At 69.0% G+C, this 51,807-nt stretch carries 64 protein-coding genes (1 of these 64 only partly in view); 43 read left to right on the forward strand and 21 right to left on the reverse strand.

Features of this window, described 5'->3' with window-relative positions:
- A protein-coding gene (locus A5757_RS13885; RefSeq protein ID WP_156618400.1) for a hypothetical protein crosses the window boundary here: on the reverse strand, window positions 1–203 show its beginning. The gene continues 232 nt to the left of window position 1, outside the view; 203 of the gene's 435 nt are visible here — the first part of the coding sequence; its start codon is at window positions 201–203; its stop codon lies beyond the left edge, outside the window.
- The gene (locus A5757_RS13890; protein WP_231983984.1) at window positions 194–718 is read right to left on the reverse strand and encodes an RNA polymerase sigma factor; all 525 of its coding nucleotides are present in this window, start codon (window positions 716–718) and stop codon (window positions 194–196) included. The genes A5757_RS13885 and A5757_RS13890 overlap by 10 nt, the downstream gene beginning before the upstream one ends.
- A gap of 152 nt (window positions 719–870) precedes the next feature.
- Here A5757_RS13890 and A5757_RS13895 point away from each other — a divergent pair, with 152 nt between their 5' ends.
- The 7 genes from A5757_RS13895 to A5757_RS13925 are packed head-to-tail and all read left to right on the forward strand — an operon-like array spanning window position 871 to window position 3,509.
- Window positions 871–1,356 carry an Asp23/Gls24 family envelope stress response protein gene (locus tag A5757_RS13895; RefSeq protein WP_066835193.1) on the forward strand — a complete coding sequence of 162 codons (486 nt, stop codon included), beginning with the start codon at window positions 871–873 and terminating at the stop codon, window positions 1,354–1,356.
- Complete coding sequence (locus A5757_RS13900) at window positions 1,356–1,640, forward strand: hypothetical protein (RefSeq protein WP_066835196.1); 285 nt, start codon at window positions 1,356–1,358, stop codon at window positions 1,638–1,640. The genes A5757_RS13895 and A5757_RS13900 overlap by 1 nt, the downstream gene beginning before the upstream one ends.
- On the forward strand, window positions 1,637–1,891 hold the full coding sequence (locus A5757_RS13905; RefSeq protein WP_066835073.1) for a hypothetical protein: 255 nt from the start codon (window positions 1,637–1,639) through the stop codon (window positions 1,889–1,891). Before A5757_RS13900 ends, A5757_RS13905 begins: the two co-directional genes overlap by 4 nt.
- On the forward strand, window positions 1,888–2,067 hold the full coding sequence (locus tag A5757_RS13910; RefSeq protein ID WP_066835075.1) for a hypothetical protein: 180 nt from the start codon (window positions 1,888–1,890) through the stop codon (window positions 2,065–2,067). The genes A5757_RS13905 and A5757_RS13910 overlap by 4 nt, the downstream gene beginning before the upstream one ends.
- A complete protein-coding gene (locus A5757_RS13915; RefSeq protein ID WP_066835077.1) occupies window positions 2,060–2,440 on the forward strand; it encodes an Asp23/Gls24 family envelope stress response protein in 381 nt (126 codons plus the stop codon). The genes A5757_RS13910 and A5757_RS13915 overlap by 8 nt, the downstream gene beginning before the upstream one ends.
- The gene (locus A5757_RS13920; RefSeq protein ID WP_066835079.1) at window positions 2,437–2,973 is read left to right on the forward strand and encodes a DUF6286 domain-containing protein; all 537 of its coding nucleotides are present in this window, start codon (window positions 2,437–2,439) and stop codon (window positions 2,971–2,973) included. The genes A5757_RS13915 and A5757_RS13920 overlap by 4 nt, the downstream gene beginning before the upstream one ends.
- The gene (locus tag A5757_RS13925; protein WP_066835081.1) at window positions 2,970–3,509 is read left to right on the forward strand and encodes a hypothetical protein; all 540 of its coding nucleotides are present in this window, start codon (window positions 2,970–2,972) and stop codon (window positions 3,507–3,509) included. The genes A5757_RS13920 and A5757_RS13925 overlap by 4 nt, the downstream gene beginning before the upstream one ends.
- 13 nt (window positions 3,510–3,522) lie before the next feature.
- Here the strand turns inward: A5757_RS13925 and upp are convergent, their stop codons facing one another.
- The 5 genes from upp to A5757_RS13950 form a co-directional block, all read right to left on the reverse strand.
- Window positions 3,523–4,176, reverse strand: a complete 654-nt coding sequence (gene upp, locus A5757_RS13930; protein WP_066835085.1) for a uracil phosphoribosyltransferase — start codon at window positions 4,174–4,176, stop codon at window positions 3,523–3,525.
- Window positions 4,177–4,194: 18 nt separating this feature from the next.
- Window positions 4,195–5,334 (reverse strand): URC4/urg3 family protein, encoded by a 1,140-nt coding sequence (locus A5757_RS13935; protein WP_066835087.1) that lies wholly within the window; start codon window positions 5,332–5,334, stop codon window positions 4,195–4,197.
- Window positions 5,331–6,566, reverse strand: a complete 1,236-nt coding sequence (locus tag A5757_RS13940; RefSeq protein WP_066835089.1) for a GTP cyclohydrolase II — start codon at window positions 6,564–6,566, stop codon at window positions 5,331–5,333. Before A5757_RS13940 ends, A5757_RS13935 begins: the two co-directional genes overlap by 4 nt.
- 62 nt (window positions 6,567–6,628) lie before the next feature.
- Window positions 6,629–7,753, reverse strand: a complete 1,125-nt coding sequence (locus tag A5757_RS13945; protein WP_066835198.1) for an acyl-CoA dehydrogenase family protein — start codon at window positions 7,751–7,753, stop codon at window positions 6,629–6,631.
- A gap of 25 nt (window positions 7,754–7,778) precedes the next feature.
- Window positions 7,779–8,978, reverse strand: a complete 1,200-nt coding sequence (locus A5757_RS13950) for an acyl-CoA dehydrogenase family protein (RefSeq protein ID WP_066835091.1) — start codon at window positions 8,976–8,978, stop codon at window positions 7,779–7,781.
- Between the two features lie 72 nt (window positions 8,979–9,050).
- Between A5757_RS13950 and A5757_RS13955 the strand changes: the two genes are divergently transcribed.
- Window positions 9,051–9,941 carry a DUF1295 domain-containing protein gene (locus A5757_RS13955; RefSeq protein ID WP_082929467.1) on the forward strand — a complete coding sequence of 297 codons (891 nt, stop codon included), beginning with the start codon at window positions 9,051–9,053 and terminating at the stop codon, window positions 9,939–9,941.
- A complete protein-coding gene (locus A5757_RS13960; protein ID WP_066835093.1) occupies window positions 9,938–11,071 on the forward strand; it encodes an FAD-dependent oxidoreductase in 1,134 nt (377 codons plus the stop codon). Before A5757_RS13955 ends, A5757_RS13960 begins: the two co-directional genes overlap by 4 nt.
- Here the strand turns inward: A5757_RS13960 and lipE are convergent.
- Window positions 11,046–12,287, reverse strand: a complete 1,242-nt coding sequence (lipE, locus tag A5757_RS13965; RefSeq protein ID WP_066835095.1) for a lipase LipE — start codon at window positions 12,285–12,287, stop codon at window positions 11,046–11,048. The two genes, A5757_RS13960 and lipE, sit on opposite strands and share 26 nt — an antisense overlap.
- Before the next feature lie 82 nt (window positions 12,288–12,369).
- Here lipE and A5757_RS13970 point away from each other — a divergent pair, with 82 nt between their 5' ends.
- Window positions 12,370–12,723: a VOC family protein gene (locus A5757_RS13970; RefSeq protein ID WP_066835097.1), complete on the forward strand. Its 354-nt coding sequence runs from the start codon at window positions 12,370–12,372 to the stop codon at window positions 12,721–12,723.
- Window positions 12,724–12,816: 93 nt separating this feature from the next.
- A complete protein-coding gene (locus A5757_RS13975) occupies window positions 12,817–14,157 on the forward strand; it encodes an APC family permease (RefSeq protein WP_066835202.1) in 1,341 nt (446 codons plus the stop codon).
- Between the two features lie 136 nt (window positions 14,158–14,293).
- Here A5757_RS13975 and A5757_RS13980 read toward each other — a convergent pair whose 3' ends face one another.
- A complete protein-coding gene (locus tag A5757_RS13980; protein ID WP_066835099.1) occupies window positions 14,294–15,256 on the reverse strand; it encodes a hypothetical protein in 963 nt (320 codons plus the stop codon).
- A gap of 411 nt (window positions 15,257–15,667) precedes the next feature.
- Here A5757_RS13980 and A5757_RS13985 point away from each other — a divergent pair, with 411 nt between their 5' ends.
- The 3 genes from A5757_RS13985 (at window position 15,668) to A5757_RS13995 (ending at window position 17,250) form a co-directional block, all read left to right on the forward strand.
- Complete coding sequence (locus tag A5757_RS13985) at window positions 15,668–16,066, forward strand: heme-binding protein (protein WP_066835203.1); 399 nt, start codon at window positions 15,668–15,670, stop codon at window positions 16,064–16,066.
- A 164-nt stretch (window positions 16,067–16,230) separates the two neighbouring features.
- Entirely contained in the window at window positions 16,231–16,497 is a 267-nt protein-coding gene (locus tag A5757_RS13990) for a hypothetical protein (RefSeq protein ID WP_066835101.1), read from the forward strand.
- Between the two features lie 21 nt (window positions 16,498–16,518).
- Window positions 16,519–17,250 (forward strand): ZIP family metal transporter, encoded by a 732-nt coding sequence (locus tag A5757_RS13995; RefSeq protein WP_066835103.1) that lies wholly within the window; start codon window positions 16,519–16,521, stop codon window positions 17,248–17,250.
- 10 nt (window positions 17,251–17,260) lie between these two features.
- On the opposite strand, the gene A5757_RS14000 is transcribed toward A5757_RS13995, so the two are convergent.
- A complete protein-coding gene (locus A5757_RS14000; protein WP_066835105.1) occupies window positions 17,261–17,746 on the reverse strand; it encodes a hypothetical protein in 486 nt (161 codons plus the stop codon).
- Between the two features lie 7 nt (window positions 17,747–17,753).
- Entirely contained in the window at window positions 17,754–18,107 is a 354-nt protein-coding gene (locus tag A5757_RS14005) for a DUF732 domain-containing protein (RefSeq protein ID WP_066835107.1), read from the reverse strand.
- Between the two features lie 335 nt (window positions 18,108–18,442).
- Here A5757_RS14005 and A5757_RS14010 point away from each other — a divergent pair, with 335 nt between their 5' ends.
- From A5757_RS14010 to A5757_RS14025, 4 genes are read left to right on the forward strand one after another with little or no spacing between them, the layout of a single operon-like run.
- A complete protein-coding gene (locus tag A5757_RS14010) occupies window positions 18,443–18,871 on the forward strand; it encodes an MmpS family transport accessory protein (RefSeq protein ID WP_066835109.1) in 429 nt (142 codons plus the stop codon).
- Entirely contained in the window at window positions 18,868–21,777 is a 2,910-nt protein-coding gene (locus A5757_RS14015; protein ID WP_066835111.1) for an RND family transporter, read from the forward strand. The genes A5757_RS14010 and A5757_RS14015 overlap by 4 nt, the downstream gene beginning before the upstream one ends.
- A gap of 29 nt (window positions 21,778–21,806) precedes the next feature.
- Window positions 21,807–22,643, forward strand: a complete 837-nt coding sequence (locus A5757_RS14020) for an SDR family NAD(P)-dependent oxidoreductase (RefSeq protein ID WP_066835113.1) — start codon at window positions 21,807–21,809, stop codon at window positions 22,641–22,643.
- Complete coding sequence (locus A5757_RS14025; RefSeq protein WP_066835115.1) at window positions 22,640–23,110, forward strand: SRPBCC family protein; 471 nt, start codon at window positions 22,640–22,642, stop codon at window positions 23,108–23,110. Before A5757_RS14020 ends, A5757_RS14025 begins: the two co-directional genes overlap by 4 nt.
- Here the strand turns inward: A5757_RS14025 and A5757_RS14030 are convergent.
- From A5757_RS14030 to A5757_RS14045, 4 genes are all read right to left on the reverse strand, one after another.
- Window positions 23,100–23,570: a DUF5078 domain-containing protein gene (locus A5757_RS14030; RefSeq protein WP_066835116.1), complete on the reverse strand. Its 471-nt coding sequence runs from the start codon at window positions 23,568–23,570 to the stop codon at window positions 23,100–23,102. The genes A5757_RS14025 and A5757_RS14030 overlap by 11 nt on opposite strands.
- A gap of 93 nt (window positions 23,571–23,663) precedes the next feature.
- On the reverse strand, window positions 23,664–23,936 hold the full coding sequence (locus A5757_RS14035) for a hypothetical protein (protein ID WP_066835118.1): 273 nt from the start codon (window positions 23,934–23,936) through the stop codon (window positions 23,664–23,666).
- Between the two features lie 50 nt (window positions 23,937–23,986).
- On the reverse strand, window positions 23,987–24,568 hold the full coding sequence (locus A5757_RS14040) for a TetR/AcrR family transcriptional regulator (protein ID WP_231983986.1): 582 nt from the start codon (window positions 24,566–24,568) through the stop codon (window positions 23,987–23,989).
- A gap of 206 nt (window positions 24,569–24,774) precedes the next feature.
- Window positions 24,775–25,494, reverse strand: a complete 720-nt coding sequence (locus A5757_RS14045) for a dienelactone hydrolase family protein (RefSeq protein ID WP_066835120.1) — start codon at window positions 25,492–25,494, stop codon at window positions 24,775–24,777.
- 116 nt (window positions 25,495–25,610) lie between these two features.
- Here A5757_RS14045 and A5757_RS14050 point away from each other — a divergent pair, with 116 nt between their 5' ends.
- From A5757_RS14050 to A5757_RS14095, 10 genes are all read left to right on the forward strand, one after another.
- Window positions 25,611–26,612, forward strand: a complete 1,002-nt coding sequence (locus A5757_RS14050) for a MoxR family ATPase (RefSeq protein ID WP_066835122.1) — start codon at window positions 25,611–25,613, stop codon at window positions 26,610–26,612.
- A gap of 4 nt (window positions 26,613–26,616) precedes the next feature.
- Window positions 26,617–27,489 carry a DUF58 domain-containing protein gene (locus A5757_RS14055; protein ID WP_066835124.1) on the forward strand — a complete coding sequence of 291 codons (873 nt, stop codon included), beginning with the start codon at window positions 26,617–26,619 and terminating at the stop codon, window positions 27,487–27,489.
- On the forward strand, window positions 27,479–27,952 hold the full coding sequence (locus A5757_RS14060; protein WP_066835126.1) for a hypothetical protein: 474 nt from the start codon (window positions 27,479–27,481) through the stop codon (window positions 27,950–27,952). Before A5757_RS14055 ends, A5757_RS14060 begins: the two co-directional genes overlap by 11 nt.
- Entirely contained in the window at window positions 27,943–28,929 is a 987-nt protein-coding gene (locus A5757_RS14065; RefSeq protein ID WP_066835128.1) for a hypothetical protein, read from the forward strand. The genes A5757_RS14060 and A5757_RS14065 overlap by 10 nt, the downstream gene beginning before the upstream one ends.
- Window positions 28,926–29,813, forward strand: coding sequence for a hypothetical protein (locus A5757_RS14070; RefSeq protein ID WP_066835130.1), 888 nt, complete (start codon window positions 28,926–28,928; stop codon window positions 29,811–29,813). The genes A5757_RS14065 and A5757_RS14070 overlap by 4 nt, the downstream gene beginning before the upstream one ends.
- Window positions 29,810–30,523, forward strand: a complete 714-nt coding sequence (locus A5757_RS14075; protein WP_082929468.1) for a hypothetical protein — start codon at window positions 29,810–29,812, stop codon at window positions 30,521–30,523. Before A5757_RS14070 ends, A5757_RS14075 begins: the two co-directional genes overlap by 4 nt.
- 38 nt (window positions 30,524–30,561) lie before the next feature.
- Entirely contained in the window at window positions 30,562–32,775 is a 2,214-nt protein-coding gene (locus tag A5757_RS14080) for an MMPL family transporter (RefSeq protein ID WP_066835132.1), read from the forward strand.
- Window positions 32,776–32,943: 168 nt separating this feature from the next.
- Window positions 32,944–33,291: an STAS domain-containing protein gene (locus A5757_RS14085; protein WP_066835134.1), complete on the forward strand. Its 348-nt coding sequence runs from the start codon at window positions 32,944–32,946 to the stop codon at window positions 33,289–33,291.
- 59 nt (window positions 33,292–33,350) lie between these two features.
- Window positions 33,351–33,791 (forward strand): ATP-binding protein, encoded by a 441-nt coding sequence (locus tag A5757_RS14090; protein ID WP_231983987.1) that lies wholly within the window; start codon window positions 33,351–33,353, stop codon window positions 33,789–33,791.
- Window positions 33,792–33,831: 40 nt separating this feature from the next.
- Window positions 33,832–34,209, forward strand: a complete 378-nt coding sequence (locus tag A5757_RS14095) for an STAS domain-containing protein (RefSeq protein ID WP_066835138.1) — start codon at window positions 33,832–33,834, stop codon at window positions 34,207–34,209.
- On the opposite strand, the gene A5757_RS14100 is transcribed toward A5757_RS14095, so the two are convergent.
- Entirely contained in the window at window positions 34,206–34,808 is a 603-nt protein-coding gene (locus A5757_RS14100; RefSeq protein ID WP_082929469.1) for a TetR/AcrR family transcriptional regulator, read from the reverse strand. The genes A5757_RS14095 and A5757_RS14100 overlap by 4 nt on opposite strands.
- Before the next feature lie 59 nt (window positions 34,809–34,867).
- On the opposite strand from A5757_RS14100, the gene A5757_RS14105 reads away from it, so the two are divergent.
- From A5757_RS14105 to A5757_RS14120, 4 genes are all read left to right on the forward strand, one after another.
- A complete protein-coding gene (locus A5757_RS14105) occupies window positions 34,868–35,716 on the forward strand; it encodes a mycofactocin-coupled SDR family oxidoreductase (RefSeq protein WP_066835140.1) in 849 nt (282 codons plus the stop codon).
- Window positions 35,713–36,918: a cytochrome P450 gene (locus A5757_RS14110; protein WP_066835142.1), complete on the forward strand. Its 1,206-nt coding sequence runs from the start codon at window positions 35,713–35,715 to the stop codon at window positions 36,916–36,918. Before A5757_RS14105 ends, A5757_RS14110 begins: the two co-directional genes overlap by 4 nt.
- 73 nt (window positions 36,919–36,991) lie before the next feature.
- Entirely contained in the window at window positions 36,992–37,405 is a 414-nt protein-coding gene (locus A5757_RS14115) for a VOC family protein (RefSeq protein ID WP_066835211.1), read from the forward strand.
- A 24-nt stretch (window positions 37,406–37,429) separates the two neighbouring features.
- Window positions 37,430–38,308, forward strand: coding sequence for a rhomboid family intramembrane serine protease (locus A5757_RS14120; protein WP_066835144.1), 879 nt, complete (start codon window positions 37,430–37,432; stop codon window positions 38,306–38,308).
- 4 nt (window positions 38,309–38,312) lie between these two features.
- Here the strand turns inward: A5757_RS14120 and A5757_RS14125 are convergent, their stop codons facing one another.
- From A5757_RS14125 to A5757_RS14135, 3 genes are all read right to left on the reverse strand, one after another.
- The gene (locus tag A5757_RS14125; protein WP_066835147.1) at window positions 38,313–39,269 is read right to left on the reverse strand and encodes a TIGR03557 family F420-dependent LLM class oxidoreductase; all 957 of its coding nucleotides are present in this window, start codon (window positions 39,267–39,269) and stop codon (window positions 38,313–38,315) included.
- A 28-nt stretch (window positions 39,270–39,297) separates the two neighbouring features.
- Window positions 39,298–39,564, reverse strand: a complete 267-nt coding sequence (locus tag A5757_RS14130; protein WP_066835149.1) for a hypothetical protein — start codon at window positions 39,562–39,564, stop codon at window positions 39,298–39,300.
- A 74-nt stretch (window positions 39,565–39,638) separates the two neighbouring features.
- Window positions 39,639–39,863 carry a hypothetical protein gene (locus tag A5757_RS14135; RefSeq protein ID WP_066835151.1) on the reverse strand — a complete coding sequence of 75 codons (225 nt, stop codon included), beginning with the start codon at window positions 39,861–39,863 and terminating at the stop codon, window positions 39,639–39,641.
- A 152-nt stretch (window positions 39,864–40,015) separates the two neighbouring features.
- On the opposite strand from A5757_RS14135, the gene A5757_RS14140 reads away from it, so the two are divergent.
- From A5757_RS14140 to A5757_RS14180, 9 genes are all read left to right on the forward strand, one after another.
- Window positions 40,016–40,888 (forward strand): oxygenase MpaB family protein, encoded by an 873-nt coding sequence (locus A5757_RS14140; protein WP_066835153.1) that lies wholly within the window; start codon window positions 40,016–40,018, stop codon window positions 40,886–40,888.
- A 13-nt stretch (window positions 40,889–40,901) separates the two neighbouring features.
- Window positions 40,902–41,150: a hypothetical protein gene (locus A5757_RS14145; RefSeq protein WP_066835154.1), complete on the forward strand. Its 249-nt coding sequence runs from the start codon at window positions 40,902–40,904 to the stop codon at window positions 41,148–41,150.
- Window positions 41,151–41,176: 26 nt separating this feature from the next.
- The gene (locus A5757_RS14150) at window positions 41,177–41,986 is read left to right on the forward strand and encodes a hypothetical protein (protein WP_066835156.1); all 810 of its coding nucleotides are present in this window, start codon (window positions 41,177–41,179) and stop codon (window positions 41,984–41,986) included.
- A 132-nt stretch (window positions 41,987–42,118) separates the two neighbouring features.
- The gene (locus A5757_RS14155) at window positions 42,119–44,461 is read left to right on the forward strand and encodes an MMPL family transporter (protein ID WP_066835158.1); all 2,343 of its coding nucleotides are present in this window, start codon (window positions 42,119–42,121) and stop codon (window positions 44,459–44,461) included.
- Window positions 44,458–45,159 carry a histidine phosphatase family protein gene (locus A5757_RS14160; protein ID WP_066835159.1) on the forward strand — a complete coding sequence of 234 codons (702 nt, stop codon included), beginning with the start codon at window positions 44,458–44,460 and terminating at the stop codon, window positions 45,157–45,159. The genes A5757_RS14155 and A5757_RS14160 overlap by 4 nt, the downstream gene beginning before the upstream one ends.
- Window positions 45,160–45,204: 45 nt before the next feature.
- Entirely contained in the window at window positions 45,205–45,474 is a 270-nt protein-coding gene (locus A5757_RS14165) for a hypothetical protein (protein ID WP_066835161.1), read from the forward strand.
- 68 nt (window positions 45,475–45,542) lie between these two features.
- On the forward strand, window positions 45,543–45,809 hold the full coding sequence (locus tag A5757_RS14170) for a helix-turn-helix transcriptional regulator (RefSeq protein WP_066835163.1): 267 nt from the start codon (window positions 45,543–45,545) through the stop codon (window positions 45,807–45,809).
- Between the two features lie 16 nt (window positions 45,810–45,825).
- Window positions 45,826–46,377, forward strand: a complete 552-nt coding sequence (locus A5757_RS14175) for a hypothetical protein (RefSeq protein WP_066835165.1) — start codon at window positions 45,826–45,828, stop codon at window positions 46,375–46,377.
- A 96-nt stretch (window positions 46,378–46,473) separates the two neighbouring features.
- Window positions 46,474–47,367, forward strand: coding sequence for a DMT family transporter (locus A5757_RS14180; RefSeq protein ID WP_066835167.1), 894 nt, complete (start codon window positions 46,474–46,476; stop codon window positions 47,365–47,367).
- A 47-nt stretch (window positions 47,368–47,414) separates the two neighbouring features.
- Here the strand turns inward: A5757_RS14180 and A5757_RS14185 are convergent, their stop codons facing one another.
- The gene (locus tag A5757_RS14185) at window positions 47,415–47,972 is read right to left on the reverse strand and encodes a TetR/AcrR family transcriptional regulator (protein WP_066835169.1); all 558 of its coding nucleotides are present in this window, start codon (window positions 47,970–47,972) and stop codon (window positions 47,415–47,417) included.
- 260 nt (window positions 47,973–48,232) lie between these two features.
- Between A5757_RS14185 and A5757_RS14190 the strand changes: the two genes are divergently transcribed.
- Together A5757_RS14190 and A5757_RS14195 are read left to right on the forward strand one after the other, a co-directional pair.
- A complete protein-coding gene (locus A5757_RS14190) occupies window positions 48,233–49,504 on the forward strand; it encodes a cytochrome P450 (protein WP_066835171.1) in 1,272 nt (423 codons plus the stop codon).
- A gap of 94 nt (window positions 49,505–49,598) precedes the next feature.
- Entirely contained in the window at window positions 49,599–51,236 is a 1,638-nt protein-coding gene (locus A5757_RS14195) for a dihydroxyacetone kinase family protein (RefSeq protein ID WP_066835173.1), read from the forward strand.
- Window positions 51,237–51,240: 4 nt separating this feature from the next.
- On the opposite strand, the gene A5757_RS14200 is transcribed toward A5757_RS14195, so the two are convergent.
- On the reverse strand, window positions 51,241–51,663 hold the full coding sequence (locus A5757_RS14200; RefSeq protein ID WP_066835175.1) for a TIGR03668 family PPOX class F420-dependent oxidoreductase: 423 nt from the start codon (window positions 51,661–51,663) through the stop codon (window positions 51,241–51,243).
- Between the last annotated feature and the right edge of the window lie 144 nt (window positions 51,664–51,807).

Below are 51,807 nucleotides of genomic sequence, written 5' to 3' on the forward strand. Positions count from 1 at the left end.
GAACGCACCACGAGGTCGCTGACGGCCAGCACACCGTCGGCGGGGCCGGGGCGCGGGTCGGCGACGGCGATCGGCCAACCGCCGCGCGGGGTGGCACGCACGGCGTCGATGACGCGGGCTTCGAGCGCGTCCCAGCCCGGCTCGGATGCGGTTCGCAGCACCCGCGCGGCCTGCGCCAGCATGTGTCGGTCACCTACTGCCATCGCACCAGCCTTCCCTGCAGGGTGGCGCGCGCACGGTGGTGATGGCCGCGGGCGCCGTCCGGGCTCAGATCCAGGATTGTGCCGATCTGGGGGAAGGTCAATTCCTCCACTTCGCGCAGGAGCCAGACCGCCCGCTGCCGGGGCGGCAGTTCGGCAAGCGCCGATTCGACCGCGGCGAGGAACTCGCTGCCGGAGGCAACCGTGAACGGGTCCGAGTCGGGCGACCGGTCGACGGGTTCGAGCAGGCGGTCGTCGATGGGAATCGCACGCTTCGTCCGGTGCGAGTCGATCACCTTGCGCGCGCAGATGGAGAAGAGCCACGTGCGCACGCCCGAATCCCCGCGAAAACCCCCGATCTGGCGCCACGCCGCGACGAACGTCTCCTGCACGACGTCCTGCACCGCGTCCGCGTCGCGCGTCATCGTGCGGGCGTAGCGGTGCAGCGCCGGGCCATGACGCTTGATCAGTTCCTCGAAGGCGGAGCGTTCGCCGGCTGCTGCGGACGCGGCGAGCACCCGATCATCGGGCTCGCTGAGGCTCACGTTCTTGGTTCGGCCCGGAGCGGCCCCCGGATGGGTGTGTCCGCGATCACAGCATTCCGATGTTCGGTTCGGCCGCCGTCCGCCGTCTCACTGTCGAACGGAAAAGCGAAAGGAAGGAATACGACATGACCACCGCACAGACCGCCACCAGGGACACCGCCACCAGGGACGCCACCTCGAGGGCCGTCGTGTCCGCCGACAGCGGACCGCTGGGCTCGGCACACGGGAAGACCGTCATCGCCGATACCGTGGTCAGCAAGATCGCCGGCCTGGCCGCGCGCGAGGTGAACGGCGTGCACGCGCTCGGCGGCGGTGCCAGCCGTGCGGTCGGGGCGCTGCGCGAGCGCATCCCCGGCGCGACCGTCAACCACTCCCAGGGCGTGTCGGTGGAGGTGGGGGCCAAGGAGGCCGCCGTCGACATCGACATCGTGGCCGAGTACGGCGTGTCGATCGCGGATCTGGCGTCGGGAATTCGGCGTAACGTGATCGCCGCGATCGAGCGGATGACCGGCCTGACCGTGGTCGAGGTCGACATCACCGTCCACGACATCCACGTCGCGGGGGACGACCCCGACGAGGATCCGGCCGGCAAGCTGACCCGCGTCGAGTGATGCCCGACGCCATAGACCCCGCCGACACGGTGGCCGCCCTGGCGCTCGCTGTGCCGGGGGTCGCCGCGCTACACCCGGGCATGTTCGGTGAGGTGGGGACCTACCTGCCCGGACGCCGGGTGACCGGTGTGCGCATCCGTGACGACGCGGTCGACGTTCACATCACCGTGTGGGACACCGTGCCGGTGCGGGATACCGCGGCTGCGGTACGCGACGCCGTCGCCGCCGGATTACCCGGCCACACCGTCAACGTCACGGTCGAGGACGTCACCGACCGTCTATGAGCGACTCGCATCAGCCCGGAACACCCCGGCCCGACGCGGCCCGCCGGTCGGCCCGGCGGGCCGCGATCCGGCGCTTCCACCCCGACGCCGGCGGTACCGCCGCCGAGCTGGACGCCGCCCTGCGCGCACCCGCCACCGAACCGGCGACCGTGATCGCGACCCGGCGCGGCCGCCTGCGCCGCCGCTGGCATCTGACGGTGCGGCAGTGGCGCCGTACCCGAAACTCCCTGAGACGAAGGACATCTCGATGACCACTGCAACCGCCGGCCTGCTGGCCGGTCTCCTGCTCGGCGTGGCTGCGGCCGCGGGCGGCTTCACCGGTTTCCTGCTGGCGCTGGTACTCGGCGCCGTCGGCTACCTGGTGGGTGGCCACCGCGACGGCGAATTCGACGCGCTCGCCCTGCTCCGGGGCCGGGGCCGTGGCTGAGTCGATCCCCGTCCCGGCCGACCCGGGTGACCGGGGTGGCTTGACTCTGCGGCAGCGTGCCGTCGAGCGGGTCACCGTGACCGCGGCGCTCGACACCGATGGCGTGCATCGCTACGGCGTCGGGCTGGCGAAGTGGACCGGCCGCGAGTTGCCGCGGGCAGACGTCGTCGTCTCCGGCGATCACGTGCGCGCCGCCGTCGACGTCGCGGTCGAATGGGGCCGCCCGCTGGCCGCGACGGCCGCCGAGACCGCCCGCAACGTCACCCGCGTGCTCGGCGATCTGAGTGGCCTCACGGTCGACGGCGTCGACGTCCACATCGCGGCCGTCATCCCGCCCGGGGCGCAACCCGACCAGCGACGGAGACTGCGATGACCACATCCGTGACCCCCTCCCCGACTCCGAGGAAGGCCGCGTCGGCCACCTATCCGGCCGTCGGTCTCGCCATGGGGCTGATCGCCCTGGGCGCGGTGGCGGTGCGCGACGCCGTCCTCGCCGCGGGCTGGATCAGCGGCACGCCGTGGATCCCGCCCGCCGTGCACGTCGTCGACGGCCTGGCGCCTGCGGCGTGGACAGTCGTGGCCGGGGCCGGTGCGGCCCTCGTCGGCGTCGCCCTGGTGATCACCGCCGTGGCGCCGCGTCGTCGTCGCGGCGTGCCCGTCGACGCGGACACCGCCGTGTACGTGGAGCTGACCGACGTCGCCCGGCTGGCCAGCGCGGCCGCCGAACAGACTCCCGGCGTGATCTCGGCGCGGACCTCCGCGGGCCGTAGATCGGTGACGGTGCGCTGCCGCGTCACAGGACCGGTCGATCGCGATGCCGTGGTTGCGGACGTGACGACTGTGCTGAGTGGCCTGTCGTCGCCGCCCCGAGTCCGTGTCGAGACCACCAGAGAGGATCCGTCATGACCCGCTCAGCCGTCGCCCTGGACCGACTCGTGGTCGCCCTGGCCGGGCTGGCGCTCGTGGCCGGCGGGGCCGGCGCGCTGTGGTGGGCGTTGGGCCCGCGCGCCGCCGACCCCCTTGTCCTGGGCTCGGCCGCGACCGCGGTCGACCAGACGTGGTGGCCGTGGGCTGCCGGCGGTGTGGGCGTGCTCATCATCCTGGTCGGGCTGCGTTGGCTGGCGGCCCATCATCGACCGCCGCGGACCAGGACGCTGGACATCGGCCGCGGCATGACCGCCGACGTCGCCTCGGTCGCCGATGCGGCCGCCGTCGCGCTCGAAGCCCGGCCCGACGTGGTGGCGGCCGGAGCCCGCTCCGTGACCGAACGCGGGGTGCCGACCGTCATGCTGACCGCCACCGTCGCCGCGCGGGCAGGTCTGCCGGCCGCGGTGGCGGCCGTCGACCAGGTATCGGCCACAGTCGAGGACATGCTCGGCGGTGCGGTGGCCGTACGTAGCCGGATCCGCGTCGACGCCGCCCACCGGCGCAGCGTGCGCTGATCCGACCTGGTGCCTACTTCGTGCCGAAGATGCGGTCGCCCGCGTCACCGAGGCCGGGCCGGATGTAGCCGTGCTCATCGAGCTGCCGGTCGATCGCGGCCGTGTAGATCGGCACGTCGGGGTGGGCCTCCTGCAGAGCGGCGATCCCCTCCGGACAGGTGAGCAGGCAGACGAACTTCAGCGACTTCGGCCGGCACTCCTTGAGCCGTTCGATCGCCGCGATCGCCGAGTGCCCGGTGGCCAGCATCGGATCCACCACCACCAGGTCCCGCTCGCCGAGGTCGGCCGGCATCTTGAAGTAGTACTCCACGGCCACCAGGGTTTTGGGGTCGCGGTAGAGCCCGATGTGGCCGACGCGGGCGCCGGGCACCACGGCCAGCATGCCGTCGAGGATCCCGGTGCCCGCCCGCAGAATCGACACGAACACCAGCTTCTTGCCGTCGATGACCCGGCCGGTCATCGGCTCCAGCGGGGTCTCGATCTCCACGTCCTGGGTGGGGATGTCCCGGAGCACCTCATAGGCCATCAGCGATGAGATCTCATGCAACAGCTGACGAAAACTGGTGGTGGAGGCCTCTTTACGGCGCAACAGCGTCAGCTTGTGCGCCACCAGCGGATGGTCGATCAGATGAACTGCGCCGTTGTCGCTGCCCGAATCGGTGCCCATAGTCTGCTTTCCTCGGTTTTAGAAGACCGTACCGTCCGAAGCGATGGTCAGCGGCGGTGCACCGCCACGCATCCGCTGCGCCAACGCCCGGCCCGCCGCCCACGTCCCGCCCTCCAGGACGCACGCCAGCGGCAGGTCCACACCCAGGTCGGCGCACACCATCGGTGCGAGCTCGTCGAGCAGCGCAACGGTCAGCGCCCGCCATTCGACGACCAGTTCGTCGCCGACCGACCAGGTCCCGGCCGCCAGGTCCGGATCGCGCAACCTCAGTACCCCGGTGTCCAGCAGCAGACCGCCGTTGCGGTACTCGGGCAGACCTGTCAGCGCGTCGAGACCCCGAACCTCCACGCCGGCCCACATAATCGGCTCGAGCAGCGAATAGGTCAGCCACTGGGAGAGTTTGTGGAACGGGATCCACCCGTCGGCGTCCCCGGGCCCAGACAGCGCGCGGTGCCGCCAGCAGTCGCCGAGCGGCTCGCCGTCGATCTCGTTGCCCGTCAACCAGATCGGTGACACCGAGCGCAGCAGCACGTCGAGGATGTCGTGGGCGTCCACGGGGTCGCCGAGTGCGTCGAACAGTGCCGCGGGCCGGCCGGCCCCCTCCAGGGCGGCACCGAGCCGCCGAAGCAGCGCCACCCGCCCGTCCAGCCCGGTCAGCGGATTACCCGGATGCACCTGGAAGGCCGCGGCGAGGCGCTCGGTGTCCATGGCGGTCAGCGCTGTGGTGTCGGCGCGCAACGGATTGTCGGGATCCGCGGAGAACGTGCCGTCGAGGAAGGCGTGCCAGCTGGCGACGCCGAGCCCCTCGGAACGCGAAAACGTCTGGCCCGTCGCGGCTTCGGTGTAGCGCCAGTCGGGTCCGGCGCCGGCGTCGAGCAGGACGCTCACCACGGTCAGGTCGATCATCGCGCGGGTGTCCAGATCGGCGGTGCGACGGACCCCGCCGGCCTCGAAATGACGCCAGCGGCTGTGAAACGGGATCTTCAGATCGGGATGGTTGCGGCGGGTCACGCCGGCGACCTCGGCGGCCGCTGGCTCGAGGGCTGCGTCGTCGACGATGAACCAGGCGGAGTCACCCGCCCTGGCGCGGGCGAGCAACCGGCCCGACCGCTCCCGCACCGCGGCCGTCGTCCGCAGTTCGGTGACCGCCGGGTTCACCGCTGCAACCCGCGGCCCTTGACCTTCTTGAGCTCGTCGGCATCGGGCACGGGGCCCGGGGTGAAATAGCCGGCGGCCATCTTCGCGTCGATCTCCACCCGCGCGTCGTCCGGGATCAGCTCCTCGGGGATGTTCACCCGCTCGCCGACCTCGATACCCGAGCCGGTGATGGCGTCGTACTTCATGTTGCTCATCGACACCAGCCGGTGGATCTTGCGCACACCCAGCCAGTGCAGCACATCGGGCATCAGCTCCTGGAACCGCATATCCTGCACGCCCGCAACGCATTCCGTGCGCGCGAAGTAGGAGTCGGCGGTGTCGCCGCCCACCTGGCGCTTACGGGCGTTGTACACCAGGAACTTGGTGACCTCGCCGAGCGCACGACCCTCCTTGCGCGAATACGACACCAGCCCGACACCGCCGCCCTGCGCCCCGCGGATGCACTCCTCGATCGCGTGGGTGAGATACGGGCGGCAGGTGCAGATGTCGGAGCCGAAGACGTCGGAGCCGTTGCACTCGTCGTGCACCCGTGCGGTCAACTCGACCGTCGGATCGGCGAGATCGGCGGCCGTGCCGAAGATGTACACCGTCTGCCCGCCGATCGGTGGCAGGAACACCTCGAGGTCCGAGCGGGTGACCAGTTCCGGATACATGCCCCCGGTCTCCTCGAACAGCACCCGCCGCAGATCGGTTTCGCTGCAGCCGAACCGCTGCGCCACACCCGGCAGCCACCACACCGGTTCCAGCGCGGCCTTGGTGACCAGAGCGGCGCCGTTGGTCAGCAGGATGCGCCCGTCGGGAACGAGCCGGCCCTTGGCGATCGCGTCGGCGATCTCGGGCAGGATGACGTGGGCCTTGGTGACGGCGATGGTGGGGCGGATGTCCAGGCCGGCCTCCAACTCGGCGGCGAACGCGGCGGCGACGTCGGCACCCCACGGGTCGAGGCTGACGATCCGGCCGGGTTCACTCCACTGCGGATAGGGGCCGATGACGTCGGTGGGCGCGGTGTCGGTGAGGTCGGCGCGGTGATCGCGTTTGAGCGCGCCGGCGGCCACCGCCAGAGCGCGGTAGACGCTGTAGGACCCGCTGTGGGTGCCGATGACGTTGCGGTGCAGGCGGTTCGCCGTGGTGCCGATGACGGGACCGCGTTCGACCGGAGTGGGTGCGCCCCAGGTGATCGCCGGGGTGCCCACTGCACCGCTGTGCGAGGTCAACCGGATGTGGCCGGGCATGTGCGCTCCTCCCTCGAGGGGAAGGCGCCAGCATAGCCATTCGGCGGCCTCCGCGCCGCGCGTCAGCCGGGCGCACCTGCCGCGACCCGCGGGGCGCGGTCCGCCGACGCCGTGTCGAGGACCAGTTCGGCGACGCGGTCGCGGTGCTGTTCGGCACTGCCCAGCAGCGCGGCGTCGGTGACGGCGCGCTTGAAGTACAGATGCGCCTGGTGCTCCCAGGTGAACCCGATGCCGCCGAGGGTCTGGATCGTGTCCGCGGCGATGCGGCTCAACGCCGCCGAGCACGTCGCCTGCGCGATCGCCGTCGACAACTCGGCGTCGTCGGATCCGTCAGCCAGCGCCCACACCGCGTGGTACGCCGTAGAGCGGGCGTGCTCCGCGTCGACGAGCATGTCGGCCAATCGGTGCTTGACCGCCTGGAACGATCCGATGGGACGGCCGAACTGCAGTCGCGACTTCGCGTACTCCACGGCGACGTCGAGCAGATGAGCGGCGGCGCCGACCTGTTCGACCGCCAGCAGCGCCGAACCGACGTGCCGCGCATGTTCGATCACCCGGGGCGCTTCCTCGGGGCCCGCGATCAACGTCGCCGGTGCGGCCGTGAGCGTGACGGCCGCCTGCGGACGGGTGAGATCCAGCGTCACCAGCGGCGTGCGGTCGACGCCTTCGGCACCGGTGTCGACGGCGTACAGCCCGACCCCGTCCGCGCTGGTGGCCGCGACGAGCAGGACGTCGGCCGCACCGGCGTCCACGACGGGCCCCAGGTCACCGGATAGTGCGGTGCCGTCAGCGGACACGCCGCCCACCGACGCGAAGGCGGCGGTGCGGGTGCCCTCGACCAGATCGGCCAGCAGGGCGTCGCGGGCTTCGCCGCTCGAGGCCGCCACCAGCGCGGGCACCGCGAGGTACACCGTGCCGAACAGCGGACCCGTCGCCAGCGCGGCCCCGAACTGCTCGACCGCGACGGCCTGGTCCACCAGACTGCCGCCGACGCCGCCGTCGGCTTCCGGCACCGACAGGCCGAGCACGCCGAGTTCGGTGCCCAACCGCGTCCAGACCTTCCGGTCGAACGGCGGATCCGATTCCATCGTCCGGCGCGCATTGGCCTCGCCGAAGTGCTCGGCGCAGAACCGGCGCACGGCGTCGAGCAGTTGCTGCTGCTCCTCGGTGAACGTCCACTCAGCCACCTGGATGGGCTGATCCGCAAGCTCCTCAGCCACGAGCAACCTCCTTCCACGGCATGCCCGCATCGGCACGCAGGTCACCGGGCAGACCGAGCACCCGTTCTCCCAAGATGTTGCGCATCACGTCGGATGTGCCGCCCTCGATCGTGTTGGCGCGGCTGCGCAGGAACCGCTGCTGGACCGGACCGCGGAAGTCTGCCGCGTCCGACGAGTCCTCGCCGGGCATCGCGTAGCTGTGGTACAGCGTGCCCTCCGGTCCCAGGAAGTCCATGCACCACAGGTAGATGTTCTGGTTCAGTTCGGCGCCCACGAGCTTGCCGATCGACCCCTCCGGGCCCGGCCCGCCGACCGTGGCCGCCGCCCGCGACCGCTCGGCGGTGAGCCGCTGCGCCTCCGAACGCAACCACAGCTGGGTCAGCCGGTCTCGCAGCACCGGGGTCTGCCGCTCCGGGCGTGACGCCCACAGCGCGACGGCGTCGGCGATGGTGCCCGCACCGCGGCGGCTGCCGCTGCCGCCGAGCGCGCTGCGTTCGTTCATCAGCGTGGTCATCGCCACGCGCCAGCCGTCGCCGACCTCGCCGAGCCGGTGCGCGTCGGGGATGCGCGCGTCGGTGAAGTAGACCTCGTTGAACTCCGCGTGCCCGGTCAGCTGGCGCAGCGGACGGGTTTCCACGCCGTCGGCGTGCATGTCGATGACGAAGTAGGTCAGCCCCTTGTGCTTGGGGACGTCGGGGTTGGTCCGCGCCAGCAGCAATCCCCAGCGGGCGCGGTGGGCCAGGCTGGTCCACACCTTCTGGCCGTTGACCACCCAGCTGTCGCCGTCGGGTACCGCCGAGGTCGCCAGACCGGCCAGATCCGAGCCGGCGCCCGGTTCGGAGAACAGCTGACACCAGATGTCCTCGGTCGTGGCCAGCGGCCGCATCCACATGCGCTTGAGGTCGTCGTTCTGGGCGTGCTCGCGCACCGTCGGCGCCGCCATGCCGTAGCCCATCGGGTTCAGGCCAAGCGGGACCGGGCTGCCCGCGCCCTGCAGGATCCGGTCGGCGACGGCCTGCAGACCGCGCGACAACCCGAGGCCGCCGAGCCCCTCGGGGAAGTTCACCCAGGACAGACCGGCGTCGTAGCAGGCGCCGAGGAACTCGCGGATCGGCACGGATTTCGGGTCGTGTTTCGCCACCACCTCACGGGCGAGTTCGGCGACCCGTTCGGTATCAGCGACGGTGCTCATCCGACCACAATAGGCCGTCAACTAGAACGTGTTACAGTCCGGCCGACATCGCCGGTGAGGAGGCGCGCTGAGGTGACCGCGAACAGAAGCAAGGGCGCGTCGCTGGCCCTGGTCACCGTCGCGTACGTGATCGCTCTCGCGGTCGCCGCGGCGTGGCTGGCATGGGGTCCGGATACCGGACGGCTGTGGCTGGACACCCTGATCGCCGACGTGCTGGCGACGCTGGTGGTGTTCGGGTTCAGCCGGGCCTACCGCAATTCCAGCTTCTACGACGCGTACTGGAGCGTGGTGCCGCCGGTACTTCTGTTCTGGTGGTGGAGTCAGGCCGCCGACCCCGATCCGCTGCGGTGCGGACTGGTGGCCGCGGTGGTGGTGCTGTGGGCGGTGCGGCTGACCGGCAACTGGGTCTACGCGTTCCCCGGTCTACACCACGAGGACTGGCGCTATCCGATGTTCCGGGACCGGGCCGGACGGTTCGAGGTCCTCGCCGACCTCGTGGCCATTCACCTGATTCCGACGCTGCAGGTGTTCCTGGGCATGGTGCCGGTCTACGTCGCGGTGACCACACCCGGACGCGGCTGGGTGTGGCTGTCGGGAGCCGCGTTCGTGATCGGCGTTGCCGCGGTGGCGCTGGAACTGGTCGCCGACAACCAGATGCATCGGTTCGCGCGCACCCGGCGACCCGGTGAGGTCATGGACCGCGGACTGTGGGGGTGGTCGCGGCATCCCAACTACTTCGGCGAGTTCGGTTTCTGGTTCGCCCTGGCGCTGTTCGGGGTGGCGGCCGCACCCGCACAGGCGTGGTGGCTGTTCGCGGGGGCCGCGGTGATGCTCGCGATGTTCCTCGGTGCCAGCATCCCGATGATGGAGCAGCGCAGCCTGGCTCGCCGTCCCGGCTACGCCGACGTCGTCGACCGGGTGTCGCGGTTCGTCCCGCGACCGCCGCGCCGGGCCCGGGTGTGACCCGCCCGCGCATCGTCGTCGCCGGACTCGGCGACAGCGGCCTGCTCACCGCGCTGCACCTGGCGCGGGATGCGGACGTGGTGGGGATCTCCGCGAAACCCGGTCTGGTCAGCGGACAGGAGCTCGGGGTACGGCTCGCGCGGCCCGAGGACTGGGCCCGCGACTACTGGATCGGCTTCGACCGGTTCCGCGGACTCGACCGGGTCCGCACGGTGCACGCCGCCCTCAGTAGCCTCGACCCGTTGGCGCGCAAGGTGTTCGCCGTCCGCGATGACGGAACCGACCACGTCGAACACTACGACGCGCTGGTGATCGCCACCGGCGTGACCAACGGGTTCTGGCGCCGCCCGGGCCTGCAGAACCCCGACGAGGTCACCGCCGACCTGCGTGCCGCGCACTCGCAGTTGGCGGATGCGAGGTCGGTCATCGTCATCGGTGGCGGGGCGGCGGCCGTCAGCAGCGCCGCGAACCTCGCGCTGCGGTGGCCCGACAAGCGCATCGAGCTGTGCTACCCCGGTTCGCGGCCGCTGACCACGCACCACCCGCGGGTGTGGGCACGGATCGCCCGGCGGCTCGACACGCTCGGCGTCGCGCTGCGCCCCGGCCACCGCGCCGTGGTTCCCGACGGTTTCGCGTGCGACCGCATCACCGCCGGGCCGGTCCAGTGGAGCACCGGGCAAGCGCCGTCGCAGGCCGACGCGGTGCTGTGGACGATCGGGCGGGTGCGGCCCAACACCGGCTGGCTGCCGCCCGGTCTGCTCGACGATGACGGCTTCGTCCCGGTGTCTCCGCAGTTGAAAGTAGCCGGGGTGCAACGGGTCTGGGCGATCGGCGATGTGGCGGCCACCGATCCGCTGCGCAGTTCCGCGCGCAACCGCGCCGACAAGTTGCTGGCCGCCAACATCCTCGCCGACTTCGCGGGCAGACCGCTGCGCGACTACCGAGCACCGGGCCGGCGGTGGGGTTCGGTGCTCGGCGCCCAGCCGGACGGGCTAGAGGTGTTCGCACCCAATGGGCTGGCGGTGCGGTTCCCGGCGTGGTCGATCGACCGGGTGCTGCAGCCGTGGATCGTCCGGCGCGGGATCTACGGTGGTGTGCGCACCGTCAGTGCGCAGGAATCTCGGCGTTGATGCGGTCCAGCAGCGCCGGATAGCGATCAGCCTCGCGGTGCCGGCCCGGTTTTCCGCTGCTGATCACGGCGGCGGCCAGCTCGCGAGAGGGATCGGCCCACACCGCGATATCGGTGAGCCCGGTGTGCCCGAACGCCGCGGGTGCGTTGCGTCCGAACGGGCCGAACCGCTTGGACCCGAGCATGTACCCGATGCCCCAGCGCATCGGCATCAGACCCGTCGCCAGATCGGGCCGAAGCCGTCGCGCCTCCCGGGTGGCGCGGTACAGCGTCTCCGGGGACAGCACGCGGACGCCGTCGAGTTCGCCGCCGCGCCGCAGGATCTCGGCGAAGCGGGACAGTTCGAACGCGGTCGACACCGTGCTCGACGACGGCACCACACTCGTGAGGAACGCCGGGGTGTTGGAGAACGGGATGATCTGCTGCGGTGTGCCCCCCACCGCGACGCGGAACGCCTTGGCGATCGGCGCGGGTAGCGGTGTCCCTGTCACCCGGCTCGGAGCGACCAGCGGAACATCCTGCGGCGCAACGCCGTAATTGGTCCACCGGAATCCGAGCGGGTCGAGGATCTCGGTGGCCAGGATCTCGCGGATGTTGCGACCCGTTGCCGCGGAGACGATCTCGCGCACCAGCGGCCCCCAGGTCAGGCCGTGGTAGATGTGCACCAGCCCGGGCGGATAGACCGGTTTGAGCTTGCCGAGCATCTCGCGGGCGTACTCGCTGTCGTCCATGCGCTTGAGGTCGGGGCGCGGTCCGGTGGCGAACGGCACCCCGGCGCTGTGCGTCATGACATGCCGGATCGTGGTGCGATCCTTGCCGTGACTCGTGTAGGTCGGGAGGTACTCGCACACCCGGTCGTCGAGGGAGAAGTGCCCGCGCTCGACGAGCAGGTGCACGACGGTGGTGGTGATCGCCTTGGCGGCGCTGTACGCGCAGAACGGGGTGGCGGTGGTGACCGGTACCTGCTCGGCGTCGGGTGGGTCGTCGGGACCGTTACCCCAGCCGTGGCCGATCGCCCGGTCGAGGACGACGCGGCCGCGGTGGCGCACGCAGACCTGGATGGCCGGGTGCATCCCGGCGCGGTACCAGTGCCGCGCCTGCTGCCAGATCCGCTCGACAGCGCCCGTGCCGACGTCCGAGTGGTCCTCGTCGGCGACGTCGGTGACCGCGTCGAGATCGTCGGGCACCCGGATGCGTCCGTCGAGCGTCTCGGTCATGTCGACAGGGTAGTCACGGTTGGGCCGATGAGATCTCGGCCGTGGCCCGGTCGGTATCGGTACGACGACGAAAGGTTTCCCCATGGCGATCGACCACCTGCTCGCGGTCGTGCCCGTGTCCGACATCGACGCCGCCCGCCGCTGGTACAGCCGGCTGTTCGGCCGCGACGCCGACAACAACCCCATGCCGACGCTGGTGGAGTGGCAGGTCGTGCCGGGCGGATGGGTGCAGGTTTTCCACGACTCCGAACGCGCCGGATCGGGCCTGCTCAATGTCGCGGTCGATGATCTGGACGCCCACCTCGAGCAGGTGCGCGCCCGCGGGGTGGAGGCGGGCCCGGTCACCGACGCGGCGAAAGGGGTCCGGCTGTCGACGCTCACCGATCCGGACGGCAACACGCTGCGCCTCATCGGCGGCTTCCGTCCGCGGTACTGAACGTCCGAATCCGGCGCGCTGACCGGCGCGGACGATGCTTGTCGGCCCCCTGACCGGGGTATGTGCACCTGCACCACAGCGCAGGAGGCATGGATGGCATCGGATGCGAGCACCCAGACCCGCGACGGCGACGCAGCGGACGTCGGGAGGCTGAAACGCAAGATCACCGGTCCGCTGCTGTTCCTGTTCATCCTCGGCGACGTCCTGGGTGCCGGCATCTACGCGCTGATGGGGGAGCTGGCCGTCGACGTCGGCGGGGTGCTGTGGGCGCCGCTGGTGATCGCCCTGCTGCTGGCGCTGCTGACGGCGGGTTCGTACGCGGAGCTGGTGACGAAGTACCCGAAAGCCGGCGGTGCCGCCGTGTTCGCCGAGCGCGCGTTCAAGCAGCCGATGGTGTCGTTCCTCGTCGGCTTCTGCATGCTGGCCGCAGGCGTGACCAGCGCGGCCGGGCTGTCGCTCGCATTCGCCGGGGATTACCTCAAGACGTTCATCGACGTGCCGACGGTGCCCGCGGCGATGGTCTTCCTGCTGCTGATCGCCTGTCTCAACGCGCGCGGCATCAGCGAGTCGGTGAAGAGCAACGTCGCCATGACGATCGTCGAGCTGACCGGTCTGTTGATCGTCGTCGTCGCAGTGGCCGTGATGGTGGGCGGCGGCCGCGGTGACATCGGTCGGGTCACCGAGTTCCCCGAGGGCACCACTCCCGCGCTGGCGATCCTGGCCGGCGCGATCGTGGCCTACTACTCGTTCGTCGGGTTCGAGACGTCGGCCAACGTCGCCGAGGAGATCCGCAATCCCAGCAAGGTGTATCCGGCGGCGCTGTTCGGCTCTCTGATCACCGCGGGCGTCGTGTATGCGTTGGTGGGCGTCGCGAGTGCGATCGCGCTGCCCGCCGATGAGTTGTCCGCCTCGTCGGGTCCGCTGCTGGAGGTCGTCAGCGCCACCGGCGTCGGCGTTCCCGACTGGCTGTTCAGCGCGATCGCGCTGGTGGCCGTCGCGAACGGCGCACTGCTCACCATGATCATGTCGAGCCGGCTGACCTACGGGATGGCCGACCACGGGCTGCTGCCGCCTGTGCTGAGCCGGGTGCTGCCGGAGCGCCGCACCCCGTGGATCGGAATCGTCGCGACCACGGCCGTGGCGATGCTCCTGACGCTGACCGGCGATCTGGGCATGCTCGCCGAGACGGTCGTGCTGCTGCTGTTGTTCGTGTTCATCTCGACCAACGTCGCGGTGCTGGTGTTGCGCCGCGACACCGTCGAGCACGACCACTTCCGGGTGTGGAGTTTCGTCCCGGTGCTCGGTGTCGTTTCCTGCCTGGTGCTGCTGACCCAGCAGACCGCGAAGGTATGGCTGTTCGGTGCGATCCTGCTCGCCGTCGGCGCGGTGCTGTATCTGCTGGCCCGGCTGGCGACGCGCAGCCGGCGCGACTGAGTCACGCCGAGATCGACGTTTCGCCGTATTCTTCTCGCACTTTTGCGCCCGTTTGATCGTTTGGGCGGTCCAGGTGTGCGGCAGTTACGACGAAGCCCCCGCAGCGAGCTGCGGGGGCTGACGTCTGAAACGGAGATCAGCTGATGCCGACCACTTCCTGCGCGATGGCCGCAAGGCGGGTCTGCGCGGCGGAGACGACGCGCGACCGGTTCTTGTGGGCCTCCTCGTAGGCGACGATCGTGCGGATGTCCGACGCGTCGGTGAGGTCCTTCACCGCGGCGACCGCGTCCGCGACGGTCAGTTCGTCGTAATCGGCGATCGGCAGCTCGCTGGCGTCCACCACGCCGGCCCGGCTACGGGCGGTGTGCAGACGGTCGGCTGCGTCGTCGGCGCCCTCGTTGCGGGTCACCTGCTCGGCGGCGGACAGCGCGGCGTCACGCGACGCACTCAGCGCCTTGCCCGCGACTTCACTGACCCACTGGCCCCGGTTGACGAGCTCGTTGAACGCCGGGCCGGTGTTGCGCAGCGCCTCGAGCGTCCGGTCGACGCTGCGGGTGGTCCAGGTGATCGGCAGGTTCACCGCGCGCACCGCGGCACCGGTGGCCGCCTGGAACGGGGTGCGGCGCAGTGCCGCCGGACCGCCCAGCGCATCCTCGGCGAGGACGGTGGTCAGCCACTCGACGGTGGCGCCGTGTGCGGTGATCAGGCGATCCGCGAGGTCCTGCACGTCCTTGTTCTTGGCGGCCACGGCGAGCGCCTTGAGGTAGCGCGAGCGGTCGAGGAGCTGATCCTCGAGCGCGAGGTCGCCGAGCAGCGCCTCGTCGAACGGCTCCGCCTGCTCGGTCAGCGCCTTCACCGCGGCGGCGGCGCGTCCCAGGAACGGCCCGATGACGTCCGGGAAACCGCCCAGATCGCGGATCGTCTCCTGAATGGCCTCGGCGCGCTCACGGGCGTTGCCGGCGTTCTGCTCGAGCTCGGTACGGACGGCCTCGGTACGGGCCTGCGTGATCCGGGTCTCGGCGACCTGGATCTCCGTGTTGGTCAGGTCCAGCAGCGTGCGCAGCTGGGCGAGAAGTTTGGTGGTATCGATGTCAGTCAAGGTTTTCAGCCCCTTTTCGCGTTGACTTGTTCGGTGTCGGCGCTCGGGTGCACCACAGGTTGGGTTGCCGTTGAAGGGGGTCAGGTAACCGGATATGACGATGTTGTGACCCATCCCTCAATTGCATCCATGTCGATAACTCGGGTAACGGTTCGATATCGCTTCAGATCACGATCATTTAAGAGGAACCGGCAAACTCTGAGAATTGGTCCTTCCGCCTCAGTGAATACCCAATCGAAGCGGCGATACTGCGGTCAAGCTCACATCACCGGGGTGTAACACCCGCGGGTGCGCCGAATTGTGCGCCGTCGACCGTGAAACGGTTCGAGAGACAACGGATTTCCTTTCTGTACGTTGGCTTTCGGGCGGGGAACCGCTGAATGTACGACGGAAGTCCAGAAGGAAGTGATCATGAATAACAGTGGTAAAGCGGCTCGCCGGGGGATTGTCGGTCTGATGGCCGGCGCGTTGTTCGGTGGCGTGGCCGCAGCAACCATTGCCGCGCCGACCGCGGCGGCTGCACCGGATTGCAGCGCAAGCGGAGTGGCTAACACCGTGAGCGCCGTGACCGGTTCGGCACGTGACTATTTGGCCGCCCATCCCGGCGCGAACCAGGTGGTGACCGCGGCGATGAACCAACCGCGCGCCCAGGCCGAGGCCGATGTCCGGAGCTACTTCACCGCCAACTCGGGGGAGTACTACGAACTGCGCGGCATCCTGGCGCCGATCGGTGAGACCCAGCGCCAGTGCAACGTGTCGGTGCTGCCGACCGACCTGGCGTCGGCCTACGACCAGTTCATGGCCGGCTGACCCAGCCACCTCGACGGCCCGTCGTGCGCAACCCCGGTTGCGGCGGCGGGCCGTCCTCGTCTGCGGTGTCGTCTGCGCATCCGTTTGCTCCGCGTACGGGGTGGGTAGAAAACTGCCAACCCGCTCAGCGGCGAGCGACTGGACGACGAACGAGGAGTGCAGCAATGGGCGAGCGTACGAAGGCTCCGGCCGACGCGACAACCGAGGCCGTCGCCACCACCGGTCTGTTCGCAATCTTCATCGCCATCATCGCCATCGCGGTGTCCCTTGCCTCGCTGGGTTCGTCGGACATCGGAACGGCCGTCGCGGCTGGCGTCGTCGCCGCGCTGAGCTTCGCCAGCAGCATCTACTGCTTCGCCATGCAGGCCCGCGACCGTGCGGAGCAGGATTCCGGTCGCGCCGCGGCGCAGGCGGTGCCGGCCGCGGCATAGATCAGCGTCCGACGTCGGTCGATGCTCACCGCCGTTCTCTTCGGATCGGCCGCTTCGAGCGCGCTGGTCATCGGGTCCCTCGTCGGGGCGAAGTGGAGCCCGCCCAAGCGGGTCACCGGTGTGCTGCTCGCCTTCGCCAGCGGCGCTCTGATCTCCGCGCTGGCCTTCGAGTTGTTCGAAGAGGCGTTCACGATGACGGGCCCCTGGCACGCCGGCGGCGGATTACTCGCCGGCGCAGCGACATTCGTGGCAGTTGACACCCTGCTCGACCGCTACGTCACCGGGAAGTCGGGTCCCAGCGAAAGCGAGGTCACGGCCTCAGGTGCCCGGCGCGGCCTCGGGCTCGCCCTCCTGGCGGCAGTCACCCTCGATGGCGTGCCCGAGAACCTCGCGCTCGGTGTCTCTCTGGTCAGCGGAGCGTCGCTGTCGCTGTTGGTCGCCATCTTCTTCTCGAACCTGCCCGAGGCACTGGTCGGCGCGGTGTCGATGCGCAACTCGGGTATGGCCGCCCGCACGGTCGTGCTGACGTGGCTGGCGTGCGGGGTGCTTCTCGCCGCGGCAGTCGTACTCGGACGCGCCACCGCCAGCGGGTTGAGCGAGGGGGTGCTCGCCGTCGCGCTCGCCTTCGCCGGCGGTGCGGTGCTGGCCTCCCTGGCTGACACGCTCATGCCCGAAGCCTTCGAGCACGGGCGTCCGCTCAACGCACTGGCCACCGCGGGCGGATTCTTCGTGTCCTTCATGCTGGCCGGTTGACCGGCCGGACTCAGGGAATCGGGATCGCGAACTGATTCGGGCCGAGGAACCGGCGCAGATCCCCGAAGAGCGCACCGGGACCGGGCGGCGGAGGCGGCGGCGGGCAGGCGGTCCCGCAGTCGGCGAGCACCCAGGTCTGACAGTGACTGGTGGTGAACGAGGTGTCGGTGACCTCGATCCGCACGGTCTGCGGCTTCTTCGTCATCGCGTTGTCGACGAGGTCTTCTCCGGCAGTGCGCTTCCAGTAGCAGGCCACCCCGTCGACCGGTCCGCCAGAGTTGTAGGTGCCGGGCAGGATGTCCGTGCCCACCGCGTACGTGCCGTCCGCCTCGATGATGGTCTTCGGGGCAGGGGCTTCGGCTGACGGGCCGGCTGACGGGCCGGCCGACGGGCTGGGTTCGGTCGGTTCGGCCGGTTGGGCATGCGCGACGCCGGCCGCGCCCAGGCCGACGAACAGCAGCGCCGCCGCATTCGCCAGATGAATACCGGTTCTCATCACACGATCAGGCCGGACGTTCGGCGGGCAGCAGCACCGAGAGCTTGTCCGGGCAGTAGTACTTCATCGCGCTGCCCAGGAACTGCCACGACTGCTCCTGGGTGGTGTCCTTTTCCATCTGCCCCTGGACGAACCGCACCGCCGCGACCGAATCGGGGTCCAGCCCGGTGTGCAGCCGCTTGCACGCGATCTTGCCGATCCAGGCGTTGTAGTCCTTCTGGCCGTAGATGCCGAAGGTGTGGAGCTCGTTGGAGAAATCGGTGTCCGGATCCGCCTGGGCGGGAACGGCCACGGTCAGCGCCATCGCGGCTGCGGCGGCGGCCGAGCCGAGGATGCCCGCGACTTTCCTGCTTGCCTTCATGGCGGGGATGATACCGCTAGACAGGCTAAACGTCAGTAGCCTGAGAGAAGTGACCGGGATCACATCATGATCAACCTGTGACCGGCGTCTCCGCTGGTACCGGGGATGCTGCATTCTCGTTTTCGATGCTTTACCGTTCCTGGTTATATTGGCTAAGTTTCACCAGGAACGAGGAGGATCGGACGTGTCGCGGACACTCGAGCGCACGTCCGGCACCGGTTCCGGGAGCGCGGCGGATGCTGCGCCGAGCGAGGTCAACGCGCAACCACGGACATCGCTCGCGTCGGCCCTCGCCGGACGAGCGTGACGAGATGCTACGAGTGTCGGGGAAGTAGATGCTGGGTCTAGCCAAGAAGATGTGGATACCGATCATCATCATCGTGGTGGTGTTGGTCGCCGGATTCACGGTCAACCGCGTCCGGGGTTTCTTCGGATCCGAGGGCATCACCGTGACGCCCCGAGTGTTCGCCGACGATCCGGAACCCTTCGACCCGAAGGTGGTCCGCTACGAGATCACGGGGACGGGCAGCTACGCCAACATCAACTACCTCGACCTGGATGCCAAGCCGCAGCGGGTCGACAGCGCTGCGCTGCCGTGGACGCTCGTGCTGGAGACCACGGAGCCGTCGGCTGCCCCCAACATCCTGGCGCAGGGCGACGGCAGTTCGATCACCTGCCGAATCCTGGTCGACGATGAAGTGAAAGACGAGAGGACCGCCACCGGCGTGAACGCGCTCACCTACTGCTTCGTGAAGTCCGCATGAGCGCGCCCACCACCGACGCGCCCACCGACGCCTTCCCGCCGGCCGGGCGTCCGAAGCGGCCGTTCATCCCGCGCTTCATCCGCATGTTCGCGGTGCCGCTCATCCTCGTCTGGGTGGCGCTCATCGCCTTCCTGAACGTGTCCGTGCCTCAGCTCGAAGAGGTCGGGCAGATGCGCGCGGTCTCCATGAGCCCCGACGACGCACCGTCGATGATCTCGATGCACAAGGTCGGTGAGCTGTTCCAGGAGGGCGACTCCGACAGCAACGTCATGATCGTGCTCGAGGGCGAGCAGCCGCTCGGCGACGCCGCCCACGCCTTCTACGACGACATGATCGACAAGCTGGAGGCCGACCCCGCGCACGTCCAGTCCGTCCAGGACTTCTGGAGCGATCCGCTCACCGCCACCGGTTCACAGAGCAACGACGGTAAAGCGGCCTACGTCCAGGTCAAGCTCGCCGGCAACCAGGGCGAGGCCCTGGCCAACGAGTCGGTCGAGGCCGTCCAGGAGATCATCGCCGGACTGGAACCGCCTCCGGGCGTCAAGGCCTACGTCACCGGGCCCGCCGCGCTGGCCGCCGATCAGCACATCGCGGGCGACCGCAGTATGCGGCTGATCGAGGCCGTCACGTTCAGCGTCATCATCATCATGTTGCTGCTGGTGTACCGGTCGGTGCTGACCGTGATCATGGTGCTGGTCATGGTGGTGCTGTCGCTGACCGCATCGCGCGGGGTGATCTCGTTCCTCGGCTACCACGAGATCATCGGGCTCTCGACGTTCGCGACCAACCTGTTGGTCACGCTGGCGATCGCCGCGTCGACGGACTACGCCATCTTCCTGATAGGCCGATATCAGGAAGCGCGAAGTGTCGGCGAGGACAAGGAGACCGCCTACTACACGATGTTCCGCGGTACGGCGCACGTCGTGCTCGGCTCCGGCCTGACCATCGCCGGTGCGACGTTCTGCCTCAGTTTCACCCGGCTGCCGTACTTCCAGACCCTCGGTGTCCCGCTCGCCATCGGCATGGTCGTCGCGGTGGTCGCGTCGCTCACGCTGGGATCGGCGATCATCACCGTCGCCAGCAAGTTCGGTCTGCTCGAGCCCAAACGCGCCATGCGGACCCGCGGTTGGCGCAAGATCGGCGCGGCCGTCGTGCGGTGGCCCGGACCGGTGTTGATCGCGACGATCGCCCTGTCGCTGGTGGGGCTGCTGGCGCTGCCCGGCTACCAGACCAATTACAACGACCGCAACTATCTGCCCGCCAACCTGCCGGCCAACGAGGGTTACGCCGCGGCCGACCGGCACTTCTCACAGGCCCGGATGAACCCGGAACTGCTGATGGTCGAGAGCGATCACGATCTGCGGAACTCGGCGGACTTCCTGGTGATCGACAAGATCGCCAAGGCGATCTTCCGCGTCGAGGGCATCGCCCGTGTGCAGGCCATCACCCGGCCGGACGGTAAGCCGATCCAGCACACGTCGATCCCCTTCCAGATCAGCATGCAGGGCACGACCCAGAAGCTGACCGAGAAGTACAACCAGGACCTCACGGCGCAGATGCTCAAGCAGGCCGAAGAGATGCAGACCACCATCGACACGATGACGCGGATGTCGGGCCTCACCAAAGAGATGAGTGAGGTCACCCACGAGATGGTCAAGCAGATGAAGAGCATGGTGGTCGACATCGAAGGGCTGCGCGACAGCATCGCGAACTTCGATGACTTCTTCCGGCCGATCCGCAACTACTTCTACTGGGAACCGCACTGCTACGACATCCCGGTCTGCTGGGCGATCCGCTCGATCTTCGACACCCTCGACGGCATCAATCTGATGACCGACGACTTCAAGGAGATCATTCCGCAGATGGAGCGGCTCGACGCCCTGATGCCGCAGATGGTTGCGCTGATGCCCGGGATGATCGAGACGATGAAGACGATGAAGACGATGATGCTGAACATGCATTCCACGCAGTCCGGGATGCAGGCTCAGATGTCGGCGATGCAGGAGGATTCGTCGGCCATGGGCGAGGCCTTCGACGCATCGATGAACGACGACTCGTTCTATCTGCCGCCGGAGATCTTCGACAACGCCGACTTCCAGCGCGGTCTCGAGCAGTTCCTCTCGCCAGACGGACACGCGGTGCGCTTCATCATCAGCCATGACGGCGATCCGTTGACCCCGGAGGGCATCGAGAAGATCGACCGCATCGAGACGGCGGCCAAGGAGGCGATCAAGGGCACTCCGCTGGAGGGTTCGAAGATCTACCTCGGCGGTAGCGCGGCAACGTTCAAGGACATGAACGACGGCAACACCTATGACCTCGTGATCGCCGCCATCGCCTCGCTGGCCCTGATCTTCATCATCATGCTGATCATCACGCGCAGTGTGGTGGCGTCGGCGGTGATCGTCGGCACGGTGGTGCTGTCGCTGGGCGCCTCGTTCGGGTTGTCGGTGCTCATCTGGCAGCACATCATCGGCATCGAACTGCACTGGATGGTGATGGCGATGTCGGTCATCATCCTGTTGGCGGTCGGCGCGGACTACAACCTGCTCCTGGTGTCCCGGCTCAAAGAGGAGATCCACGCGGGCCTCAAGACGGGCATCATCCGCGCGATGGGCGGTTCGGGTTCGGTGGTGACCGCGGCCGGTCTGGTGTTCGCGTTCACCATGATGTCGATGGCGGTCAGCGAGCTGACGGTGATCGCTCAGGTCGGCACGACGATCGGGCTCGGGTTGCTCTTCGACACCCTGGTCATCCGGGCCTTCATGACACCGTCGATCGCGGCCCTGATGGGCAAGTGGTTCTGGTGGCCGATGCGGGTGCGCAGTGCGCCGGTGCCGTCGAAGTGGCCATCGCCAGGATCACCGCCACCGCCGAAGAATCCGGAGTTCCTGCCGGCCCCGTAGGCTCGACAGGTGTTGCGAGGAGGGCAGTAATGGCCGGACGGACCATCGTCATCACCGGGGCCAGTGACGGGCTCGGCGCGGCCGCGGCGAAACGGTTGCACCGCAGCGGTGAGACGGTGGTGGTGGTCGGGCGGTCCCCGCAGAAGACCGCCGCGGTGGCCGAGCCCCTCGGCGTCGACTCCTTCGTCTGTGACTTCGCCGATCTGGCCCAGGTACGCGACCTGGCCGGCCGGCTGCTCGAGGCGTATCCGCGCATCGACGTCCTGGCCAACAACGCCGGCGGGATGATGAACACCCGCGAGATGACCGTCGACGGCTTCGAGAAGACGTTCCAGGTGAACCATCTGTCGCCGCTGCTGTTGACGACGTTGCTGCTGGACCGGCTCGTCGAGTCGAAGGCCTCGGTGCTCAACACCTCCAGCATGGCCAGCCGGTTCGTACGCGCGGACTACGACGATCTCGACGCCCTGCAGAGCCAGCACGGAGCGGTGGCGTACGCATCGTCGAAGCTGGCGAACATCCTGTTCACCCGGGAACTGCACCGCCGCTACCACGCGTCGGGCATCTCGACCGCGGCGTTCCATCCCGGTCCGGTGGCGTCGAATTTCAGCGCCGAGGTGCGCAACCCGATGTTCGGTCTGCTCTACCGCAGCCCGCTGCGGCATCTCGCGCTCACGAACGCCGAGCAGGGCTCGGACGAGCTGGTGTGGCTGGCGTCGGCCAAACCCGGGCGCGACTGGCGGTCCGGGGAGTACTACGTCAAGCACAAGGTCGTCCACCCCAACAAACTCGCCGACGACGTGGGGCTGGCCGAGCGGCTGTGGGACCGCAGTATCGAACTCGTGAGCGCGAAGGCCCTGTCATGAACGTCACGGTCGTGAACAACGGCCCACGCCAGGTCAGCCGGGCGATCGAGGTCGACGCGCCCGCGGCCGAGGTGTTCGCCCTCGTCGCCGATCCGCGGCGCCACCACGAATTCGACGGTTCCGGGACCGTGGGCGCCAACATCGACGCGCCCGCGGAACTCGTTGCGGGCGCGCGTTTTTCGACGAAGATGCGGATGGCCGGGGTGCCCTACCGGATCACCAGCACGGTGACCGCGCTCAACCCCGGGCGCCTGATCGAGTGGCGGCATCCGTTCGGGCACCACTGGCGGTGGGAGGTCGAGGAGATCGAACCCGGCCGCTCGCGAGTCACCGAGACCTTCGATTTCCGCGACACCGGTGCGGTCAAGGACCGCTTCGACTACTACCAGCGCACCGGATTCGCCAAGCGCAACGCGGCGGGTATCGAGGAGTCGCTACGACGCCTGCGGGACCGGTTCAGCGCCTGACGGGCCAGTCCCACACCGACATGTCGCCCTTGGGGTAGTTCATGCAGACGTCGGTGGCGTGGGCGACGACGCCCTTGTTGTTGAAGAACAGCTTGGCCCAGTTGCCCCAGCGGGTGGCGGTCTGCTCGTAGAACACGTTGGTGGCAGTGGCCTCGGAGTACTGGCGACGCCCGGCTGGATCGAGCGAGAAGAACCAGTGGATGCGGTCGAAGGCCATCTGCTGGACGTCGGCCGGACGGTTGCTCCGGTCGATCATGTAGCGCTCGAAGTACACCGGACTGGTATCGCGCGCCGCGGCCATGTACTGCTCGACGTCGCACTCGGTCGCGATGATCCGGCGCGGGATCGGATAGTCGTCGGTGGAATCGGCCGACGCCAGTCCGGCAGTAGTCAGGTATGCGGCGGCGGTTGCGGCCAGGGCGACTCCCACCCGTCCAGCGCGCTTCACCAGTCCACTCATAGGTCTTTTCCTGCCAATCGATACGTCGGATGCGCCGATGCGACTATATAGCACAGCTAGCTAAAAGGGTATCCCGTCGTGAATTGTGCGGGATCAGCCGCCGTTGGTCACCGGGTTCGACGACAGCGTGATGAAGCCCCCGTTGATCCACACACCCCAGCGGCCACCCCAGCCCGAACTCCAGACGACCGGTTGACCCAGCCAGTTCTCGGTCGGTTTGGGCGGCGCCCAGGCCGGGGGCACCTCGCCCAGCACGGGCGGCGGTGGCGGCGGTGGCGGTTGGGCACCGGCCGCCGCGACCCCGAATCCGAGCGCGCCGGCGGTCACCCCGCAGGCGACGACGAGGGCGCGCGTAAAGAGGTTCATCCTGATCACGAGGCACTCCGAAGGTCGAGGGTCATCGGTACTTAGGATATTTAACCATCCAGGGTGACAGTGGCGCGTCCCCGCCCGGTGGGGGCATCGACCGGCGGCAACGGCGTCGAACCCGTCGCGCTGAACGCGTCGAACATCAGGCTGAGGTAGCGGCGGCGCAGCGGCCGGGGCTGGTTCATGGCCACCGACGCGGTGGTCACCATCGCCACGAAGGTCGCCACATCGTCGGCGGTCAGATCCGACCGCAGGTGGCCCGTCTCCTGCGCGACCCGAATCATCGCGTTGAGCCGCTGCCGGTCGCGGGTCAGCAGGCGGACCGTGAGCTCGGCCAGATCACCGATCGACGCGAGCCACGGCTGCTGCTTGAACATGACGTCCTCGAGGCGGGACAGCGCATCGAGGAACGACTCGCGGGGGGCGTCCTTGCTGAGCGCCCCGATCGCCGGCTTGATCTCGTTCTCGACGATGTCCTCGTAGACCGCCGCCGCCAGGGCCCGCCGGTTCGGGAAGTGCCGGTAGAGCGTCGCGCTGGCGACGCCCGCAGCGGCGGCCACCTGGCTCAGCGTGGCGGCGTCCCCGTCGCGCGCGAAAACCTCCCGCGCCGCGGCCACGATCCGGGTCACGTTCGCCGACGCGTCCGATCGCTGACTCCGCGGTGAGCGAATCGAGTCCATATCCATCCCCGTCAGTATCCCCTGTCGATCCGCGCCCCCGGCGCGGTCGACCCCTCACAGAAATGCTAGCGCCCTCCCAGTTCGAAAATGCCGGATCCTGTGGGGATCGGCCGGTCTCCGGCTGTGGAACCTGCCGATATCGATGAAATGCCGCGTCACCGGGCCAGGGTCTCGTGCAGGAAATCGCCGAGGACGCGCCAGGCGCGGCCGGCCACAACGGCGTTGTACTGGATCCCCCGGTCGGGTTGGTCGGCGAACGGCGCCATGAACGCGTGCATCGCGTCGCCGTAAGCATGGAGCTGCCAGTCGGCGCGCCGGCGCGTCAGCTCCTGCCCGATCGCGACGACGTCCTGCGGTGGCGCGAAGGGATCGTCCCAGCCGTGGAACACCGCCACCTTCGCGGTGATGTCGGGGGCGGCGGCGTCGGCTGGTGGCGTGAGGATTCCATGGAAGCTCGCCACCGACCGCAGGTCGTGACCGGCCCGAGCGATGTCGAGCACGCACAGTCCGCCGAAACAGAATCCGATCGCGGCCACGCGTGCGGCGTCGACCCGCGGCGCGGCCAGCACGTGCGACAGCACCGCGGTCAGCCGCTCGCCCAATGCCGCGCGGTCGGCGAGATAGGCCTGCATCTCGGCCGCGCAGCGCTCCGGGCCGCCACGCGTCACCGCAGTGCCGAACAGATCGACCGCCACCGCCTGGTGGCCCCACTCGGTCAACTGGTCGGCGATCGCGAGCTGCGCGTCGCTGCGGCCCTCCATTCCGTGTACGACCAGCACCGTCGCGGCGCCGCCCGCCGACGGGGCGACCAGGACGTGGTCGAGGGTGTCGTCGGTGACCTGCTGGGTGAGAGCCGTTCGCGGTGCCGTCTCCATGGGCCCGACGCTGCCAGACCGGGCAGCTCCCCGGTGCGCGTTCACCGTCGGTGAACGCGGCCATGGTGTGACGCGGTCATGGTGTGAAATGGGCGGCCCGGGGTAACCCCCGCGTGATGACTGCTGCGCGAACACAACCCGATCAGCGGGCCATGTCCGACACTCAGCGGGTCGTGCGGGCGGTGTCCGAGGCGTTCTCGGCCAAGGTCGTCGGTCAGCAGAATCTGCGGGAATCGCTGCTGGTCGGCCTCCTCACCGGGGGCCACGTTCTCATCGAGAGCGTCCCCGGCCTGGCCAAGACCACGGCCGCCCGCGTCGTCGCAGACGCCATCGACGGCGCATTCCAACGCATCCAGTGCACACCGGATCTGCTGCCCAGCGACATCATCGGCACCCAGGTCTACGAGGCCGCCACCAACACCTTCGTCACCCAGCTCGGGCCCGTGCACGCCAACGTCGTGCTGCTCGACGAGATCAACCGGTCCAGCGCCAAGACCCAGAGCGCGATGCTCGAGGCAATGGAGGAGCGGCAGACCACGATCGCCGGCCAGGTGTATCCGATCCCCGAACCCTTCCTGGTGATCGCGACGCAGAACCCGGTCGACCAGGAGGGCACCTATCCGCTGTCCGAGGCGCAGACCGACCGCTTCATGCTCAAGGACGTGCTGCAGTACCCGACCGCCGACGAGGAGGTCGAGGTCATGGCCCGCATCGACGCCGGCCTGTACGACCGCAACCGGCGCAGCGCACCGGTCGTCGGCCTCGACGACGTCCGCCGGGCCCGCGACGTGGTGCGCCGCGTCCACATGGACCGCGCGCTGGTGCAGTACGCCAGCCGCCTGGTCGAGGTGACGCGGCGGCCCAGCCAGTACCTGCCACAGCAGCTCGCCCGCTTCGTGGAGTACGGCGCCAGCCCGCGCGCCACCATCGCGCTGTGCCAGTCGGCCCGCGCGCTGGCGGTGTTGTCGGGACGCGGGCACGTGCTGCCCGAGGACATCGGCCGCCTCGCGCACCGCGTACTGCGACACCGCCTCATCCTGGGATTCGAGGCGGCCAGTGCGGACGTGACCGCCGACGCGGTCGTCGACGCGGTGCTGCAGGCCGTCCGGGTGCCCTGACCCGGTGGGTAAGCACCTCAACCGGGCCAAGGCCCACTTCGGCACCGACACCCGCGGGCTGCTCGAAGGCGGCCGATACGCGCTGTCGCACACCCGCAGCCTGGAGTTCGACGATCTACGCCCGTACGTTCCCGGCGACGACGTCCGCGACATCGACTGGAAGGCCTCGGCGCGGTCGGGCAGTGTGCTCATCAAACGTTTCGTCTCCGAGAAGCACCACAAGATCCTGTTGGTCGCCGACGGCGGCCGCAACATGTCCGCGCTGGCGCCCGGCGGGGAGTGCCGGCGCGAGGTGGCCGCCCACGTACTGGGCGCGATCGGGCTGATCAGCCTGCGGCGCTCCGACGAGGTCGGGATGGTGTTCGGCGATTCGCGCGGCTGCGTCAACATCCCTGCCCGCCGCGGTGAGACCCACATCGAGTACGCGCTGCACCGCTGGTACCAGCACAGCCTCGAGCGCCCCGGACCCAGCGACATCTTGGCCCAACTCGAGTATGTCGCAACGCATTACGGTCACAGCCGACTGCTGGTAGTGGTGTCCGACGAGCCGGATCCCGGTGCCCGGCTGGACGACGTGCTGCGCCGGCTGGGCGCCCGCCACGAGATCCTGTGGGTGATGGTGCCCGATATGCCGCCGGTCGGGGCGGGCCCGGAGGCCGGTGACGGATACGACGTCGCCACCGGGCGGGTGGTCCTCAACGCCGCGACGCTGGGCCGCCGCGTGGTGACGGCCTACCGGCGCGCCGAACAGGCCAGGGTGCGCCGCCTTACCGCAGCGCTCGCCGCCCGCAGCGTCCCGTACGCGGTGATTCCGGGCAGCACGGAGATCCGCACCAAACTCGTCGCGCTCACCGAGGGTCTCGCCCGTGTCGGATGACCTGCTGCGCTTCGTGTCCGGCCCGACGCCGTACTCGGCGTGGTGGTGGGTCGGGGCCGCGGCGCTGCTGGTGGTCGTGATTGCCTGCTACGCCGCGATCTTCGTCGCGACGCTGCCGTCGCGGCGGCTGCGGGCGCTCCCCGCGATCGGGTCCATGCACCACCGGCTGCTGCGCGAGCGCTATGCCCGCCGGATCGCGGCGACCGACGCCGCGCTGCGGGCGGGCCGGCTCAGCCCGGCCGAGGCCGCCGCCGAGGTGGACCACGCCGTGCGCAGCTTCCTGCACCAGGCCACCGGCGTCCGCGCGCAGTACATGCAGATCGACGAGTTCGCCGCGGGCGATCTCGCGCCGGTGGCGCCGCTGCTCTCCGATCTGGCGGATCTGCGGTTCAACCGGGACTCCGGCGTCGACGCCGGGCAGGCGGGCACCCGCGCCCAGGAGTTGGTGCGCACATGGACCTGAAGTGGTGGTGGCTCGCCGCGGTGGGATTGATCTGTCTGGCAGCGTGCTTCGCGTTGGCGGTGGTGCTGCCGCCGGCCCCCGACCGCCGCGCGCTGCGACCTCTGGCCAACGTTGCGCGGCTCACCGGCCTGCCCGAGTACGCCAGGGCCGCGCGATTGCAGGCCGTATCGACGGTGCTCACTCTGATCCTGCTCGTGGGTCTGTTCGCCGCAGCGATGGTGGCGGCGGCGCGACCCACCGGAGAGGACCGCACGTTCGCGGCCACCCATCCCGAAGACCTGATGCTGTGCGCGGGCGCACCGGTCGCCGACGCCACCACCGGCGCCTTCCTGCGGCACTACGCCTTACAGGCCGGCACTTACGAGACGCAGCGCATCGGGCTCACGTCGGTGAACTCGCGACTGGTGCCGTTGACCCGCGACTACCAGTACGCCGCAGGTCGATTCAACGACTTCGCCGCACTGTCGCAGACGCCCGATCCGGACCCCGCCGGAGTCCGCGCCTTCGCCGCGCCCGTGCGCTACCTCGACTACGCCGCCGGCGTGGACGACGTCCTCGCGTTGTGCCTCACCGGATTTCCCGGATTCGAGCAGAAGAGCACCCACCGGCGCTCGATCGTGTACCTCGGGCCGCCGACCCTGCGTGAGCCCGGCGAGCAGCGGCCGGCCCTGTTCGATGCCGACCGCATCGCCGAACTCGCCGAGCAGGGCGGCGTACAGATCAACGTCGTCGCCGCCGGGGACGACGCTGCACTGCGAGCGCTGGCCGAACGGACCGGTGGTCTGTTCAGCGTGGCCACCGACGCGACCGGCGTCGGTCGGAGTCTCGAACAGATCGACGCTGCGCCGCCACCGCTGGTGCTGTCGGACGGCACCCGCGTCACCGGTCGCTCGCAGGACGCACCGGTCGCGGTATTGGCCGTTGTGGTCGTCATGACCGCGCTGCTCACCGTCACGCTGGTGGTGTTGCGCCGATGACGTTCACCCCCGTCGTCCCGCCGGCCATCCTCGCGGTGGTCGTCGTCGCGCTGCTCTTCGCACGCCTGGTCACACTGCGTCAGGTGCTGGCCGGAGAGGGCGCCCACCGGCGAAAAGCGTTGCTGCGCTGGAGCGGAATGAGTCTCGCCGTGGTGCTGTTGCTGTTCGCGGCGATGCGGCCGGCGCTGATCACCGACGACACCACCGAGGCCGAAGGCGCCGGCGCCGACACCAACGTCTTCGTGGTGGCCGACCGCACCGTCGACGCTCGCGCCGACATCGAGACACTGATCGAGCGCTATCCCGCGGCCCGGTTCGGCGTCATCACCTTCGCGCCGCCGGCCCTGATGTGGCCGCTGTCCGCCGACGTGTGGAGCCTTCCGTCGGAGGTCGCCGCCTTGGCGCCGCTCGCTCCCGGTGACCCGGCGCAGGCCGACGCCGCCGCGCCGGGAAACGTCCTGCGGTATCAGCTGATTCAAGCTCAGCAGCGCTATCCCGGTTCGGCGAACCTCGTCGTGTACGCCGGGGCGGGTGCGCCCGGAACCCAGACCGCGCCCAGGGACCTCGACGTCGTCGCGGCCACGGTCGACGGCGGGATCGTGCTCGGCCACCCCGCCGCGGGCGAGCTGAACGAATCCGCCCTGCGCGCAATCGCCGCCGAACTGGGCGTGCCCTACGTCAACCGGGCGGGCGGCGGCGCTCTGCCCGACCTCGAGGTGCGCCGGCCGGCCGCACCCTCTGTCGAACCGGCCCCGGCCGCGGCCCGCATCGAGTTGTACTGGCTGCTGGCGCTCGTCGCCGCCGGTCTGCTGCTGGCCGAGGTCTGGATCAGTGTGCGGGAACTGCGCCACAGCCGGGTCGCCCGACGGGATGTGACACGGTGACGCCTGCACGGTTGCGACTGCGCCGCCGCCTGCTGTTGTGGACGGCGCCGCTGATCCTGCTGCTGCTGGTGGCGGTGGCCAAACTGGTCTCGGTCGGGCTCGCCGGCAATGCGGCCGTCGGACACTTCGCCGACGGGGACGCCGAGGCGTTGCGTTCCGACGGCGCCGTGCTCGGGGTGGTCAACGTGGTGGAACCGGCGAAGGCGCCGTTCGTGCAGGGACTGGCGGCGGTGCTCGACGACCGGCTCGATGACGCGGACGTCCTGTTCGCCGACGCACTGTCGCGCACCCCGGCCGATCGGTCCTGTCCGGTGCGCGTCAACCTTCAACTGGTCCGGGAACGCCGCGGCGACCATGCCGGGTTCGACCGCCGCACCGGCGAGGCGCGCGCGCACTACGAGTCGGCGCTCGCCGTCATCGCCGAGGCGCCGGCCGGATGCTTCGCCGGCAACACCGATCCGGATCCGGAGCGCCGCGCCGTCCTCGCCGAGGCCGAGGCGCGGTTGCGGGCGAAACTGGCCACCGTCGATGATCTGCCCCTGCCGCCACCGCCACCTCCGCAGGCGGCGTCCCCACCGCCGCCCCCGGTCGTCCTGGCACCGGGGGAGACCGCCGACGACACCGCGCCGGACGTCGAACTCCGGCTCGACCCGCAGAGCGCCGACCCCCTCGAGCGGCTGCAGCAGATCCTGCGAGACTCCGCCGGCTGAAAGTGTGAAGCCCGGCTAAGTGGGTAGTTAGCTCGGCTATGGCGACCTTCCTGTTCCGCGTCGGTCGATTCGCGTACCGGCGCCGCCTCCTGGTCATCGCGCTGTGGCTGCTGACGCTGCTCGCCGCCCTCGGCGCGACGACGCTGGCCAAACCGTTCCAGAGTGACTTCTCCCTGCCCGGGTCGCCGTCGCATCAGGCCAGCGACTTCCTGGCCGAGAAGTTCCCCGGCCAGGGCGACATGGACGAGATTGCCCAGGCGATGGTCGTCGTCCAGGCCCCACCGGGGTCAACCGTGGACAATCCCGACACCGTCGCGAAGATCGACACGCTCGCCGCCGGACTGCGCGAACTCGACCATGTTCAGGCGCCCACCGTCGTCAACCCCGTCACCGCCCCGGCCGCCGCCATGCAGGTCAGCGCGGACCGCACGATCGCCTACCTCAACGTCGGCTACGACCAGAAGTTCGTCGACGTCGAGGCGGCGCAGATCGAGGACTTCGAGAAGGTGCTGCAGCAGGCCCGCGACGGCGGGCTGACCGTCGAGGCCACCGGCACCCTCTTCAACGGACAGCAACCGCAGAGCGGGGCGAGTGAGGCCATCGGCTTCGGCGTCGCCCTGATCGTGATGGTGATCGCGTTCGCCTCCGTCGTGGCGGCCACCCTGCCGATCATCACCGCGCTGTTCGGTGTCGGCATCTCCGTCGCACTGATCACCACCGGTACGGCGTTCTTCGACATGGACAGCTCCGCGCTGCTGCTGGCCTCGATGATCGGCATCGCGGTGTCGATCGATTACGCACTGTTCATCGTCTCGCGCTACCGCAACGAGCTCCGGACCACTGACGACCGGGCGCTGGCGGCGGGCCGCGCCGTCGGCACCGCGGGTTCTTCGGTGGTGTTCGCCGGGCTCACGGTCGTCATCGCGCTGGTCGGGTTGACCGTCGTGCAGATCCCGATGATCTCGGTCATGGGCCTGACCGCGGCGCTGTCGGTGGTGTTCGCCGTTTTCGCCGCGGTGACCTTGCTGCCGGCCTTCCTCGGGCTGTTCGGCCGGCGCACCTTCGCCCTGCCGCTCAAGCGGCTGCGCCAGGGTGACGAACCGGACACCGCACCCACCAACGGTCTGCGCTGGGCCAAACTCGTCGCGGCCCATCCGGTCCCGGCGATCCTGGCCGTGGTGATCGGGCTGGGCGCGATCGCGTTCCCGGCCACCAAACTCGAGCTCGGCATGGACCTGGCCAGCGGCGATCAGAAGCGCGCGGTGCAGCTGATCGACCGCGGCTTCGGAGAGGGGCTGACCGGTCCGCTGATGGTGGTCGTCGACGGCGCGGACACCCCCGACCCGCAGGCCGGATACCTCGCGACGGTCGACGAGCTGCGCGGCCTCGAGGACGTCCAGACGGTCGCGCCCCCACAACCCAATCCCGACGGCAGCGCCGCACTGATCACGGTGATCCCGCGCAGCGGGCCCAGCAGCCCCGAGACCCAGGCACTGGTCGAGGACATCCGCGGACTGGCCCGTCAGCTCGCCGACCAGCACGGCGTCGAGATCGGGGTGACCGGCCAGACCGCGATCCTGTCGGATCTGTCGACATCGCTGACCCAGGCGCTGGCGCCATACCTGCTGCTGGTGGTGGGCCTGGCGTTCCTGGTGCTCACGCTGGTGTTCCGGTCCCTGCCGGTGCCGCTGACCGCGACGCTCGGCTTCGTGCTGTCGGTCGGCGCGACGTTCGGCGTCACCGTCGCAGTCTTCCAGCTCGGCTGGTTCGGCCTGGTGGAAACCCCCGGCCCGCTGATCAGCTTCCTGCCGATCTTCCTGATCGGCATCGTGTTCGGCCTCGCCATGGACTACCAGGTGTTCCTGGTGACCCGGATGCGGGAGAAGGCCGTGCTGCGCGGCCTGGACGTGGGAGGCGATCTGAGCGCCCGGGCGGCGGTGATCACCGGTTTCCAGCGCGGCGCCCGCGTCGTCACCTCGGCCGCGGTGATCATGATCTCGGTCTTCGCCGCGTTCATCCTGTCCCCGGACAACGTCGCGAAGTCGATGGGCTTCGCGCTGGCCGCGGCGGTCGTCTTCGACGCGTTCGTCGTCCGGATGGTCTTCATTCCGGCGGTGATGTCGCTGCTCGGGGAGAAGGCGTGGTACCTGCCGAAGTGGCTGGACCGGATCCTGCCGAACGTCGACGTCGAGGGCCACAACATGCGCGACAACGCCGCGGCGGAAGCGACCGCGGAGCGAGTGACGGCCTGAAGCCTGGTAGGCGGTTGCCCGCCTCGCTTGGCTCGCCCCCGGTACGTCTGGGATAACCTGTTCTCGTCGTATCTCGAAGCCACGACGTGCTGGGTTCAAACTGCAGCCTTCACAGTTGTGCCTCGCGAACCGTCGGCTCGATACGCACCGCAGTAGTGAGGTTGAAAGATGGATCCGAACAGAGCACCCACCGAAGAGTGGCACGGCCAGATCGTGGTGGTGCGCGCCGCGGGCGCCATCGACATGGTGACCGCGCCGCCGCTGCTGACCGCGATCCGCGCCGCCCACGCCCAGCGACCCAAAGGCGTCATCGTCGACCTCACCGAGGTGGAGTTCCTGTCTTCGGCTGGGATGCAGACACTTGTGACCGCCCACCAGGAGATCGTCGAGCAGGCGCGTTTCGCCGTTGTCGCGGACGGGCCGGGGACCAGCAGGCCGCTGAAGATCATGGGCCTCACCGATTTCATCGAGCTGTTCACGACGCGAGATGCGGCGTTGGACACACTCTCTGAGTGATCTTCCCGTCGACGGGGTAGCCCATAGCCATCATGAGTTCTTCACACTTCGAGACGGACATGACGGACGCCCGCTTCTTTCGTGCGGCGCCGGCAGACGCGCACGCCGTAGCCCGTTTGAGGGAGGAGTTCTCCGAATGGCTGTATCTCCACCTCGACGTGGACGATGTGCAGCGCAGCGACATCGTGCTCGTGGTCAATGAGGCCCTGGCCAACGCCGCCGAATTCGCATATCGCAACCGGGATGCCGCCGAGTCCGTCACCCTGCGCGCCGTTCACCAGGAACCCGGTGACAGCCTCGTCGTCACCGTTGCGGACCGGGGGGAGTGGCGCGTGAGCGACGCCACCAATCAGACCCTGTCGCGCGGTCGCGGGATACCGCTCATGGAGGCGCTGTCCGACCGTCTCGACATCAACACCACGCGCGACGGCACCGAGGTGCAGATCCAGTTCGACCACTGTCCGGTGCGGGGCGACGATACGTCCCGGATTTCGGCCTGAGACTCGCAGTTTGACTCCGGTTCCGGCGGGGTAATGGCCCGTGACGATCAGCCACCTCGACGATCATCGCCGCTCCGTGCAGCGCGTCCATCGTCTGACCGTCACCTCCCGGGTCGTGGGTGGCTCGCTGACCGTGTGCGTGGCCGGCTCGGTGGACGCCCACAATGCGAAGGATCTCGCGGTGGCGGTGTGTGACGCGGTCGTCGGCCACCACGGCGTCGTGGTGGATCTCAGTGCGCTCGAGTTCGCCGGGGTCGACACGGTCTCGGCGCTGCACGCCATCAACGCCACCTTCCGCCGGGACGAGGTGGACTGGGCGTTGGTGCCCAACCGGGCGGTGTCCCGGGTGCTCGACCTGTGCGATCCGGAACGCCTGATCCCGCGGCCGGCGCCCGAACCGGAAGCCGAACCCGCCTAGCCCCGGGACGCGTTCGGTGATCCGGCCTCGAACCGGCGGAGATACGCCGCGATGAACTCCTCGGCCTCGGCATGTCCCCGGGTGATCCCCAGGCCCTGCTCGAGCCGGACGATACGGGCCAGGCTGGTCACGATCATCGACATCACCACCGGAGGGAACTGTGCGGCGTCGACATCGTGTGCACGTAGCGCGTCGGCCATCGCTCGCTCCTCCATGTCACGGAAGCGCTCGGCGTACCCGGCGATCTCGCTGCGGATGGCCTTGCGGTGGTTGGCCAGCGCCATGAACTCCATCCACAACTGAGCGCCCTGGGCGTTGTTGAGCTGCCACAGCGCCTGTAGCGGCGTGGGGCCGGTCAGCGAATCCTGCTGCCGGGTGAGGTTGTTCTCCGCACCGGCGCGCAGCACCGCGAGGTACAGGTCGTCCATGCTCGGGAAGTAGTAGTGCACGAGCGCCGGTTTCACGCCGGCCTTGGCCGCTACGCGGCGCGAAGTGGCGGCGGCGTAGCCCTCGTCGAGCATGATCTGCGCGGTCGCCGACAGCAGCGCACGGCGCGCGTCGCCCACCCTTGACCGGGCGTCCGGGCGGCTGCTAGACATTGGCTCAGCCTAGTGTTGGGCGATCGCCCAGGGCGTGGCATCGAGGGAACGGGGACGCCATGACGGGTCGAGCAGCAGGCCGCGTGGAAGGAAAGGTCGCCTTCGTGACCGGCGCCGCGCGCGGACAGGGCAGAAGTCACGCGGTACGGCTGGCCCAGGAAGGCGCCGACATCATCGCCGTCGACATCTGCCGGGGCTTCGACGGATCGCCTGCGCCGGCCGCCACTCCCGAGGACCTCGCCGAGACCGCCGACATGGTCAAGAACCTCGACCGGCGCATCGTCACCGCACAGGTCGACGTCCGCGATTACGACGCGCTGAAGGCCGCGGTCGACGCCGGCGTCGAGGAACTCGGACGCCTCGACATCATCGTCGCCAACGCCGGTATCGGCACCACCGGCGTCAAAGCACACAAGATGTCCGAGGCCAGCTGGGACGAGACCATCGACATCAACCTCGGCGGCGTGTGGAAGACCGTCAAAGCCGGTGTCCCGCACCTGCTGGCCGGCGGGCGCGGCGGATCGGTGATCATCACCAGCTCGGTCGGCGGGCTGAAGGCCTATCCGCAGGTCGGGCACTACGTCACCGCAAAACACGGGGTGGTTGGTCTGATGCGGACCTTCGCCGTCGAACTCGGCGCCCAGAACATCCGCGTCAACACCGTGCACCCCACCCACGTCTGCAGTCCGCTGCTGATGAACGAGCCCACCTACCGGCTGTTCAGGCCCGACCTGGACAACCCGGGCCCCGACGATCTCGCGCCGATCTGCCAGTCGTTCCACTTCCTGCCCATCCCGTGGGTCGAACCGGTCGACATCAGCAATGCGGTGCTGTTCCTGGCCTCCGACGAAGCGCGGTTCATCACCGGCGTCACGCTGCCGGTCGACGCGGGGAGCATGCTGAAGTGACCACGGGCGTGGACGCGGCGGCGGTGTATTACGACCCCTACGACACCGCCATCGTCAACGATCCCTATCCGACATACGCGCGGCTGCGCGAGGAGGCCCCGCTCTACTACAACGAGCGCTACGACTTCTGGGCGTTGTCGCGGCACGCCGACGTCGAGAAGGCACTGTCGAACTGGGAGACGTTCTCCAACAGCCGCAGCGACATCCTCGAACTGATCCAGTCGGACTTCCCCATGCCCAAAGGCGTGATGATGATGGAAGACCCGCCGGTGCACACGATGCTGCGCAACCTGATGTCGCGGGTGTTCACCCCGCGCCGGATGGCCGAGATCGAGGATCAGATCCGGCGGTTCTGTGTCAGCTGCCTCGACCCGCACGTCGGCTCCGACGGCTTCGACATCATCGCGGAGCTGGCGTCGATCATGCCGATGCGGGTGATCGGAATGCTGTTGGGAATCCCCGAGTCCGAACAGGTCTCGGTCCGCGACGCCAACGACGCCAACCTGCGCACCAAACCCGGCGCGCCGATGAAGGTCGTCAACGCCGACCGCATCGCCGACGGCCGCATCTACGCCGACTACGTCGAGTGGCGGTCGAAGAACCCGTCCGACGATCTGATGACCGGACTGCTCAACATCGAGTTCACCGACGAGCAGGGCGTCACCCGCAAGCTCACCCGCAAGGAGGTGCTGCACTACACCCAGGTGGTGGCGGGTGCGGGCAACGAGACGACGGGCCGGCTGATCGGCTGGCTGGCCAAGGTGCTCGCCGAGAACCCCGATCAGCGCCGTCTGGTCGCCGAAGACCGAACCCTGCTGACCCGCACGGTCGACGAGACGCTGCGCTTCGAACCGACCGGTCCGCACGTCGCGCGCTGGATGGCCCGCGATTTCACCGCCTACGGCACGACGGTGCCGCAGGGCAGCGCGATGCTGCTGCTGTTCGGCGCCGCCAACCGCGACCCTCGCCGCTACGCCGACCCGGATACGTTCGACATCCGGCGCGAGAGCATCAGCCACCTGACGTTCGGCAAGGGACTGCACTACTGCCTGGGTGCGAACCTGGCCCGGCTGGAGGGCCGGGTGGCGCTCGACGAGCTGCTCAACCGCTGGCCGGAATGGGACATCGACTATGCGACGGCGGAACTGGCGCCGACGTCGACGGTGCGCGGCTGGGAGAGATTGCGGATCGTTCTGCCCTGACGTCAGTGCGCTGACACCGCGTCAACTCGGGACGGGGACAATGGGCAACGTTGTCCCGATGACGAGTGACGAGGTGGCCGTGAAACTTGATCTGCTGACCCCCGGTATCGAGGTGGGTCTGGTGACCACGAACCTCGACGCGATGGTCGCCTTCTACGAAGGGTTCCTGGAGCTGGAGTGCCAGGGCGAGCTCGACTTCCCCGGCGGATCGCAGCGGCGGTACACCCTCGGCAACGGGGTGCTCAAACTCGTCACGTACTCCCCGCCGCCGCCGGAACCGGTGGCCCAGGGCGGCGGCCGCGCCCAGGCGGGCATGCGGTACTTCACCATCGGTGTCAAGAATCTGCGCGCGGTGGCGGCGACGATCGAGATGTCGGACTACCGGATCGTTGAACCGGTGACGGAGTTCGCGCCGGTGCCGGGGATGGGATGGATGTTCGTCGCCGACCCCGACGGCAACTGGATCGAACTCTTCGGCACCCTCTAGCGCCTCGACCCTGGAAGCGAACCCATGTCCTACCCTCCGCAGCCGTATCCGCAGTCACCGGTCGAGGCCCCGACCTGTTACCGGCACCCCGACCGCCCGACCTATGTGCAGTGCACCCGGTGCGGGCGGTTCATCTGCCCGGACTGCATGCGTTCGGCCGCGGTCGGACACCAGTGCCCCGACTGCGTCGAAGAGGGCAGCCGGTCGATCCGCCAACCCCGCACACAGTTCGGCGGACGCATGTCGGATTCGGCGACGCCGGTGCTCACCTACGTCCTGATCGCGGTCAACGTACTGGTCGCGATCCTGCAGACCACGTCGGGCGATCTGGAGAGCCGGGGCGTGATGTGGTCACCGGCGGTCGCGGACGGGCAGTGGTACCGCCTGATCACGTCGGCGTTCATGCACTACGGGATCATGCATCTGCTGTTCAACATGTGGGCGCTGTATGTGGTGGGCCCGCCGCTGGAGAGCTGGCTGGGTCGGCTGCGGTTCGGCGCGCTGTACGGGTTGAGCGCGCTGGGCGGGTCGGTGGTGGTCTACCTGGCGTCCCCGATCAACGCGGCCACCGCCGGCGCGTCCGGGGCGGTGTTCGGACTCTTCGGCGCCCTGTTCGTGGTGTCGCGGCGCCTCAACTTCGACATCCGCGGGATCGCCGCGATCATCGTGATCAACCTGGTTTTCACGTTCGTCTATCCGCTGATCAGCGGTCAGGCCGTCAGCTGGCAGGCGCACCTGGGTGGGTTGGCCACCGGTGCGGCGATCGCCGCGGTGTACGCCTACGCGCCCCGCAACGGCCGCACGGCGATCCACGCCGGGGCCACGGCAGCAGTCGTCGTGGTGTTCGTGGCGCTGATCTGGTGGCGCACCGGACAGATCCTGGACCTGTACGCGCTGCGGTGAGCCGTCAGGACCGCAGCTGCGGCAGCACGTCGCGCTCCCACGCGGCGAAGAACCCCTCGCTGTCCGGGGCGACCTGCTGGACGTAGATCTCGTCGACGCCGGCCTCGATGAACTCGCGCACCTGGGAGACATGCTGGTCGGTGTCAGGGCCGCATGTCATCGACTCGCCGACCATGTCCCGCGGAACCAGCTGTGCGACATCGGCGAAGTCGCGCGGCCGCGGCAGCGTCTGGGCGAGCTGGCCGGGCAGCACCTCGTTGGGCCACAGCCGGTGCGCGATCTCGAGGGCCTTGTCGGCGTCGCGGTCCCAGCTGACCTTCGTACCCGCCTGCACGGGTTTGTCCCCGCCGCCGGCCTCCCGGAAGGTCTTGATCAGATCGGCGTCGGGCATCGTGGTGCACAAGCCATCGCCGACACGACCGGCGAACGTCGCAGCCTGCGGTCCGAAGGCGGAGACGTAGATCGGGACGGGTTGATCCGGCAGCGTGTAGATCCGCGCGTCCTGCACCTCGTAGTGCAGACCGTGGTGGCTGACCTCGTCACCCTTGTGCAGTAGGCGGATCACGTCGATCGCTTCTTCGAGCATCTCGAGGCGGACGCCGACCGACGGCCAGGGATCGCCGAGCACGTGTTCGTTGAGCGCCTCCCCGGTGCCCACCCCGAGGACGAACCGGCCGTCGAGCTGGGCGGCCGCGGTGGCCGCGGCCTGCGCGATGATCGCGGGATGGATCCGGATGGTCGGGCAGGTGACCGCCGTGGTCACCGGTAGTGACGTCACCTGCGACAGCGCCCCGATCACGCCCCACACGAACGCACTCTGGCCCTGCTCGTCGTTCCAGGGATGGAAGTGGTCAGAGATCCACAGCGCGTCGAAGCCCGCAGCCTCCGCGCGTTTGGCCTGATCAACGAGTTCAGCGGGCGTGTACTGCTCGCAGGAGAGGAAGTAACCGATCTTGGGCATGCGGCGGGGGTACCCCGTCGCGCCGCGGTTATCCGGTGTGCGGCGTCGGGCTCTGGCCGGACTCCCACTTCGACTCCAGCGACCGGGTCACCTTCTCCCCGGAGGCGAACTCGTGCTCGAAGGTCTCGCCGTCGGAGCCCTCCAGCGTCACGAGAAAGGAGTCGTCGGCGTTGTTGTCGTCCGGGTCGTTCTTGTGCACGACCTTGTACGACTCCGGGCCCGACCCCCGGTCCATGGTGATGACGTCACCCGGGGCGACTACGTCGATCGACTCATCGGCGAACTCGTTGCTCATGGGCCCGGGCGTACCCGGGCCCGGCGACACCCCAAACGAGATTTGCGTAACCCCACCGGCGGTGCTCAGGGAGATCAGGTCATACAGACGTCGGAGAACAGCAGCACCGGCCACGACGCGATGGACCCCAGGAACGAGATGGCCAGGTCGACGCCCTCGAGCCGGCTCAGGTGCTCGGTGTGGGTGCTCGACCAGATCACCCCGACGATCAGATAGGGCGTGCCGAGCAGCAGCGCGATGCCGATGAGCTCGGCGATCGTCAGCTTGTAGGCGAGCAACTGACGGAGCTTCGTTTCCATGTGGCGAACCCTTCCCCCGGATAAACGATGTTAACGTCGATTCGACAATCATGGGTGCGCTTTGTACGCCATGACGTGCACAGAAGCCTGACGCAAATACCTGTCCATTCGGACTGTCATCGCTTATGCTGGCACACCGGGGAGGTGGGGATATGGACGTGCTGACGACCGGCGATACCCGGATCTCGGTGCGCAGGCGAACTGCGCGGTGGTCCGACGAGCCGGTGACGGCCAGCGATGCGATGGATTTCTGGTCCTTCGCCGCCGGCGCCGCGAACGTGATCATGCAGCTGTCGTGGCCGGAGGTGGGGTACGGCGTCGTCGAGAGCCCCGTCGACTCGGGCAATCTGCTCAAACATCCGTGGAAGCGGGCCCGCACCACGTTCCAATATCTGGCCGTGGCCGTCCTCGGAGACGACGACGACCGGACCGCGTTCCGGCATGCGGTCAACGGAGCCCACCGGCACGTCAAATCCGCGCCGTCGAGCCCGGTGCACTATCACGCGTTCGATCCGAAACTGCAGATGTGGGTGGCAGCCTGCCTGTTCGTCGGACTCGAGGACACCTACCAGTTGCTGCGCGGTGAGCTGACGCCCGAGCAGGCCGAGGGGTTCTACCGGTCGGCGTGGCCACTGGGCACCACGCTGCAGGTCACCGAGGAGCAGTGGCCGCCTACCCGCGCCGAGTTCGACGACTACTGGAACGCCGCCTGCCGGCGGGTGGCCGTCGACCCCACGGTGCAGGCGTACCTCGCGGATCTGATCGACCTCAAGATGATCCGCGCACCGTTGCGGTTCGGCTCGCGGCGGCTGCTGCACTTCTTGACCGTCGGCTTCCTCGCACCGGTGTTCCGCGACGCGCTCGGGCTCACCTGGACCGACGCCCAGCAGCGCCGGTTCGAACGGCTCTTCCTTCTGGTGGCGTTCGTCAACCGGTTCCTGCCGGCGTTCATCCGGCAGGGCGGCAGCCACGTCCTGCTCGCCGACGTCCGGCGCCGGGTGCGCAACCGGCGCGCGCTGGTGTGATCAGGCCGCGGCCGTGAACAGACTCCGTCGCCTGCTGAGTCTCGAGATCAGCATCGCGGGACTGCTGGAGCTGGGGTTGTGGCTGGCGCTGCCGAACGTCGTGATCGGCATCGCCGTCGCGTTCCTGAAACCGCAGTACGCCCACGCCTTTTCAGAACAATTCGCGCTGTGGCTGCCCGCCGGTGCGCACATCGCCGGTTTCGGCACGGCGATGCTGCTGTGGCCCTTCCTGATCCTCGCGCCCCATATCTGCCTCACCTGACCGGTCGCGCAGGCCATCATGGCGGTATGGCCGCCCGTGACGACTCCGACCACATTGAGGAGGCGCTCGACGCGCTGTACGCCGCGGCGCCGGAGGACTTCACCGCGCTGCGCAAGGAACTTGCCGGGGTGGCCAAGAAGCGTGGCGACACCGCCGCCGCCAAACAGATCACCGCGGCCAAGAAACCGACGACGTCGGCCTCGGTGGTGAACCGGCTGTTCCTGGAGGACCCGGCCGCGGCCGCACGCATCGCCGACGTCGGTGAGCGACTGCGCGCCGCGCACGCGGAGATGGACGGCGAGCAGATCCGCGCGCTGTCGGCCGAACAGCGCACCCTGGTCTCGGCACTGGCCCGCGCCGCCATCAGCGCCGCCGGGGTCGACCGGCCCTCGGCCGCGCTGCGCGACGACGTGACCGACACCCTGCAGGCCGCGGTCGCCGATCCGGACGTGGCCGCCCGATTGGGCCGGCTCGTGAAGGCCGAGCAGTGGTCGGGTTTCGGCGGCTTCGGCGACACCACGACCATCACGAGCCGGAAGTCACCGGCCAAGAAAGCGCCGGCCCAGAAGGCGCCGGCCGACAAAGTGCCCGACCGGAAGGCCGAACAGGCCGAGAAGAAGAAGGCCGCCGAGCGCGCCAAGGCCGACGCCGATGCCGTGGCCGCGCAACGCCAGAACGATCTGGCCACCGCCCGGCTGCGCCACCAGGACGCCCGCGACCGGCTGGCCAAGGCCGAACAGGCGCTGCACGACGCGGAGGCGGCCTACGACGAGGCGAAGCAGGCCGGTCGCGAGGCCGCCGAGGCGGTCCGGGCCGCGAAGGGCCGTCACGGATAGCCGACGGGCGTGCGGGCGAAACCGGGTTTGCCGAAATAGTCCCAAAAGTGGTGCGGATCATGGGTTTTGCCTGAACGTGTCGTTCACGACAAGTAAGAGCCAACTCTCGTTTCCAGGCCTACCGTCAGTTGCATGGCGACTTTTCTCTACCGGATCGGACGATTCGGTTATCACCGGCCGTGGCGTGTCATCGCCGGCTGGCTGGCCCTCATCGTGATGGTGGGTGGCCTCCTCGCGCTCAACCCGCCCAAGATCTCCAACGAGATGCGGATCAACGGCACCCCCGCTCAGGAGGTCATCGACCAGCTCGCCGAGCGGATGCCGCAGTCCTCCGGCGGCCAGGGCAGCATCGCCTTCGCCGCACCCGAGGGCCGGCGTATCGACGACGCGGGAAATCGGGCGGCCGTGCTGAGCGCGGTCGAGGCGATCTCGCGCACCGACCACGTGCTGGATCCGCGGGAGATGGCCCGTGCCGAGTTGGCCAAGGGGGCGGCCAGCCCCACGCTGGCCGCGTCCGCGGCGATCGGGCAGGCGCAGATCAACGCGCCGCCGGCCGCCGACGCGCCGAAGCCCCTGCTGATCGACGGCCAACCGGTGCCCGGTGTGACCGTGTCCGACGACGGCGCCGTCGCGCTCTACCAGTTCCAGTTCGACAAGCAGACCCACGAGCTGCCGACCGGTGCGGTGGAGCACACCATCGACGCAGCCCGCGCGGCAGTCGGCGACAGCGGTATCGGAGTGTTGCCGTCGGCCGCGATGGCGCAGATGCCCGAGATGGTGGGCGCCGGTGAGGTCATCGGTCTGATGGTGGCCGCGGTCGTGCTGATCGTCACCCTCGGTTCTCTGGTCGCCGCCGGACTTCCGCTCGTGACCGCCCTGCTGTCGGTCGCCGTCGGCGTCGGCGGGACGTTCGCGCTGTCGCACCTGTTCAACGTGCAGTCGATGACGGTCGTGCTCGCGCTGATGCTGGGCCTGGCCGTCGGCATCGACTACGCGATGTTCATCGTCAACCGGCAGCGCCGCCTGATCATGGATCGGGGGCTGTCCGCCGCGGAAGCCGCCGCCCGCGCGGTGGGCACCGCGGGCAGCGCGGTCGTCTTCGCCGGCACCACGGTGGTGATCGCACTCGTCGCCTTGACCATCGTCGGCATCTCGCTGCTGACCCCGATGGCGCTGGCCGCCGCGGCGACGGTACTGGTCGCGGTGCTCGCGTCGATCACGCTGCTGCCCGCGCTGCTGGGCCTGGTCGGTGAGCGGATCTGCTCGCCGAAGGGCAGGCACAGCGTCCCCTCGGAGCAGGGCGATCACCGGTTCGCCTCGGCCTGGGTGGGCGCGGTGCTGCGCAACCGGGTTCCCGCGGCACTGGCCGGTATCGCCCTCACCGGCGTGATCGCGCTGCCTGCGCTCGGCATGACACTGGGCATGCCCGACGGCGGCAGCTACAACGAGGGCACCCCGCAGCGCGCGAGCTACGACGCGATCGCCGAGCACTACGGCGACGGCTACAACGGCCCGCTGGTCGTCGTCGCCGAACCCCGCTCCGGCGGGCAGCTGACCACCGCGCAGGTCGTCGACACCTACAACGATCTGCGGCGAGTCCCCGGCGTCGCCGACGTCAGCCTCGGTGGACTCAACGACGCCTCCGACACCGCGGTGTTCTCCGTGGTGCCCGAGGCCGGCCCGACCGACGAGGCGACCGCACAGCTCGTCCGGGACATCCGCGCGCACTCCGGACCGCTGGCCGGTCTTCACGACGTGGACCTCGGCGTCACCGGCATCACCGCGATGGGCATCGACATGTCCGACCGTCTCGGCAAGGCGATCCCCGTCTACGTCGCGATCGTGATGGGGCTGTCGATCCTGGTGCTGACGCTGGTGTTCCGATCGATCGCGGTGCCGCTCAAGGCCACCGCCGGCTTCCTGCTCACCCTGCTCGCCACGTTCGGCGCCACCACCGCTCTGTTCCAGTGGGGCTGGTTCCAGCAGCTGATCGGGCTGTCGGCCACCGGACCGATCTTGAGCATGCTGCCGATCATGGTGATCGGCGTGCTCTACGGGCTGGCGATGGACTACGAGGTGTTCCTGGTGTCGTCCATGAAGGAGGCCCACGTCCACGGGCACCGCGGCGATGCCGCCGTGTCGCACGGGTTCACCCAGGCCAGCCGAGTTGTCGTGGCCGCGGCCCTGATCATGACGGCCGTGTTCGCCGGCTTCGTGTTCAACGCGGACCCGATGATCAAGCAGATGGGCTTCGCGCTGGCGTTCGGCGTGCTGATCGACGCGTTCGTGGTCCGCATGACCGTGGTGCCCGCGGTGATGTCGATGCTCGGCGACCGGGCCTGGTGGCTGCCGCGCCGGGTGGCCCGCGTGCTGCCCGACCTCGACATCGAGGGCGACAAGCTCAACCGCAGCCTCACCGAGGCGGGCCGCGACGATTCCGAGGCGGATGCCGGGACCCGTACCGTCACAGTGTGATCCGATCCCTCCTGACCGCCGCGGCCCTGGTGGCCGCGGCGGTCGGTGTCGCCGACCCCGTCCCCGAAGCCTCCGCAGGCGGACCACCCACCCTGACGCTGACCTTCGTCCGGCACGCCCAGTCCGAGGGCAACGCCTCGGGCCGGATCGACACGTCGACACCCGGCCCGGGGCTGACCCCGCTCGGTACCGCCCAGGCCGCCGAGGTCGCCACCGCACTCGACGGTCTGGAGATCGACGGGATCTACGCCTCCACGATGGTGCGCACCCAGCAGACCGCCGACCCGCTAGCGCTCCGGCGCGCCGAACCCGTCGTGGTGCTGCCCGGCCTGCGGGAGGTGGAAGCCGGCCAGGCCGAAGGCCAACCCGAGGCGGCCGCCGCCGGCTACTTCACCGCGCCCATGCAGTGGTTGCGCGGTGACCGCACGGCGCGTATCCCCGGCTCGATCAGCGGCGACGAGTTCGACGCTCGATTCGACGCGGCCGTGCAGACCATCGCCGACAGCGGCGACCGCGACGCCGTGGTGTTCTCCCACGGCGCGGCGATCATGCTGTGGGTGACGATGAACGTCGCGAACCCGCAGCCGAATCTGCTCGTCGAGCATCCGCTGGACAACACCGACCGCGTCGTGGTCGTCGGCAGCCCGGAGCGCGGCTGGCAACTGCTCGAGTGGGACGGCATCGCCGTCGCGCCGTAGTCTGGACGCACGCGCCGAGTGCCGAACCGGGGGAACGGGAGCCGCATGAAGATCCGGGTGATGCCCTACGTCACGGTCGAGATCGACGACCGCCTGCGCCAGCGTGCGCGCCGCATGGGCGAACAACTGCGGGTGACTCTCCGCGCCTACCTGCTCTCGGCCGCCGACGACGTCGACGCCGCCGGTGACCGCGTGCGCGACATGTGTGACGCCGCGGTGAACCGGGTCGACACCGTCGTCGCATCGGTCAACGACAAGATCGCCCCCACCGCACCGGCGGAACCCGCCGGCCCCGTGCGCCTCAAAGCGGTCTGACCACCTGATCTCCTGCCAGGGCGATGAACACTTGACTCAGTCGTTGGGTTTTTGCAACAGTTAGTTGTATGAGTCCGGTTCGTCGTGGTGAAACTCTGCCGATCTTCAACCGCATCGCGGTGTTGCGAGCCGAGCGCGCCATGAGCCGGGCTCAGTTGGCCGCGCAGGTCGACGTCAACCCACAGACCGTGGGAGCGCTGGAGCGGGGCGACCACTATCCCAGCCTCGATCTCGCCATGCGCATCTGTGACGTCTTCGGTCTGCCGGTCGAAGCGGTGTTCTCCCGAACGGAGTTCACACCGCTGTCTGCCGCGGTGTACCGCCGCGACTCCTAGACGAGAGGAAACATCCATGTCGGGCTCCCTCGGCCACGCCCCGCACAACCTCATCGACCGCTACCGCGATTACCGCACCCGCCGCTTCCTGAAGTACGAACAGACCTACGCGTCGTCGCTGCCGGGCTGGCGGACCCGCCGTCGGCGCCGGCAGCTCGTCGGCGCGCTCGCCGCCACGTTCGTGGCCATGTTCGCCGTCTCGATCGCGTGCGCGGTCGGCGTCGAGTGGGCACCGCTGCTGTGGCTGCCGGCCTGCGTGGTGTTCTACCCGCTGTGGATCGCCCTGCAGATCGTGTCGGGACGACAGGGCGATGCGCCGCAGGGCGCGCTCGACGAGTTCGAGATCGCGCAGCGCGACGCCGCCCGGTCGGTCGGCCTCACCATCACCCAGTACCTGATGCTGATCCCGATCTTCTACCTGATCTTCGGGGCGGTGATCACCGACGGCGCCGACGAGAACATGGCCTACGCCGGGGGTTTGATGGCGTTGACGGTGCTGCTCGTCGGCGGCTGCACCCCGGCGATGGTGCTGGGCTGGGTGCGGCCCGATCCGGTGGGCGAGGACTGACGCTCACCCGCCGGAACGGACGACTTCGTCCGCGACCTCTACGGTGGTGGGGGCTGCCTGTCGGCAGCGACGCCATACGGGTAGAGGAGTGACCGCTTGCTCGGCCATGCACTAGCGGTGTTGTTCGCTTTGCTCGCGGCGATCTTCATGGCGGTGGGCATCGTGGTTCGTCAGCGCGCCACTTTGGACGTCCCTGCGGAGAAGGGCGTCAGCACCGAGATGCTGACGACGCTGCTGCACCGCAAGCTGTGGTGGGCCGGTACCGCCGTGGCGGTCGCGGGGTATGGCTTCCAGGCGCTGGCGCTCGGTTACGGATCGCTACTGCTGGTGCAACCGGTGCTGGTGTCGGCGCTGCTCTTCGCGCTGCCGCTGAGCGCCCGGCTCGCGGGGCGCCGCGTCACCCGCGCGGAATGGCTGTGGGCGCTGCTGCTGACCGCGGCGCTGACGGTGTTCGTTGCCCTGGCCAAGGCGAGCGCCGGCGACTACGACATCCCGCTGACGCTCACGGTGCTGGTGGTGGCGGTGTCGCTGACCGTCGTGCTGGCCACCGTGGTGCTGGCCGTGCGCAGCGCCGACCGGGTGCGGGCGGTGCTGCTCGCGGTCGGAGTGGGTGTGCTGTTCGGCCTGGTCGCCGTGCTCACCAAGATCGTCATGCATCTGGTCACCGAGGGGCGCTTCGTCGCGGCGCTGACCACTCCGGCGCTCTATCTCGTGGTGCTGCTCGGGGTCGGTGCAACGCTGCTGCAGCAGTCGGCCTTCCACGCCGGCTCGCTGCAGACCTCGGTGCCGACGATGCTGGTGCTCGAACCGGTGGTCGCCGTCGTGCTGGGCGCGATCGTGCTCGGGGAGAGCCTGCAGATCACCGGCATGGAACCGGTCGCGCTGGCCGCCGCCGCGCTGGCGATGATCGCGGCAACCGTGGCGCTGGGCCGGCAGGAGGGCGCCTACGAGGAGCAGCTCGAAGCCGAGATGGCCGAGCGCGTCGCGTAGCCGATGGCGATCGGATCCACGTCAGACCGGATCGGTCGGCGAGCGGGTCATCGGCCGATTTGCGGAATGACCGATGGTGCGGCGAACCGCTTCACCACCTCGTGCTCTGTGTGTCTGTCTTTGACCGGCCAGTACCACAGGGCGAACGTGATACGGATGAGCCATTGCGCGGCCAGTGGGTCGCTGCGCCCGATCATTTCTTCGGCCATCTTGACGACGAAGGGTGATGAGGTCAGGGTCCCGGTGTCGTGGTCGGGACGAATGTCGCCCATGATCACTTTTCCGAGCGGTTCAGAACGCATGAAGTCCAGCGCCACGATGATGGCGGTCGCGACGCGGTCGGTTCCCTCGATCCCGTCTATGGCTTGCTGTATCGAGTCGACGATCCGCTGAGAGAACAGGGAGATGAGGCGTTCGAGGATCGCCGCCTTGCCGCCGGTATGGCGGTAAATGGTTGCGGGCGAGCAATTCAGCTGCGCAGCAAGCGCATCGATGGTGAACGCTTCGAACCCATTGCGTGAAACGAGCTCCGATGCAGCCGACATGATGCGATCACGCGCCTCGGCGCGGCGGTCCACTCCCAGGACCCAATCCTTCTGTGCCACGGCGACCAGCCTTCCCCGCACGGCGCCGATCTACAACAAATCTCTTTTCTCGCCACGAGACAGATTGCACGGGATGTCTCACCAATAACTGCAGGTTCCGCCCCATTCCGAGAACGGGAATGCTCGCCGGCCCCGAGCCGGCCTTTCAACTTCGCTGCCAGGTATTGACGTCCAAGACAACGGTATCGACGCTGAGAGCGTGTTGTCGGGAGAGGTGTGCTGAAACCGTGAACTTCGGACGAGAAGCCGCTGCCACGACGATGTTCTCGCCTCTCGTCACAGCGGGGCGATTGAACGTCTCTGCGGCGATACGCACGCACAGACGTGGATACCGCGGGTGGACGGGTGCGGTGAACACCGATTACGACCCGTTGGACGCAACGACCGCGGCGCAGCCTTACGCCGCCTACGACGCGTTGCACGCGGGAGGGCGGGTGCATTACAACCCACGGCGGGCGACATGGATTCTGCACAGACTCGACGACGTCCGCGCAGCCCTGCGCGACACAGACCAGGTGACCAGCAGCCATGGAGTGACGCGGGTCCGGATGGTCGCCGATCTCGTTGTGGTCACCGATGGCGAGCAGCACAGCCGCCTGCGCAAACAGGTTCAGCCGGCGTTCACAAAAGGTGCTCTGGACAGTTGGAGCAACATCATTGACAAGCTTGCCGCCGAACTCGTCGATGACATGATCGGTGCGGGCGACGGTGATGCTGTGCAGCGGCTGACGATACCCATGCCGCTTCGCGTGATCGCGGCAATTCTCGGCGTCCCGGAAGGCGACATCACCGACTTCCGCCGTTGGTCAGAAGAGGCCACCCAGATCATCAACTTCACCCCGACCGTGACCGGGGTTGCGCGCACGGCGCGGTCCCTGCGTGCCGCAGCAGCGCTGCGCCGCTACTTCTTGAAGCACCTCGCAGATGGACACCTCAAAGAATCGGACACCGTCCTCGGCCGGTTGTTGAAGCACAACACCGACGGAGCGCTCACCGACAACGAGTTGTTCTACATCGCCACCCTGCTCCTGATCGCCGGTAACGAGACCACAACCAACCTCCTCGGCGGGATGCTGCACACCTACGCCCACCACCCCGATCAATACGACATGATCCGCGCCAACCCCGACCTCATCCCGCAGGCCATCGAAGAACACGTCCGTTACACCAGCCCCATTCAGAACCTCTACCGCTATACGCGTGCCGATTACCGAGTAGGCGATGTCACGATCCCATCGGGTTCACGGGTGCTGATGTCATTCGGCGCGGCCAACCGCGACCCACTTGCCTTCGACGACCCCAACACCTTCCGTGCGGACCGAAACCCGCGCTCCCACATCGGCTTCGGCTATGGACCACACCTATGCCTCGGAGCGCCGCTGGCACGCATGGAGGCGCAAGCCGTACTCCGTGAACTAGTCGGTCGCGTTTCACGAATCGAGATGACCGGACCCGCAACATGGTCGACCAACAGCTCACTACGCGGCCCTACCCACCTCCCCGTCGTCCTCCACGAGAGGACGACGCCATGAAGTCCGGACGTACACAATCCGAACGGTGCCTACCTGAGCTATTTCACTGCCGGCCACCCCCGGTAGTTCTTCGGCCGCGCCTACAGTCGGGGGCATGCCGCAGCGCTACTTCATCGACTCGGTCGACGCGTTCCTGCCCGGAGCCCTCCGCGGCTTCGTCGCCGCCAATCCCCACGTCGCCTGGCACCGCGATCCCGGCTTCCTCGCCCGGCGCGGCCCCACCCCGCCGGGCCGCGTCGCACTCCTGTCCGGCGGCGGTTCGGGACACGAACCCATGCACGCGGGCCTGATCGGCGCCGGGATGCTGGACGCGGTCTGCCCGGGCCAGATCTTCACCTCGCCGAACGCATTACAGATCGCCGGCGCCACCCGCCACGTCGACTCCGGCGCCGGTGTCCTGCACATCGTGAAGAACTACACCGGCGACATGATGAACTTCCGCATCGCCCGCGACATCGTGGGCGACGAGGGCATCGACACCGACGTCGTGGTGGTCGCCGACGACGTCGCCACGGAATCCGACGACGAGGACGGGCCGGGCCGGCGCGGCACCGGCGCGACGATCGTCGTCGAAAAGGTCTGCGGCGCAGCCGCGGCCGAGGGTGCGGCGTTGCACGAGGTGGCCGAACTGGGCCGCCGAGTCGCCGACCAGGCCCGCAGCATGTCGGTGGCGCTGGACCCGTGCACGGTGCCCGGCTCCGACGCGCCGTCGTTCGATCTCGGCGACGACGAGATGGAGATCGGCATCGGCATCCACGGGGAGTCCGGCGTCGAACGTACCCAGTGGCAACCCGCCGCCGAGATCGTGCGGATGCTGCTCGACCGCATCGTCGGATCGCTCGGCCTGACCGAGGGCCGGCAGGTCATCGTGGTGGTCAACGGTCTCGGCAGCACACATCCGCTCGAACTGAACCTGGTGTTCGGTCACGTCGTCGAACAGCTGCGCGACGCCGGGATCGAGGTGGTGCGCGCGCTGGTGGGCACCATGGTCACCGCGTTGGACATGCGCGGGGCATCGGTGACCGTGGTGTGCGCCGACGACGAGATCGTGCGGCTGTGGGATGCGCCGACCGAGGCGCCTGCCTGGCCGCGACTGGCCGCCACCGCACCGGGTGAACTCGTTGACACGACGGCCGCCGAACCCGATGACGCCGTCGACTCGGGACCCGAATGTGCCTGGCTCACCACGTTTGTCGGCCGCGTGCAGGAGGCGATCGACGACCTGACCGCACTCGACCGGCAGGCCGGCGACGGTGACTTCGGCACCAACATGTCCGCGGCGCTCTCGCCGTTCGGCCTGCCGCTGCGCGGATCCGACGCCGACGTACTCGACGCGCTGTCGCGGTCGTACTTCGTGCGCGCCGGGGGCACCTCGGGGGCGGTGTTCGGGACGATGTTCCGCGAGTTGTCCAAGAGCTTCGCCGAGGCCGACGAGTTCGACCGGGCGTTCGCCGGCGGAGTGCGCGCAGCGTTGGAGTCGGTGGTGGAACTGGGCGGGGCGCGGGTAGGCGACAACACCGTCGTCGATGCCCTGCATCCCGCCAACGACGCTCTGCAGCAGGGTGATTCGCTGGCCGACGCCGCGGCGGCCGCGGCCCAGGGGGCGGAGTCGACCCGGGAGCGGGTGGCCCGGAAGGGCCGGGCCAGCTACGTCGGCGACGCCGGACGCGGTGCGGTCGACCCGGGTGCGCTCGTGGTCTCCTGGCTGTTCGAGGCCGCCGCGGGGTCCTGAACCCTCACGCCTCCCAGGACGACCAGCGCCGCACCGCGATGCTGATCACCGGGCCGTCGAGCGCGAGCCGCTCGTACTGCGGATACTTCCGCCGCAGCAGCGCATAGCCCGTCGCCATCTCGTCACCGCTGTGGTGCACGGCCGCAACGCCGTCGGCGCGCACCCACCACAGCTGCGTCCAGTCCTCGGCGTAGTGGTCGGCGAGTACGCAGACCCGGTCGTCGGCGGCGATGTTGGCCAGCCGCCGCAGCTCCCGCGTCTGCTTACGCTTGGCGTCCACCGCCGTGTAGATCACGTCACGGTGCACCGCGAACACCACCGGCACGAGATGGGGTGCGCCATCGGGGTTCAACGTCGCCAGCACGGCCGCGGGCGCGGCGGCGAACCGATCGGCGGCTTCAAGGGCGTCCGGGGCGTCGGTGCTCATACGCGGTCAGTCGTCGGGGTCGTCGGTGGATTTACGGATCGACGGCGTCTTCGTCACGTTGAACTCCGGCTTCTTCGTCGGACGCTGCGTCGGGCGGTATCCCGGACCGCCGCCGCTGTTGTCGGCTGTCTCTTATACACATCT

The organism is Mycobacterium sp. 852013-51886_SCH5428379, from assembly GCF_001665575.1.
In the GTDB taxonomy this organism is placed as follows: Bacteria; Actinomycetota; Actinomycetes; order Mycobacteriales; family Mycobacteriaceae; genus Mycobacterium.

Coding starts and splice junctions, on each gene's coding strand:
- A5757_RS13920 (WP_066835079.1), top strand. CDS start 2,437: ATGACCACATCCGTGACCCCCTCCCCGACTCCGAGGAAGGCCGCGTCG.
- A5757_RS14165 (WP_066835161.1), top strand. CDS start 45,205: ATGAAGATCCGGGTGATGCCCTACGTCACGGTCGAGATCGACGACCGC.
- A5757_RS13910 (WP_066835075.1), top strand. CDS start 1,888: ATGACCACTGCAACCGCCGGCCTGCTGGCCGGTCTCCTGCTCGGCGTG.
- A5757_RS14005 (WP_066835107.1), bottom strand. CDS start 18,107: ATGAAGGCAAGCAGGAAAGTCGCGGGCATCCTCGGCTCGGCCGCCGCC.
- A5757_RS14065 (WP_066835128.1), top strand. CDS start 27,943: ATGGACCTGAAGTGGTGGTGGCTCGCCGCGGTGGGATTGATCTGTCTG.
- A5757_RS14000 (WP_066835105.1), bottom strand. CDS start 17,746: ATGAGAACCGGTATTCATCTGGCGAATGCGGCGGCGCTGCTGTTCGTC.
- A5757_RS14170 (WP_066835163.1), top strand. CDS start 45,543: ATGAGTCCGGTTCGTCGTGGTGAAACTCTGCCGATCTTCAACCGCATC.
- A5757_RS13985 (WP_066835203.1), top strand. CDS start 15,668: ATGAATAACAGTGGTAAAGCGGCTCGCCGGGGGATTGTCGGTCTGATG.
- A5757_RS14200 (WP_066835175.1), bottom strand. CDS start 51,663: ATGAGCACCGACGCCCCGGACGCCCTTGAAGCCGCCGATCGGTTCGCC.
- A5757_RS13950 (WP_066835091.1), bottom strand. CDS start 8,978: ATGAGCACCGTCGCTGATACCGAACGGGTCGCCGAACTCGCCCGTGAG.
- A5757_RS13970 (WP_066835097.1), top strand. CDS start 12,370: ATGGCGATCGACCACCTGCTCGCGGTCGTGCCCGTGTCCGACATCGAC.
- A5757_RS14090 (WP_231983987.1), top strand. CDS start 33,351: ATGACGGACGCCCGCTTCTTTCGTGCGGCGCCGGCAGACGCGCACGCC.
- A5757_RS13895 (WP_066835193.1), top strand. CDS start 871: ATGACCACCGCACAGACCGCCACCAGGGACACCGCCACCAGGGACGCC.
- A5757_RS13990 (WP_066835101.1), top strand. CDS start 16,231: ATGGGCGAGCGTACGAAGGCTCCGGCCGACGCGACAACCGAGGCCGTC.
- A5757_RS14195 (WP_066835173.1), top strand. CDS start 49,599: ATGCCGCAGCGCTACTTCATCGACTCGGTCGACGCGTTCCTGCCCGGA.
- A5757_RS14125 (WP_066835147.1), bottom strand. CDS start 39,269: ATGCCCAAGATCGGTTACTTCCTCTCCTGCGAGCAGTACACGCCCGCT.
- lipE (WP_066835095.1), bottom strand. CDS start 12,287: ATGACCGAGACGCTCGACGGACGCATCCGGGTGCCCGACGATCTCGAC.
- A5757_RS13900 (WP_066835196.1), top strand. CDS start 1,356: ATGCCCGACGCCATAGACCCCGCCGACACGGTGGCCGCCCTGGCGCTC.
- A5757_RS14015 (WP_066835111.1), top strand. CDS start 18,868: ATGAGCGCGCCCACCACCGACGCGCCCACCGACGCCTTCCCGCCGGCC.
- A5757_RS13940 (WP_066835089.1), bottom strand. CDS start 6,566: ATGCCCGGCCACATCCGGTTGACCTCGCACAGCGGTGCAGTGGGCACC.
- A5757_RS13905 (WP_066835073.1), top strand. CDS start 1,637: ATGAGCGACTCGCATCAGCCCGGAACACCCCGGCCCGACGCGGCCCGC.
- A5757_RS13995 (WP_066835103.1), top strand. CDS start 16,519: ATGCTCACCGCCGTTCTCTTCGGATCGGCCGCTTCGAGCGCGCTGGTC.
- A5757_RS14120 (WP_066835144.1), top strand. CDS start 37,430: ATGTCCTACCCTCCGCAGCCGTATCCGCAGTCACCGGTCGAGGCCCCG.
- A5757_RS14105 (WP_066835140.1), top strand. CDS start 34,868: ATGACGGGTCGAGCAGCAGGCCGCGTGGAAGGAAAGGTCGCCTTCGTG.
- A5757_RS14130 (WP_066835149.1), bottom strand. CDS start 39,564: ATGAGCAACGAGTTCGCCGATGAGTCGATCGACGTAGTCGCCCCGGGT.
- A5757_RS14080 (WP_066835132.1), top strand. CDS start 30,562: ATGGCGACCTTCCTGTTCCGCGTCGGTCGATTCGCGTACCGGCGCCGC.
- A5757_RS14020 (WP_066835113.1), top strand. CDS start 21,807: ATGGCCGGACGGACCATCGTCATCACCGGGGCCAGTGACGGGCTCGGC.
- A5757_RS14175 (WP_066835165.1), top strand. CDS start 45,826: ATGTCGGGCTCCCTCGGCCACGCCCCGCACAACCTCATCGACCGCTAC.
- A5757_RS14155 (WP_066835158.1), top strand. CDS start 42,119: ATGGCGACTTTTCTCTACCGGATCGGACGATTCGGTTATCACCGGCCG.
- A5757_RS14030 (WP_066835116.1), bottom strand. CDS start 23,570: ATGAGTGGACTGGTGAAGCGCGCTGGACGGGTGGGAGTCGCCCTGGCC.
- A5757_RS14050 (WP_066835122.1), top strand. CDS start 25,611: ATGACTGCTGCGCGAACACAACCCGATCAGCGGGCCATGTCCGACACT.
- A5757_RS14035 (WP_066835118.1), bottom strand. CDS start 23,936: ATGAACCTCTTTACGCGCGCCCTCGTCGTCGCCTGCGGGGTGACCGCC.
- A5757_RS14135 (WP_066835151.1), bottom strand. CDS start 39,863: ATGGAAACGAAGCTCCGTCAGTTGCTCGCCTACAAGCTGACGATCGCC.
- A5757_RS13925 (WP_066835081.1), top strand. CDS start 2,970: ATGACCCGCTCAGCCGTCGCCCTGGACCGACTCGTGGTCGCCCTGGCC.
- A5757_RS14140 (WP_066835153.1), top strand. CDS start 40,016: ATGGACGTGCTGACGACCGGCGATACCCGGATCTCGGTGCGCAGGCGA.
- A5757_RS14085 (WP_066835134.1), top strand. CDS start 32,944: ATGGATCCGAACAGAGCACCCACCGAAGAGTGGCACGGCCAGATCGTG.
- A5757_RS13975 (WP_066835202.1), top strand. CDS start 12,817: ATGGCATCGGATGCGAGCACCCAGACCCGCGACGGCGACGCAGCGGAC.
- upp (WP_066835085.1), bottom strand. CDS start 4,176: ATGGGCACCGATTCGGGCAGCGACAACGGCGCAGTTCATCTGATCGAC.
- A5757_RS14150 (WP_066835156.1), top strand. CDS start 41,177: ATGGCCGCCCGTGACGACTCCGACCACATTGAGGAGGCGCTCGACGCG.
- A5757_RS14190 (WP_066835171.1), top strand. CDS start 48,233: ATGTTCTCGCCTCTCGTCACAGCGGGGCGATTGAACGTCTCTGCGGCG.
- A5757_RS14100 (WP_082929469.1), bottom strand. CDS start 34,808: ATGTCTAGCAGCCGCCCGGACGCCCGGTCAAGGGTGGGCGACGCGCGC.
- A5757_RS14010 (WP_066835109.1), top strand. CDS start 18,443: ATGCTGGGTCTAGCCAAGAAGATGTGGATACCGATCATCATCATCGTG.
- A5757_RS14045 (WP_066835120.1), bottom strand. CDS start 25,494: ATGGAGACGGCACCGCGAACGGCTCTCACCCAGCAGGTCACCGACGAC.
- A5757_RS14025 (WP_066835115.1), top strand. CDS start 22,640: ATGAACGTCACGGTCGTGAACAACGGCCCACGCCAGGTCAGCCGGGCG.
- A5757_RS14070 (WP_066835130.1), top strand. CDS start 28,926: ATGACGTTCACCCCCGTCGTCCCGCCGGCCATCCTCGCGGTGGTCGTC.